This is a genomic window from Campylobacter sp. RM9333, assembly GCF_020137705.1.
Lineage (GTDB): Bacteria > Campylobacterota > Campylobacteria > Campylobacterales > Campylobacteraceae > Campylobacter_E.
The window spans coordinates 1-57671 of record NZ_JACGAY010000005.1 but is presented as its reverse complement, the minus strand read 5'-3'; the positions used below and the strand labels follow the sequence as shown (position 1 = coordinate 57671).

Annotated in this window: 66 protein-coding genes and 1 tRNA gene (1 of these 67 running past the window's edge); 56 read left to right on the top strand and 11 right to left on the bottom strand. The window is 27.5% G+C overall.

Features of this window, described 5'->3' with window-relative positions:
* The 5 genes in view from AVBRAN9333_RS03390 to AVBRAN9333_RS03370 are tightly spaced (at most 2 nt apart) and all read right to left on the bottom strand, a layout consistent with a single transcriptional unit that may run on beyond the window.
* Positions 1–379: the 5' end (the start) of a pilus assembly FimT family protein gene (locus AVBRAN9333_RS03390; RefSeq protein WP_214115930.1), read on the bottom strand. The gene continues 380 nt to the left of window position 1, outside the view; only the first 379 of its 759 coding nucleotides appear in the window; the start codon lies at positions 377–379; the stop codon falls past the left edge of the window.
* Positions 357–956, bottom strand: coding sequence for a pilus assembly FimT family protein (locus AVBRAN9333_RS03385; RefSeq protein WP_214115928.1), 600 nt, complete (start codon positions 954–956; stop codon positions 357–359). Before AVBRAN9333_RS03385 ends, AVBRAN9333_RS03390 begins: the two co-directional genes overlap by 23 nt.
* Before the next feature lie 2 nt (positions 957–958).
* Positions 959–2287 (bottom strand): DNA repair protein RadA, encoded by a 1329-nt coding sequence (gene radA / locus AVBRAN9333_RS03380; protein WP_336609433.1) that lies wholly within the window; start codon positions 2285–2287, stop codon positions 959–961.
* A complete protein-coding gene (ftsY, locus tag AVBRAN9333_RS03375; RefSeq protein WP_214119726.1) occupies positions 2280–3155 on the bottom strand; it encodes a signal recognition particle-docking protein FtsY in 876 nt (291 codons plus the stop codon). Before ftsY ends, radA begins: the two co-directional genes overlap by 8 nt.
* Complete coding sequence (locus AVBRAN9333_RS03370) at positions 3155–3730, bottom strand: TlpA family protein disulfide reductase (RefSeq protein ID WP_214115921.1); 576 nt, start codon at positions 3728–3730, stop codon at positions 3155–3157. The genes ftsY and AVBRAN9333_RS03370 overlap by 1 nt, the downstream gene beginning before the upstream one ends.
* Positions 3731–3775: 45 nt before the next feature.
* Here AVBRAN9333_RS03370 and AVBRAN9333_RS03365 point away from each other — a divergent pair, with 45 nt between their 5' ends.
* The 9 genes from AVBRAN9333_RS03365 to AVBRAN9333_RS03325 are packed head-to-tail and all read left to right on the top strand — an operon-like array spanning position 3776 to position 10453.
* Positions 3776–4330 carry a 5-formyltetrahydrofolate cyclo-ligase gene (locus AVBRAN9333_RS03365; RefSeq protein ID WP_214115919.1) on the top strand — a complete coding sequence of 185 codons (555 nt, stop codon included), beginning with the start codon at positions 3776–3778 and terminating at the stop codon, positions 4328–4330.
* Positions 4317–5897, top strand: coding sequence for a ribonuclease Y (rny, locus tag AVBRAN9333_RS03360; RefSeq protein ID WP_214115917.1), 1581 nt, complete (start codon positions 4317–4319; stop codon positions 5895–5897). The genes AVBRAN9333_RS03365 and rny overlap by 14 nt, the downstream gene beginning before the upstream one ends.
* The gene (locus AVBRAN9333_RS03355; RefSeq protein WP_336609432.1) at positions 5897–6445 is read left to right on the top strand and encodes a DedA family protein; all 549 of its coding nucleotides are present in this window, start codon (positions 5897–5899) and stop codon (positions 6443–6445) included. The genes rny and AVBRAN9333_RS03355 overlap by 1 nt, the downstream gene beginning before the upstream one ends.
* On the top strand, positions 6442–7221 hold the full coding sequence (locus AVBRAN9333_RS03350; RefSeq protein ID WP_336609431.1) for a DUF535 family protein: 780 nt from the start codon (positions 6442–6444) through the stop codon (positions 7219–7221). Before AVBRAN9333_RS03355 ends, AVBRAN9333_RS03350 begins: the two co-directional genes overlap by 4 nt.
* A 35-nt stretch (positions 7222–7256) precedes the next feature.
* Complete coding sequence (locus AVBRAN9333_RS03345) at positions 7257–7517, top strand: RNA-binding S4 domain-containing protein (RefSeq protein WP_214115905.1); 261 nt, start codon at positions 7257–7259, stop codon at positions 7515–7517.
* Positions 7501–7899: a tRNA (adenosine(37)-N6)-threonylcarbamoyltransferase complex ATPase subunit type 1 TsaE gene (gene tsaE, locus AVBRAN9333_RS03340; protein ID WP_336606842.1), complete on the top strand. Its 399-nt coding sequence runs from the start codon at positions 7501–7503 to the stop codon at positions 7897–7899. Before AVBRAN9333_RS03345 ends, tsaE begins: the two co-directional genes overlap by 17 nt.
* Positions 7886–8608, top strand: a complete 723-nt coding sequence (gene lptB / locus AVBRAN9333_RS03335) for an LPS export ABC transporter ATP-binding protein (RefSeq protein ID WP_214115900.1) — start codon at positions 7886–7888, stop codon at positions 8606–8608. Before tsaE ends, lptB begins: the two co-directional genes overlap by 14 nt.
* Positions 8608–9834, top strand: a complete 1227-nt coding sequence (locus tag AVBRAN9333_RS03330; RefSeq protein WP_214115898.1) for an RNA polymerase factor sigma-54 — start codon at positions 8608–8610, stop codon at positions 9832–9834. The genes lptB and AVBRAN9333_RS03330 overlap by 1 nt, the downstream gene beginning before the upstream one ends.
* 4 nt (positions 9835–9838) lie before the next feature.
* The gene (locus tag AVBRAN9333_RS03325; protein WP_336609430.1) at positions 9839–10453 is read left to right on the top strand and encodes a YggS family pyridoxal phosphate-dependent enzyme; all 615 of its coding nucleotides are present in this window, start codon (positions 9839–9841) and stop codon (positions 10451–10453) included.
* A gap of 322 nt (positions 10454–10775) precedes the next feature.
* Here the strand turns inward: AVBRAN9333_RS03325 and galE are convergent, their stop codons facing one another.
* Both galE and truD read right to left on the bottom strand, forming a co-directional pair.
* A complete protein-coding gene (gene galE / locus AVBRAN9333_RS03320) occupies positions 10776–11762 on the bottom strand; it encodes a UDP-glucose 4-epimerase GalE (protein WP_214115893.1) in 987 nt (328 codons plus the stop codon).
* Positions 11763–11775: 13 nt separating this feature from the next.
* A complete protein-coding gene (truD, locus tag AVBRAN9333_RS03315) occupies positions 11776–12846 on the bottom strand; it encodes a tRNA pseudouridine(13) synthase TruD (protein ID WP_336609429.1) in 1071 nt (356 codons plus the stop codon).
* Positions 12847–12910: 64 nt separating this feature from the next.
* On the opposite strand from truD, the gene AVBRAN9333_RS03310 reads away from it, so the two are divergent.
* From AVBRAN9333_RS03310 to AVBRAN9333_RS03245, 14 genes are all read left to right on the top strand, one after another.
* Positions 12911–13537, top strand: a complete 627-nt coding sequence (locus AVBRAN9333_RS03310; protein ID WP_214115889.1) for a DUF5644 domain-containing protein — start codon at positions 12911–12913, stop codon at positions 13535–13537.
* Complete coding sequence (locus AVBRAN9333_RS03305) at positions 13534–14169, top strand: HdrB C-terminal domain-containing protein (RefSeq protein WP_239803388.1); 636 nt, start codon at positions 13534–13536, stop codon at positions 14167–14169. Before AVBRAN9333_RS03310 ends, AVBRAN9333_RS03305 begins: the two co-directional genes overlap by 4 nt.
* Positions 14166–14492 carry an ornithine carbamoyltransferase gene (locus AVBRAN9333_RS03300; RefSeq protein WP_214115885.1) on the top strand — a complete coding sequence of 109 codons (327 nt, stop codon included), beginning with the start codon at positions 14166–14168 and terminating at the stop codon, positions 14490–14492. The genes AVBRAN9333_RS03305 and AVBRAN9333_RS03300 overlap by 4 nt, the downstream gene beginning before the upstream one ends.
* Complete coding sequence (locus AVBRAN9333_RS03295) at positions 14482–15036, top strand: RsmD family RNA methyltransferase (RefSeq protein ID WP_336609428.1); 555 nt, start codon at positions 14482–14484, stop codon at positions 15034–15036. The genes AVBRAN9333_RS03300 and AVBRAN9333_RS03295 overlap by 11 nt, the downstream gene beginning before the upstream one ends.
* Positions 15037–15134: 98 nt before the next feature.
* Positions 15135–15449, top strand: coding sequence for a F0F1 ATP synthase subunit C (locus AVBRAN9333_RS03290; RefSeq protein WP_214115881.1), 315 nt, complete (start codon positions 15135–15137; stop codon positions 15447–15449).
* 26 nt (positions 15450–15475) lie between these two features.
* Positions 15476–15560 (top strand) — tRNA-Leu (locus tag AVBRAN9333_RS03285).
* Positions 15561–15590: 30 nt separating this feature from the next.
* Entirely contained in the window at positions 15591–15956 is a 366-nt protein-coding gene (locus AVBRAN9333_RS03280; protein ID WP_214115879.1) for a chemotaxis response regulator CheY, read from the top strand.
* A gap of 2 nt (positions 15957–15958) precedes the next feature.
* Positions 15959–16786 (top strand): 50S ribosomal protein L11 methyltransferase, encoded by an 828-nt coding sequence (locus AVBRAN9333_RS03275; protein ID WP_214120017.1) that lies wholly within the window; start codon positions 15959–15961, stop codon positions 16784–16786.
* The gene (gene ftsH / locus AVBRAN9333_RS03270) at positions 16779–18632 is read left to right on the top strand and encodes an ATP-dependent zinc metalloprotease FtsH (protein WP_214115875.1); all 1854 of its coding nucleotides are present in this window, start codon (positions 16779–16781) and stop codon (positions 18630–18632) included. The genes AVBRAN9333_RS03275 and ftsH overlap by 8 nt, the downstream gene beginning before the upstream one ends.
* Positions 18629–19216 (top strand): hypothetical protein, encoded by a 588-nt coding sequence (locus tag AVBRAN9333_RS03265; protein WP_239803389.1) that lies wholly within the window; start codon positions 18629–18631, stop codon positions 19214–19216. Before ftsH ends, AVBRAN9333_RS03265 begins: the two co-directional genes overlap by 4 nt.
* Position 19217: 1 nt before the next feature.
* On the top strand, positions 19218–19946 hold the full coding sequence (gene pssA / locus AVBRAN9333_RS03260; protein ID WP_214115871.1) for a CDP-diacylglycerol--serine O-phosphatidyltransferase: 729 nt from the start codon (positions 19218–19220) through the stop codon (positions 19944–19946).
* A 5-nt stretch (positions 19947–19951) separates the two neighbouring features.
* Entirely contained in the window at positions 19952–20689 is a 738-nt protein-coding gene (locus AVBRAN9333_RS03255; protein ID WP_239803716.1) for an NYN domain-containing protein, read from the top strand.
* Positions 20690–20745: 56 nt separating this feature from the next.
* Entirely contained in the window at positions 20746–22257 is a 1512-nt protein-coding gene (locus AVBRAN9333_RS03250; protein ID WP_214120014.1) for a 2-isopropylmalate synthase, read from the top strand.
* Positions 22257–22940: a hypothetical protein gene (locus AVBRAN9333_RS03245; RefSeq protein WP_336609427.1), complete on the top strand. Its 684-nt coding sequence runs from the start codon at positions 22257–22259 to the stop codon at positions 22938–22940. The genes AVBRAN9333_RS03250 and AVBRAN9333_RS03245 overlap by 1 nt, the downstream gene beginning before the upstream one ends.
* Before the next feature lies 1 nt (position 22941).
* On the opposite strand, the gene AVBRAN9333_RS03240 is transcribed toward AVBRAN9333_RS03245, so the two are convergent.
* Both AVBRAN9333_RS03240 and pnuC read right to left on the bottom strand, forming a co-directional pair.
* Entirely contained in the window at positions 22942–23571 is a 630-nt protein-coding gene (locus AVBRAN9333_RS03240) for a thiamine diphosphokinase (protein ID WP_336609426.1), read from the bottom strand.
* A complete protein-coding gene (gene pnuC / locus AVBRAN9333_RS03235) occupies positions 23568–24176 on the bottom strand; it encodes a nicotinamide riboside transporter PnuC (RefSeq protein ID WP_336609425.1) in 609 nt (202 codons plus the stop codon). Before pnuC ends, AVBRAN9333_RS03240 begins: the two co-directional genes overlap by 4 nt.
* Positions 24177–24336: 160 nt before the next feature.
* Here pnuC and rpsO point away from each other — a divergent pair, with 160 nt between their 5' ends.
* Genes rpsO through AVBRAN9333_RS03180 form a run of 11 tightly spaced genes read left to right on the top strand, consistent with a single transcriptional unit; the run spans position 24337 to position 36763 of the window.
* Positions 24337–24609 (top strand): 30S ribosomal protein S15, encoded by a 273-nt coding sequence (gene rpsO / locus AVBRAN9333_RS03230; RefSeq protein WP_214115856.1) that lies wholly within the window; start codon positions 24337–24339, stop codon positions 24607–24609.
* Positions 24610–24638: 29 nt separating this feature from the next.
* Positions 24639–25052, top strand: a complete 414-nt coding sequence (ybeY, locus tag AVBRAN9333_RS03225) for an rRNA maturation RNase YbeY (RefSeq protein ID WP_214116010.1) — start codon at positions 24639–24641, stop codon at positions 25050–25052.
* 49 nt (positions 25053–25101) lie between these two features.
* Positions 25102–25392, top strand: a complete 291-nt coding sequence (gene yajC / locus AVBRAN9333_RS03220) for a preprotein translocase subunit YajC (protein WP_214115855.1) — start codon at positions 25102–25104, stop codon at positions 25390–25392.
* Positions 25392–26978 carry a protein translocase subunit SecD gene (gene secD / locus AVBRAN9333_RS03215; RefSeq protein WP_214115854.1) on the top strand — a complete coding sequence of 529 codons (1587 nt, stop codon included), beginning with the start codon at positions 25392–25394 and terminating at the stop codon, positions 26976–26978. Before yajC ends, secD begins: the two co-directional genes overlap by 1 nt.
* Positions 26978–27952 carry a protein translocase subunit SecF gene (secF, locus tag AVBRAN9333_RS03210; protein WP_214115853.1) on the top strand — a complete coding sequence of 325 codons (975 nt, stop codon included), beginning with the start codon at positions 26978–26980 and terminating at the stop codon, positions 27950–27952. Before secD ends, secF begins: the two co-directional genes overlap by 1 nt.
* On the top strand, positions 27952–28296 hold the full coding sequence (locus AVBRAN9333_RS03205) for a DUF6394 family protein (RefSeq protein WP_214115852.1): 345 nt from the start codon (positions 27952–27954) through the stop codon (positions 28294–28296). The genes secF and AVBRAN9333_RS03205 overlap by 1 nt, the downstream gene beginning before the upstream one ends.
* A gap of 10 nt (positions 28297–28306) precedes the next feature.
* The gene (gene leuS / locus AVBRAN9333_RS03200; protein ID WP_214115851.1) at positions 28307–30727 is read left to right on the top strand and encodes a leucine--tRNA ligase; all 2421 of its coding nucleotides are present in this window, start codon (positions 28307–28309) and stop codon (positions 30725–30727) included.
* Complete coding sequence (locus AVBRAN9333_RS03195; RefSeq protein ID WP_214115850.1) at positions 30724–31200, top strand: hypothetical protein; 477 nt, start codon at positions 30724–30726, stop codon at positions 31198–31200. Before leuS ends, AVBRAN9333_RS03195 begins: the two co-directional genes overlap by 4 nt.
* 53 nt (positions 31201–31253) lie before the next feature.
* Entirely contained in the window at positions 31254–32801 is a 1548-nt protein-coding gene (locus AVBRAN9333_RS03190) for a GGDEF domain-containing protein (protein ID WP_214115849.1), read from the top strand.
* Positions 32785–33918: a Mur ligase family protein gene (locus AVBRAN9333_RS03185; RefSeq protein WP_336609424.1), complete on the top strand. Its 1134-nt coding sequence runs from the start codon at positions 32785–32787 to the stop codon at positions 33916–33918. Before AVBRAN9333_RS03190 ends, AVBRAN9333_RS03185 begins: the two co-directional genes overlap by 17 nt.
* Complete coding sequence (locus tag AVBRAN9333_RS03180) at positions 33899–36763, top strand: DEAD/DEAH box helicase (protein ID WP_214115847.1); 2865 nt, start codon at positions 33899–33901, stop codon at positions 36761–36763. Before AVBRAN9333_RS03185 ends, AVBRAN9333_RS03180 begins: the two co-directional genes overlap by 20 nt.
* Positions 36764–36784: 21 nt before the next feature.
* Here AVBRAN9333_RS03180 and fliI read toward each other — a convergent pair whose 3' ends face one another.
* Positions 36785–38080 carry a flagellar protein export ATPase FliI gene (fliI, locus tag AVBRAN9333_RS03175; RefSeq protein WP_214115846.1) on the bottom strand — a complete coding sequence of 432 codons (1296 nt, stop codon included), beginning with the start codon at positions 38078–38080 and terminating at the stop codon, positions 36785–36787.
* Complete coding sequence (gene folE / locus AVBRAN9333_RS03170) at positions 38077–38616, bottom strand: GTP cyclohydrolase I FolE (protein ID WP_214120540.1); 540 nt, start codon at positions 38614–38616, stop codon at positions 38077–38079. The genes fliI and folE overlap by 4 nt, the downstream gene beginning before the upstream one ends.
* Before the next feature lie 76 nt (positions 38617–38692).
* Between folE and tig the strand changes: the two genes are divergently transcribed.
* The 22 genes from tig to AVBRAN9333_RS03060 form a co-directional block, all read left to right on the top strand.
* Positions 38693–39982, top strand: a complete 1290-nt coding sequence (tig, locus tag AVBRAN9333_RS03165) for a trigger factor (RefSeq protein ID WP_336609423.1) — start codon at positions 38693–38695, stop codon at positions 39980–39982.
* Entirely contained in the window at positions 39979–40566 is a 588-nt protein-coding gene (gene clpP, locus AVBRAN9333_RS03160; protein WP_214115843.1) for an ATP-dependent Clp endopeptidase proteolytic subunit ClpP, read from the top strand. Before tig ends, clpP begins: the two co-directional genes overlap by 4 nt.
* A gap of 9 nt (positions 40567–40575) precedes the next feature.
* Positions 40576–41589, top strand: a complete 1014-nt coding sequence (locus AVBRAN9333_RS03155) for a GGDEF domain-containing protein (RefSeq protein WP_214115842.1) — start codon at positions 40576–40578, stop codon at positions 41587–41589.
* Positions 41579–42097 carry a peptide deformylase gene (gene def, locus AVBRAN9333_RS03150; protein WP_214115841.1) on the top strand — a complete coding sequence of 173 codons (519 nt, stop codon included), beginning with the start codon at positions 41579–41581 and terminating at the stop codon, positions 42095–42097. The genes AVBRAN9333_RS03155 and def overlap by 11 nt, the downstream gene beginning before the upstream one ends.
* A gap of 658 nt (positions 42098–42755) precedes the next feature.
* On the top strand, positions 42756–44243 hold the full coding sequence (locus tag AVBRAN9333_RS03145; RefSeq protein WP_214150590.1) for a flavocytochrome c: 1488 nt from the start codon (positions 42756–42758) through the stop codon (positions 44241–44243).
* Positions 44244–44588 (top strand): cytochrome c3 family protein, encoded by a 345-nt coding sequence (locus AVBRAN9333_RS03140; protein WP_214115839.1) that lies wholly within the window; start codon positions 44244–44246, stop codon positions 44586–44588. It abuts the gene before it with no gap.
* Complete coding sequence (locus AVBRAN9333_RS03135) at positions 44585–45100, top strand: cytochrome c3 family protein (RefSeq protein WP_214115838.1); 516 nt, start codon at positions 44585–44587, stop codon at positions 45098–45100. The genes AVBRAN9333_RS03140 and AVBRAN9333_RS03135 overlap by 4 nt, the downstream gene beginning before the upstream one ends.
* A complete protein-coding gene (locus AVBRAN9333_RS03130) occupies positions 45097–45756 on the top strand; it encodes a response regulator transcription factor (RefSeq protein WP_214120636.1) in 660 nt (219 codons plus the stop codon). Before AVBRAN9333_RS03135 ends, AVBRAN9333_RS03130 begins: the two co-directional genes overlap by 4 nt.
* Entirely contained in the window at positions 45719–47350 is a 1632-nt protein-coding gene (locus tag AVBRAN9333_RS03125) for a sensor histidine kinase (protein ID WP_336609422.1), read from the top strand. The genes AVBRAN9333_RS03130 and AVBRAN9333_RS03125 overlap by 38 nt, the downstream gene beginning before the upstream one ends.
* Positions 47343–48575 (top strand): FAD-binding protein, encoded by a 1233-nt coding sequence (locus tag AVBRAN9333_RS03120; RefSeq protein WP_336609421.1) that lies wholly within the window; start codon positions 47343–47345, stop codon positions 48573–48575. Before AVBRAN9333_RS03125 ends, AVBRAN9333_RS03120 begins: the two co-directional genes overlap by 8 nt.
* 44 nt (positions 48576–48619) lie before the next feature.
* Positions 48620–48973, top strand: a complete 354-nt coding sequence (locus tag AVBRAN9333_RS03115; protein ID WP_214115834.1) for a diacylglycerol kinase — start codon at positions 48620–48622, stop codon at positions 48971–48973.
* A complete protein-coding gene (locus tag AVBRAN9333_RS03110; protein ID WP_336609420.1) occupies positions 48970–49695 on the top strand; it encodes a Nif3-like dinuclear metal center hexameric protein in 726 nt (241 codons plus the stop codon). Before AVBRAN9333_RS03115 ends, AVBRAN9333_RS03110 begins: the two co-directional genes overlap by 4 nt.
* A gap of 9 nt (positions 49696–49704) precedes the next feature.
* On the top strand, positions 49705–50409 hold the full coding sequence (locus tag AVBRAN9333_RS03105) for a zinc ribbon domain-containing protein (RefSeq protein WP_214115832.1): 705 nt from the start codon (positions 49705–49707) through the stop codon (positions 50407–50409).
* 17 nt (positions 50410–50426) lie between these two features.
* On the top strand, positions 50427–51557 hold the full coding sequence (locus AVBRAN9333_RS03100; protein ID WP_336609419.1) for a glycosyltransferase N-terminal domain-containing protein: 1131 nt from the start codon (positions 50427–50429) through the stop codon (positions 51555–51557).
* A complete protein-coding gene (locus AVBRAN9333_RS03095) occupies positions 51544–52302 on the top strand; it encodes a pseudouridine synthase family protein (RefSeq protein WP_214115830.1) in 759 nt (252 codons plus the stop codon). The genes AVBRAN9333_RS03100 and AVBRAN9333_RS03095 overlap by 14 nt, the downstream gene beginning before the upstream one ends.
* Before the next feature lie 147 nt (positions 52303–52449).
* On the top strand, positions 52450–52893 hold the full coding sequence (gene fabZ, locus AVBRAN9333_RS03090; RefSeq protein WP_214115829.1) for a 3-hydroxyacyl-ACP dehydratase FabZ: 444 nt from the start codon (positions 52450–52452) through the stop codon (positions 52891–52893).
* The gene (lpxA, locus tag AVBRAN9333_RS03085; protein WP_336609418.1) at positions 52890–53681 is read left to right on the top strand and encodes an acyl-ACP--UDP-N-acetylglucosamine O-acyltransferase; all 792 of its coding nucleotides are present in this window, start codon (positions 52890–52892) and stop codon (positions 53679–53681) included. Before fabZ ends, lpxA begins: the two co-directional genes overlap by 4 nt.
* Positions 53671–54885, top strand: a complete 1215-nt coding sequence (gene clpX, locus AVBRAN9333_RS03080) for an ATP-dependent Clp protease ATP-binding subunit ClpX (protein ID WP_214115827.1) — start codon at positions 53671–53673, stop codon at positions 54883–54885. The genes lpxA and clpX overlap by 11 nt, the downstream gene beginning before the upstream one ends.
* Positions 54882–55919 carry a rod shape-determining protein gene (locus AVBRAN9333_RS03075; RefSeq protein WP_214115826.1) on the top strand — a complete coding sequence of 346 codons (1038 nt, stop codon included), beginning with the start codon at positions 54882–54884 and terminating at the stop codon, positions 55917–55919. Before clpX ends, AVBRAN9333_RS03075 begins: the two co-directional genes overlap by 4 nt.
* The gene (gene mreC, locus AVBRAN9333_RS03070) at positions 55912–56682 is read left to right on the top strand and encodes a rod shape-determining protein MreC (protein ID WP_336609417.1); all 771 of its coding nucleotides are present in this window, start codon (positions 55912–55914) and stop codon (positions 56680–56682) included. The genes AVBRAN9333_RS03075 and mreC overlap by 8 nt, the downstream gene beginning before the upstream one ends.
* An 88-nt stretch (positions 56683–56770) precedes the next feature.
* Complete coding sequence (locus AVBRAN9333_RS03065) at positions 56771–57148, top strand: NINE protein (protein ID WP_214115824.1); 378 nt, start codon at positions 56771–56773, stop codon at positions 57146–57148.
* Positions 57149–57152: 4 nt separating this feature from the next.
* On the top strand, positions 57153–57671 hold a 519-nt coding region (locus AVBRAN9333_RS03060), incomplete at its 3' end, for a hypothetical protein (RefSeq protein ID WP_336609416.1).

Sequence of the window (57671 nt, the reverse complement as noted above, 5' to 3'; positions counted from 1 at the left end):
TTTTGTCAAATAAATCTTTTGCTAATTCATTTGCATCTGGATTTGATGAGCTAGAACCTATGCTATCGCTAAAAATACTATATCCAAATTCTTGATGATTGCATTTGTATTTGTTATATGAAGTTTTTGTATTTGCTACACAATGAAAATATATTTGCCAATATGATTTATCGTAATTTGTCGTATAATCATATACATCGTAATTTAGTGCTAAATCACGAAGTATATAAATATCTTGAGATAAACTCCTAGCTGCTAGGATTAAAGAATTTGAATTGATTTTTGATATTGCTATACTTGAGAGTATTCCAGCTACGACTAAAACTAAAACTAATTCAATTAAAGTAAAACCTTTTTTACTTACACGCAGCTCTGTCAATATGTACAAATCCAGAATATTGTTCTACATAAATACAAGCTATATCACTACCTTTTGAAATTTCTATTTTAAATCCACTTGGATTTTGATTAAAGTTTAAAGGCTCTCCTAATTCATTAAATATAATAGTATCAGTTGGTGCTGTAATACCTTTAGGGGTTGTTGATGTAGTTGGTGTAAATGTTATATTATATTTTTTAATTTTAAGAATAGCTGTTCTTGTAGCACACGCTTCATCTTTTTCAAAATCACATATTCTTTTATCAGGATTTAAAAAATCTTCAGCATATTCTGCTAAAACTGGTGTTGTTCCTTTTGAGTTATATTCAACTTTACTAATTTTATAAATCTTATTAGAAGCTATTGTAAAACGATAATATTTATTATGATAACTATTTGTTCCATCATAAGCGTCATCTCCTAACGCTAGAATTTTTGTATATCTAATATCGTTTGCAATACTTCTAGCAGCATCTATTAATTCACTTGTATGTATTTTAGAAACAGCAACCGCACTAAGTATAGCACCAACAACCATAACAACTAATAATTCAATCATAGTAAAAGCTTTTTTCATACTTACATCCATTCTAAAACTTGAGCTAACTCATTAGCTACAAAGCATTTAATACCTTTAAAATTACTTTTATTTGGAATTATAGCATTTTTAAAGCCTTGATTTTTTGCTTCATTAAGTCTAATATCAAGGCTAAAAACTTCGCAAATTCCACCATTTAAACTAAGCTCTCCAATAAATACACTCTCATTGCTTAAAACTCTATTTTTAAAGCTAGATATTATAGCAGCCGCAACTGCTAAATCAGCAGCAGTTTCGCTAACTTTTATCCCACCGCTAATATTTATAAATACATCATATCTTGCAAGTGGAATTTCTAATTTTCTCTCAAGCAAGGCTAAAATCATATCAAGTCTATTTCTATCAAATCCAGTTGCACTTCTTTTAGCATAAGCACTTTCGCATACTAAAGCCTGAACTTCAAGAGTAATTGCTCTGCTACCTTCTAAAATAATAGTTAGAGCACTTCCTGCGTGATTTTTACCTACAAATCTAGTTTTAATATTGTTTGCACTTATAAGTCCATTTTCGCTCATTTGCCAAATGCCTATTTCGCTAGTGCTTCCGAAACGATTTTTAAAGCCTCTTAAAATTCTTAATTCCTTGCTAGCATCACCTTCAAAATAAAGCACCACATCAACCATATGTTCAAGCACTCTAGGTCCTGCAATTGAGCCTTCTTTAGTGATATGTCCTATTATAAATGTGCTAATATTATTGCTTTTGCTTAGTTTCATTAGTTCAAATGTAAGCTCTCTTACTTGAGTGATTGAACCAGCACACGAACTTATATTTTCTGAATAAATGGTTTGAATACTATCTATAATTAAGACTTCATAATCATTGCTTAAAACTTCATTTTTAATATTTTCAAAACAAAGTTCTGTAAGTAAAAACAAATTATCTTCATTAGCATTTAATCTATTTGCACGAAGTTTTATTTGACTTTTACTCTCTTCAGCACTAACATAAAGGACTTTTTTGCCATTTTTTGCTAAGTTTGCAGCGGTTTTTAAGAGTAAAGTTGATTTGCCAACACCAGGAGAGCCACCTAGTAAAACTAATGAGCCTACAACAAGCCCACCACCTAAAACCAAATCAAGCTCTTTATCATAAGTTGAAAATCTATCAACTTGCTCAATTAAAACTTCTTTAATGCTAACTGCTTTGTTTGAATTTGGTTTTATTTCGTTTTTTAATACTTCAATTTGAGTTTGATTTAATTCTAAATATGAATTAAATGCCCCACATTCAGGGCATTTGCCTAAAAATCTAATTTGTTGATTACCACAAGCTTGGCATTCATAAAGGCTTGATTTTTTCTTAGCCATTGTTAAAAATTCCGTCTAAAAGAACCTTTAAATATTCATTTGCTTTAAAAGGAGCAATATCATTTGCACCTTCTCCATATCCAAAATATAAAATTGGTAGCTCTAATTCTCTTGCAATTGCAAATAATGAACCACCTTTACTTGTTCCATCAAGTTTAGTAATAATTACTCCATCAAGCTTTACTAAATCATTAAAAACTTTTGCTTGATTAATACCACTATTTCCTTGAGTTGCATCTAGGACTAGAATTTTTCTATGTGGAGCGTTTTCATAAGCACGAGATGAAATTCTTATTATTTTTTCTAGTTCATTTGCTAGATTTTTTTTATTTTCTAATCTTCCTGCTGTATCAATAATAACATTATCATAACCTTTGCTAAGTGCTTTTGTAATGGTATCAAAAGCAACTGCACTTGGGTCATGCCCTTGCTTAGTGCTTACAATATCGCAATTATTCTTACTAGCCCAAAGTTCAAGTTGCATAATTGCACCTGCTCTAAAAGTATCGCACGCTCCTAGTAAAACTTTTTTGCCTTGATTTTTATAAAAATTACTTAATTTTCCTATGGTTGTAGTCTTTCCTACTCCATTTACACCTAATATCAATTCTACAAATGGTTTATCATTAGAATTTGAATTAGGATTTTCATACATAAAATATGAGCTCATTACTCTTTCTAAATCTGCTCTTTCAACTATATCTTTAGGTGGTAAGTAGTATAAAATCTCTTCTACTATTTCATAAGTAATATCAGCATTTACTAGCATTTCTTCTAATAAATCTTTACTTATTTTTTCGTTTTTTGGTTTTACTTGATTTATAGCTTCAAGTGTTTTTGCTAAGCCTTTTTTTAAAAAATCTAACATTATTTCATAACCTTTTGAATATCAATATCAAGCATTTCTTCATAAACTGCACCTAGATAGTTGTTTATGTTTTTACCATTTTGGTCGTATAAAGCAATATATGGAATGCCGTTAATTTCTCCTAAAACTTTTAAAAATGTGTAATTATTATCACCTGTAACAATATCATAGCTAATACCATTATCCTTAATAAATTTAGCTATTTCTTCATCACTTTTATCTTCTAATAAAACACCAATAACTCTTAATCTATCTTTATATTTTAATGCTAAATCATTTAAGTGTGGAATTTCAGCCTTGCAAGGTGGGCACCAAGTAGTAAAGAAATTAAATAATATAATTTTATCATTTGAAGTAAATTCTAAGTCTTTATTATCATTATTAATTCTTTTAATTTCAAAAATCTCATCGCTATTATAAAATTTTAAAGAGAATTTAATTAGTCTATTAAAATCAGGTTCTTTTTTAACTTCAACTTGAGTAATTTGTTCGCTTTCTTCTTCTTTTTTATCTTCTTTCTTATCAAAACAAGCTGTAAAAAACAATAAAGCAACGCTTAGCAATATAGCTTTCATTTTAATTCCTTATGTAATATGCTTATAAATTTTTTAGGTTAGATTATGGATAAAAAGTTAATAAGAGAAAAATTTCATAAAGAAAATTATAAATTTTGTAAAAATTACGGAAGTTTTAGAGCTATTTTAAAAATAATATCTAAAGTTAAAACAAATAAAAAATTAAATCTTTTAATTTATATTGCAAAAGATAAAGAAATAAATCTATATAAATACAAAAGATTTTTATGTAAAAAATTCAATATTTATATTCCAAAAATGCTTAGTGATAATAGTTTAGCTTTTAATAAATTAAGGTTTCCATTAAGTGAAGTTAGATTTAAAATAAAAGAAAGCTCAAGTAAGATTGAAAATGTTAAAATTGATATTGCAATTATACCTGTTTTAGGAATTGATAAGGATTTTAGAAGAGTAGGTTTTGGCAAAGGATTTTACGATAGAACTTTTTCTAAAATTGATTATGATTTATTAATTATTTTTATTCAAAATATAAAATCCGTTACTAAAAACAAAATTTGTTTAAAATCGGATATTCAAGGCGATTTTTATATCGCAAATGGTAAAACAATAAAAAGAAAGAGAAGTTATGACATTAGTTGAAATTATATCGTTATTAGCGGTATTTATTCTAGGAGGAGCATTAGGGGTTTTAGTAGCCAAAAGAATACACGAAGCTCATTTTAAAATTCACGAAGAACAAGCAAAAGCAAAAGCAAAAGTGATTGAATATGAAGCTGAAAAAATACTAAGAAATGCTGATAAAGTTCTAGAAAATGCCAAAGCAAGTGAGGGTAAGATTGAGTTGAGTTATAAAAAATCTTATGATGAAAAGATTTTAGAACTTCAAAAAGAACACGATAAGAAAATTCTAGAAATTGAGAAAAAAGAGCAAATTCTAGCAATAAACGAACAAAAATTAGATGAATTTAAAGCAAGTATTGTAAAAAGCGAGCAAGCTGCAAATGAATTGATGGAAGAAGCAAATATGCTTAAAAAATCTTGCGAAGCAAAAATGCAAGAATTATTAAGCAGTATTGAAAATATAAGTGGTTTAACTCAAAGCGAAGCAAGAGAATTAGTAATAAATCAAGCTAAAGAAGATGCAAGAGATGAAATCGCTCATATCGTAAGAAAATGCGAAGAAGAAGCAAAATCTCAAGCAAAGGCAAAAGCAGGATATATCCTAGCACAAGCTACTACTAGATTTGCAGGTGAATATGCAAGTGAGAGATTAATTAGCGTAATAAATCTTAAAAGCGATGATTTAAAAGGAAGAATTATTGGTAAAGAAGGAAGAAATATAAAAACACTTGAAATGGTTTTAGGTGTTGATGTAATCATTGATGATACTCCAAACGCAATTATTATTAGCTCATTTAATGTTTTACGCCGTGCAATTGCTAAAAAAGTAATTGATTTGTTAATAGATGATGGAAGAATTCAGCCAGCTAGAATTGAAGAATTACACGAAAGAGTTTCAAAAGAATTTGAAGAAGAAATGTTTAATGAAGGTCAAAATATCATAATGGATTTAGGACTTACAAAAATGGCTCCTGAATTAGTAAAATTAATTGGCCGTTTAAAATATCGTGCAAGTTACGGACAAAACGCATTAGCACATAGCCTAGAAGTTGCACATTTAGCAGGAATTATCGCAGCTGAATGTGGTGGCAATACAAGACTTGCAAGGCGTGCTGGAATTTTACATGATATTGGCAAGGCTTTAACTCACGAATATGAAGGTAGCCATGTTGATTTAGGTGCTATGGTTTGTGAAAGGCACAAAGAGCATCCTGTGGTATTAAACGCTATTTTTGCTCACCATGGGCATGAAGATGCTTTAAGTATTGAAGCTGCTGCAGTTTGCACGGCTGATGTTTTAAGTGCGGCAAGACCAGGTGCTAGAAGAGAAGTTTTAGAAGCGTTTTTAAAGCGTGTTAGTGAGCTTGAAGCTATTGCAAAACAACATTCTCAAGTTAAAAAAGCTTATGCAATTAATGCTGGTCGTGAAATTAGAGTTATTGTAAATGCTAAGCTAATTAATGATGATGAAAGTGTTCTTTTAGCTAAAGAAATAGCTAGTGAAATAACAAGCAGCTTACAATTTCCAGGAGAAATTAAAGTAAATGTTATCCGTGAAACTAGAGCTGTGGAGCTAGCGAAATAATGCAAGAATTTATAGAAAAATTTGTAGAATACGGATATATTTTAGTATTTTTATACTCTTTAGGCGGCGGTATGTTAGCACTGCTTGCCTTAGGAGTGTTTGCAAGTGCTTATAATGTAAATCCTTATATTAGTATTTTAGTAGCTTTTGTGGGTAATTTTTTAGGCTCGTCAGCTTTGTTTTATTTTACTAGAGCTAGTAAAAAAGACTTTCAAAAATATCTTGTAAAACATAAAAGAAAACTAGCTCTTTTAGTAGTTTTATTTAGAAAAAATGGCTTTATTTTTACTTTAGTTTGTAAGTTTGTTTATGGGCTTAAAACCTTAGGTCCAATAGCAGCTGAGATTTCAAAATTAAGCTTTTTTAGATTTAGCATTTATAATCTAATTTCTTGTTTTATTTGGGCTATTGTGGTGTTTTATGCTGCGTTTTATTTAGGAGATAGCTTGGCTAAAACTTTTGATGAATATTCATCTTATATGCCAATTATTTTACTTGTTTTATTGATTGTAATTTTCACATATTTAAAAATAAAAGCGAAAAAATGAAAACTAAGAAATTATTAAATATTAGATTTTTTTTAAGAAAGATAATTCATTTTAAAAATCATAAATTTCTAAATCAAATTCTACTAGATTATCCGAAATTATCTAAGAAATTTAGCGAGAATTTAAAATATCACAATGATATGTTATGCAAAAAATATGGGGCTACTAATTTTACTTTTGAATATTCAAATGAATGTTTTAAAAGGGATTTAGAAATTATTACAAATAGATTTTTGGATATTTTAAGTAATGATGAGATTATTTTTAACGAATTTGATTTAAAAATTACGCTTAGCTCAAATCCTAAAGTAATTAGCGAAGGACTTTTTACAATTCATTTGCATTATAAAAATGAGCTTTTATATTCTTTAAGTTTTGTTTTATTAAATGATGCTTTATTAATCACAGCTTTACAAGGTAATTTAAATACTAAAGATGAGATAAAAGAATTTACTAAAGTTTATTTTGGCTTAAGACCGCTTAATTTTATTATATTTTTTGCTTTTATTTTTGCTGAGTTTTTAGGTATAAATAAAGTTTGCGGAGTAAAGGATAGATTTTTAGTATCAAGATTTAAACGCAATAGAAAAAGAGATGGAAGAGTATTTGTAATACCAAATTATGACGAAATATGGCAAGAAAATACAAAAATTATTAAAGAAGAAAAATCATTTTATGTATTAGAATATTTGCAAAAAGATTTAGAAGAAATACCATCAAAAAAACGCTCAATGTATAAAAAAAGATTTGAGTTCTTAAAAACGATTAAATTGTAAGCAATAATTATTCCTAACTAGCTAAAATGCTCTTTATGAGAGTAGATAAATTTTTAAATGCAGTAAATATCACAAAACGCCGTTCAATTTCACTTGATATGTGTAAAAACGGCGTAATTTGTATAAATGGAAATGTTGTTAAACCTAGTAAAGAAGTAAAAGTTGGCGATATTATAAGTCTAAATCTTTTAAACGAGCAAATTAGATTTAAGGTATTAGCTTTACCTACAACCAAAAATGTAGCTAAAGCAAAATCAAATGAATATGTGGAAAAACTAGATGATAATCAAGGCTAATTTAGATAATTTAGATTTAGTGGTAAATGAGTTTGGTGATAATGGGATTTATTTATTACAAGGCGATTTAGCTAGTGGTAAAACTACTTTAGTAAATAAAATAGCAAATAAAAAATTAAATCAAAAAGCAATTTCTCCAACTTTTAGTGTATTAAATACTTATAAAAACGATACTAATACGATTTATCATTATGATATTTATCAAAAAGGAACAAAAGCTTTTATAGAAAATGGTCTTTTTGAGAATTTGTTTAATGATGGTCTTCATTTAATTGAATGGGCTGATGATGATTTTATAAAAATATTAGAGCAATTTGCACTTGAATACAAGATTGTAAAAATTAGCACTAATAATGAAGGTAGGCTTTATGAGTTTAGTTAATTTAAAAGCGTGTGGTTTAAAAAAAAGTATAAAAAATATAGAAATTATAAAAAATGTAGATATTAGTATGGATAATTCTCAAATAGTAGGATTGTTTGGAAGTAATGGTGCAGGAAAAACTACTACATTTTATATGATTTGCGGACTTGTTAGCCCTAGTGCTGGGGATATTTTTTTAGATGATTTAAATATTACTAACGAGCCACTTCACAAACGCGCAATTCTAGGCATTGGTTATTTACCACAAGATTCAAGTGTTTTAAAAGATTTAAGTGTTTGGGAAAATATGCAAATAGCAGCAGAACTTAAAGGGCTTAAAAATATAGATGAATTAATAGAAGAAAAATTAAATCTTTTAAAGATTTATGATAGAAAAGACCGCCTTGCAAAAAGTCTTAGCGGTGGGGAGCGTCGTAGATTAGAAATAGCTAGAGCTTTAGTTTTAGAGCCTAAGTTTTTATTACTTGATGAGCCTTTTGCTGGGGTTGATCCAAAAAGTATTAATGATGTTCAAAGCATTATTAAGGATTTAAAAGATTTAAATATAGGCGTATTAATTACTGACCATAATGTCCGTGAGACCCTTAGAATTTGTGATAAAGCTTATGTTTTAGATAGTGGCAGTATTTTAGCTAGTGGAAGTGCTAAAGAAATTGCAAATAATGAAATAGTAAAAAGCAAATATTTAGGTAAAAACTTTTCTTTATAATGTTAAAAGTCCGTCAGCAAGTAAGCCAAAAGCCGAAATTATCTCAAACCCTTAGAAGCTGGTTGCCACTGCTTCAAGCTAGTAGTGATGATTTAGAAGATGAAGTAAATAATCTAGCAAAAGATAATCCTTGCATAAAAATTAGCTCAAAAAAAGAAATAAATGATAAAAAATCTAACAAAAGTATAAGACAATTATATTCTAAAGGCGGTGGTTTGATTGAAGAATTAAATATCGCTAAAAAAAGCATATATGATGATTTAGAATTACAGCTTAATAAGACTTTATTTCCTACTCAAAAATCTCAAGAAATTGCAAGAATTATTATAAGTTGTCTTGATGAGAATGGATATTTTGTATATGATGAAAATATTTGTTTAGGATATTTATTAGAAGATATAGAAAAAGTTAGAAAAAGATTTTGCTACCTTGAGCCTTTAGGAGTTGGTGCGATTAATTATATTGAAGCTTTAGAGTTTTGCTTATTGAATGCGAATTTAGAAAATGAATTATTTTTATTATGCAAAAAACTCATAAATGATTTAGATAATTTATCAAAATATACTAAAAATCCTTTATATAAAGACGCAATAAGAATTATAAAAAGCTTTAATTTACCGCCTTTTATTGATGATTTAGAAGATAGCAAAGAGATTATCCCTGATATTTATATCTTAAATGAGAATGGAAAATTAGAAATAATTATCAATGATGATTATTATCCGCAGATTGAAATTCAAGACTATAAAGAGTTAAAAGAACAAGTAAAAAATGCTAAAAATTTAGTAGATGCTTTAGAGATGAGAAAGGCGACTTTAAAAAAACTTGCCTTAATGATAGTTGAATATCAATATGATTATTTTTTAGGTGGAGATATTAAGCCATTAAAAATGCAGGATTTAGCAACCGAACTTGATAGAAATACTAGCACAATTAGCCGCGCAATAGCTAATAAATACATTAGCTCAAATCGTGGGATAATAGCTATTAAAGACTTTTTTGCAGCAGAATTAAACGATGGCACAAGTAATAAAACCATCAAAGAATTTGTAAGCGAATTAATCAAAAATGAAAATCACTTAAAACCTTTAAGCGATCAATTAATTTTAGAAAAAATAGAAAAAGAATTTAATGTAAAAATAGTAAGAAGAACTATCACAAAATATAGAAAATTACTAGATATTCCAAGCTCAAGCGAGAGAAAAAAATTATATTCATTAAGGTAGAAAAATGACTTATTTAGAACTAAAAGAAAAATATAAAGATATAAGAATTATAGCGGTTAGTAAATACACAACAGATGAGAAAATAATGGCTTTACATAAATTAGGGCAAATTGAATTTGGCGAAAACAAAGTACAAGATTTAGCTAGAAAAAAAGCTGAATTATCAAGTGATATTAATTGGCATTTCATAGGAAATTTGCAAAAAAATAAAGCTAATTTACTTATAAAAACAAAGCCTATTATGTGGCAAAGTTGCATTAATTTAGACCTTGCAAAATATGTTGATGCTAGACTTGATTATGAGCTAGATACTTTGCTTGAGATAAATGTGGCTAACGAAGATAGCAAGGCTGGTATTAATCCAAGTAAAGCGATTGATGAGTATTTAGCGATTAAACAAAATTGTAAATTCATAAAGCCTGTAGGGGTTATGTGTATAGGTGCTATGAGCGATGATATTAAGCAAATTATTAAGAGTTTTGATTTGTGTTATAAGATTTATGATGAGCTTAAAAAAGATGGAGCTAAGATTTGCTCTATGGGTATGAGTAGTGATTATGAAATAGCTATTAAAAGTGGAGCAAATATGATACGCTTAGGCAGCGTGCTATTTAATTAATAAAATAAATTTTCATTTTATAAGATAAGTTTTTATAGTTGTAGTTATCTTAATTTTTATATAAAATATTATTAAATAATAAGAGCTATTTTAAGATATTATTTTTTAGTTTTATATAAAGTTTTGATTTTAAATTCCAAAATCTTTAATATCGTAAATATTGTTTATTGCAAATACAAAATAAAATATATAAAAGCTCTAAAATATCTTTATATTTAAAATATTGAAATTAACAATATAATACCAATTTGCCTTTTATTTTAAAGTATTATCTCCTATTTTAAATTCTTAAAATGTATTGAATTTAAAATAGGAATTGAGTTTATATTTTTAACTCCCATTCATAAGCGCTTTTGCAAATTAATTCAAGGTTGTCGTTACTATATTTCCAGTCTGTTAAAGAAGTTATTTTTTTATTAGATGCTACAAGTGAGCTAGGATCTCCTGTGCGTCTATCTGCCATTTCTACTTTAAAATCATTACCACTGATTTTTTTCATAATATCAATTACTTCTTTTACGCTAGTTCCTTTTGAGTACCCAACATTAAAGGCTTGACTTGTTTTTTGGTTTTTTAAATATTTTAATGCTTCAATATGTGCGATAGCCAAGTCATCAACGTGTATATAATCCCTTACGCAAGTTCCATCAGGGGTATTATAATCATTACCATATAAATACATTTTATCTCTTTTATTAGCAGCACATTCAGCAGCTATTTTTATAAGTAAGCTAGATTTACTAAATTGACCTAAAGGTGCAATTAGGCTTGCTCCTGCAACATTAAAGTATCTTAATGCTATGAAATTAAATTCTTTCTTAGCATTTGATAAATCATTTAATATATATTCGCCTATTAGTTTTGTTAAACCATAAGGATTTATAGGATTTTTTGGAGTATCTTCTGTGATTAATTCATTAGTTTTTGGTTCTCCATAAGTTGCAGCAGAACTTGAGAAAATAAAATTATTAATATCGTATTTTTCACAAATTTTTAATAAATTAATCATATTTGATACATTATTATCATGATATTTTAATGGATTTTGCGTGCTTTCAAATACGCTAGTATTAGCTGCAAAATGCACTACACAATCTATTTTATTATTGGTTACTATTTGTTCTAGTAGTTCTAAATTTCCAAAATTTCCTTCGTAGAATTTAAAATTATCAAATTTATTTAACACTTCTAAAGCCCTTGCATTTCCAGTGCTAATATTATCAATACCTATAACTTTATAATTATTCTTTAAAAAATGATAACTTGTAATTGAGCCAATATAACCTGCTGCACCTGTAATTAAAATCATTCTTCGTTCCTTTCTAAATATGTATTATTTCATCAAGCACGACTGTTGCGTATGAGCCTTTTTGTAGGCTAAATTCAAGGCTAAGTTGTGCTAATTCTTCATTATAGTTAATTTTTTCATCATTTGTGTAAGTCCATAAATATCTTCTTGAACCATTTTGAGTTTTTAATAAATCAAAATAATCCTTATATATGCTATTTTCAATTTCACCTAAAAAACCTTCATTTAATTTAGGCTTATTTCCTAGTATCAATCCAGAAGGGCTAATATCCCTTGCTAAAAATCTTTTTAAACCATCTTCTAAATTCTCATTAAATACCTTGCCGTAAGGATAATGCTCATATATTTCATTATCAAATAATTTAAAAAATTGTTCTTGTTTTTTTAGATTTTCAACTAAAGTTTTATCCTTATAAAGTGCTAATAATTCTTGTTTAGAAAAATCATTGCTAAATCTTGAAATTTCTATTCTTTTTGATAAATATGTGTTGAATAATTCGCTTTGAAATGCAGAAATTAAAAAGTTATTTAATTTATTATTTTTAAATTTTAATTCGTTTTTTAATATTTCTAAGCCTGTTTTTGCATTATCATTATCTTTGCCAAAACGCTGATAGCCATAATAATTAGGAAAGCCATTTTCTTTAATATTTGTAAAAATTTGCTCAATCTTTAAGGCGTCAATTTTATTAACTTTTTTTAATCTTATAAAAAATGAATTACCTTTTAAATGTCCGATTTTTAATTTATTATTGTGTAAAAAAGTATCAATAATTTTACATTTTTCATGAGAAAATTTAGCTAATTCTTTCTCGTATTTTTTAGGCATTGAAATGTATTGAAATGTAAGTCCTTGCTTGTCTTTAAGACCTGCGTAACCAAAATCTTTTGCTTTAATTCCTGTTGCTGCACTTAAATCTTTTAAAAGTTCATTTGTGCTTAAATCTTTCTTTTGTATATGTAAAATCAAATGCTCTCCAGAGCCACTAAATTCGTATAATGGTATTTCACGCACTACGAAATCGCTAGAATTTTTTGAAAAATAAACATTGATTTTTGAATGAGTGTTTGCTCTTAAATACATATTAAATCCTTTTAATAATTTATAACATTTTTTTGATATAAATTAGTAAAAAAGGAATTTTGTTATGAGAAGTTTTATTTTAAGAGTATTTAGATTTGATGCTAGTAGAGATTATGAGTTTTACTATAAGCCATATGAGATTAATTTAAAAGACATTAACGATAGTTCTACACTTTACGATGTTTTAGGGTTAGTAAAACAACAAGATAGATATTTTAATATGCCAGATTGTAATGAATTTGTAAGGATTGAAAATAAAGTTTTATCACTTAATACAAACATAAATGAACTTATTAAAAAATTTGGAAATGATTTTTGTGTAAGTGCAATTGATTTAAAAAGAGCAAAGCTTGATTTAATGTGTGATGATAGTGATTTTATAAAAGTTTTTGATTATTTTAAAAATATTTGCAATGCAGATGATTATAAAGATTATTTAACTTATAAATTTTTATATTATGCAAGTGATATTCGTGAATATAATGATGAATTTTTAGGTGATAGTGCGTTTGTGTTTGCAAATAAATTATTAGAAAAATATCCTAATAAAAGAAAAGATATTTTAGATATTGTTTTTGATAAGGAAAAAGGAATTGAGTATAGTGTAAGCTTAAAACCATTTTTATATAGTGATTATGAAAAATATGAAGAAATTAAAAATTCTTTAAAACATCAAAAGGAGATTAGATGATAACTTTAATAAATGATGATTTTAATTTTTCTAATTTATTAAAAGGTGATTATAGAAAAACCTATGTAAAAACACCTAGTTTTATGAGTGAATATAAAGCAGATGAATATAAAAAAGAATTTGATTCTTGTTTAGGAGAGATGAATTTAATCTGCGATACTAGTATTTTAGATTATGCAAAGAAAAATTATAAAAATGCTTCATGTGTTATTCAAGATTTACAAAATATAGAAATTAAAAACGATTTTAATGGTTTTAATGTAGCTGTTTATCGTGGTTTTACCATTGATTTATTTTTACATTTTTTAAAAAAGACTAAGGCAAAATTAATAAATTATGAAACTCAAGAATTTGAAAATGGTTTTAGATTTTTAGAATTTGATAAGCAAATAGCTTATAAAAAAGCAGCTAAGATAGTTTTAGATGCTTATGATAGCGGTGCTGATTTTTTAGTAGTTGGCGATAGTTTAAGCTTTAAAATGTTTGATACTTTAAGTGGCGAATTACAAAAAGTATCTAATAGAGATTTTAGTGATTTTTATATTTTACATATGGCTGAGTTTATAAGTTTAGCTAATGGTAATATTCCAGCTAGTCTTAAAGACCATAAATTAAAGGTTAGTTTGGTATGAAAATAGCCATTGCGTGCAAAGATATTTTATTAGAAAAGACTTTAATATTATTTTTACAAGATTATTTAGCAAATAAAAAAGATTGCGATTTTTTAATCACTGATGAAAAATTAATGCACGCAAAAAAACCACAATTTATAATAGGTTTTAATAATGCACATTTAAAATTGCCTTTTAGTAAAGAGCAATTAATTGATGCTTTATATGAGTTTTCAAGCACAATAAATCAAGATGATAATAAGGTTTTAAGTTTTGAAGAAAAACTTGATAAATTACTTAATAAATTTAAATATGATTTACTTCAATTAATGTATGAAAAATAATGTTTTAAGAGTTCAGAGCGGTTTTTTAAAAGGTAAAATTTTAGAAAATCCATCAAAAGATACTACAAGAGCTACAAAAAGTATAGTTAAGTCTTGTGTTTTTAATGTTTTAAGAGATGAATTAAGGGAATATGTTTTTATAGAAGCATTTGGCGGTAGTGCTAGTATGGCGATTGAAGCTATTAGTAATTATGCTAAAAAGGCGTTTGCTATTGAGATTGATAAATTAGCGTATAAAAGTGCTTTAAAAAATACAAAAGATTTAAATATAGAAGTTTTAAATGACGATACTTTTAAAGCTTTACCTAATATTATTGCTAAATTACAAAATGAAAAAACTATTCTTTATTTAGATCCGCCATTTGATATTAGAGATGGTTTTAGCGATGTATATTTGAAAATCAAGAATTTGTATGAGAATTTAGATTGTGATATTATCATTATAGAGCATTCTAGCAAGGTTGAATTTGCATCTTTAAAATATACCTTATTTAAGGTAAAAAAATTCGGCAACACAACTCTTAGTTTTTTTACTAGGTCTTAATTTATTTACTTTAGCTTAATAGAATATAGAGCATAATTTTTTTAGTAGGGATACGCAAGCCGAAAGGAAAATTATATATATTTTTATTAGGAGATTTTATGAAAAAGTTTTTATTAGTTTTACTTGCTTTTTCTAGTGTTGCTTTTGCTGCAGAAACTGAAATCGGTAGCGAGTTATTAAAAGCTTGTTCTGTTTTAGCTGCTGGTATTGGCTTAGGTGTTGCTGCACTTGGTGGTGCTATTGGTATGGGTCATGCTGCTGCTGCGACTATTGCAGGAACTGCTAGAAACCCTAGTTTAGGTGGTAAATTATCAACAACTATGTTTATTGCTATTGCGTTAATTGAAGCACAAGTAATTTATGCTCTAGTTATTGGATTAGTATTATTATACGCTAACCCATTTTTAGGATAATTTTAGGCTACTTTTGTAGCCTTTTTGCGTTTATGGTGGAATTGGTAGACACGCTATCTTGAGGGGGTAGTGCCAACAGGTGTGCGAGTTCAAGTCTCGCTAAACGCACCATGAAAAATAATATTACAAAAGGATTTTGAAGTGAAATTATTAGTAGTAGATGATAGCTCTACAATGAGAAGAATTATTAAAAATACTTTACAAAGATTAGGTCATGAGGATGTTTTAGAAGCTGAACATGGCGTGGAAGCTTGGGGATTGTTATGTGCAAATAGCGATATTGATGTTTTAATAACAGATTGGAATATGCCTGAAATGAATGGTCTTGAACTTGTTAAAAAAGTAAGAGCTGAAGCTAAATATGCAGATATGCCAATCATCATGGTAACTACTGAAGGTGGTAAAGCAGAAGTTATTACAGCATTAAAAGCTGGTGTTAATAACTATATAGTAAAACCTTTTACTCCACAAGTATTAAAAGAAAAATTAGAAGATGTTTTAGGATAATTATGCGTAATACTTATCAAGAATTAGTTATTAAAACAAATAATTTGGAGTTTATTAGTGATTTTGTATTTGCGTTTGATGTTGATGCAATTGAAGAAAAAAATGATGAATTAATTGTAAGAAGTGATAATAATCTTGATGATTTAGTTTTTGCGTTAGGCGAGTTAAAACAAAAACTTAATGATGCTAATTTAAATATTAATCTTACTTATGAACTTTGTGAAAAAGAGAATAAGGATTGGATTAATGAATATAAGAAAAATATAAAGCCAATTTTAATAGATAATATATATATACATACTACTTGGCAAGAGCCTAAAGCAGGCTATGTAAATCTAAAAATAGATCCAGCTTTAGCTTTTGGCTCAGGTCATCATGAAAGCACAAATTCTTGTGTAGAATTTTTGCAAAAATATTATAAAGGTTGCAAAACAGGTCTTGATGTAGGATGTGGTAGTGGAATTTTGTCTTTAGTTATGGCTAATTATGGTATTAGTGTTGATTCTTGTGATACTGATGAATTAGCAATTATGAGTACTAAAAATAATTTTGAGTTAAATAATCTTAAAATTAATAATATTTGGCAAGGTTCTTGTGATAAAGCCAAAAAGAAATATGATTTAGTAGTAGCAAATATAATTGCCGATGTGATATTAATTATTAAAAATGATTTGATAAAAAGTCTTAATGAGAACGGAGTTTTAATTCTTTCTGGTATTTTAAATACTTATTCTGAAAGGATTAAAAGTCAATTTTCTTCACTAACTTTAGTTGATGAGAAAATAAAAGGAGATTGGCTAACTTTAGTTTATAAGGTGAAAAATGAATAATAATGAAAATAAGAATTCTAATAAAAATCCAATAGTTATATTTTTAATTTTTTCACTATTGGTATTTGGTGGGTTTTCTTTATTTTTTGAAGAAGGTGGAATAGCTGATAATGGAAATAAAATAAGTTATTCTGACTTTAAGAAAAAAATAGAGACAGGTGAAATAACAAAAGTTCAAATAGGACAAACTCAAATAAAAGGTAGCGGGCTTAACTCTAGTTATACTGCAAACTTAGTAAGAGATTCAAATCTTACTACTTTACTTGATAGTAAAAATGTAAATTACACATCTTATTCTGAAAATAACTTTTTATCTAATTTATTATTTACTTGGATAATTCCAATTTTTATATTTTTTGCTATTTGGGGATTTATTACAAACAGAATGCAAAAGAAAATGGGTGGCGGAATTTTAGGAATTGGAAACTCAAAAAAATTAGTAAATTCTGAAAAACCAAAAGTAAAATTTGATGATGTAGCAGGTGTAGAAGAAGCAAAAGAAGAAGTAAAGGAAATAGTAGATTTTCTAAAATATCCAGAAAGATATATTAAATTAGGTGCTAAAATTCCAAAAGGTTTATTGTTAGTTGGACCTCCAGGCACAGGTAAAACTCTTTTAGCAAAAGCAGTTGCAGGTGAAGCCGATGTTCCATTTTTTAGTGTTTCGGGTTCAAGTTTTATAGAAATGTTTGTAGGTGTTGGCGCTAGTCGTGTTAGAGATTTATTTGAAAACGCTAAAAAAGAAGCTCCGGCAATTATTTTTATAGATGAAATTGATGCTATTGGTAAATCTCGTGCAGCAGGTTCACATATGGGCGGGCACGATGAAAGGGAACAAACTTTAAATCAGCTTTTAGCTGAAATGGATGGGTTTGGTTCAGAAAGCCCTGTAATTGTATTAGCAGCTACAAATAGACCTGAAGTGCTAGATGCAGCATTACTTAGACCGGGTCGTTTTGATAGACAAGTTTTAGTTGATAAGCCAGATTTTAAAGGAAGATGCGATATTTTAAGCGTTCATATGAAAGATGTAAAAATTGCTAAAGAAGTTAAAGTTGAAGATATTGCAAGACTTACGGCAGGACTTGCTGGAGCTGATTTGGCAAATATAATAAATGAAGCTGCATTACTTGCAGGAAGAAATAATAAAAAAGAAGTAGAGCAAGGCGATTTAACTGAAGCAGTTGAAAGAGCTATTGCAGGACTTGAGAAAAAATCAAGAAGAATAAGTGATAAAGAGAAAAAAATTGTAACATATCATGAGTGTGGACATGCTTTAATAGCAGAGACAACAAAAGGTGCTAAAAAAGTTACAAAAGTTTCTGTTATTCCTAGAGGTTTAGCAGCGCTTGGTTATACTTTAAATACTCCTGAAGAAAATAAATTCTTAATGCAAAGACACGAGTTGATTGCAGAAGTTGATGTTCTTTTAGGTGGTCGTGCAGCTGAGCATGTATTTATTAAAGAGATTTCAACAGGTGCTAGTAATGATTTAGAAAGAGCAACCGATATTATAAAAGCAATGGTTTCTATGTATGGTATGAGTGATATTGCTGGGCTTATGGTTTTAGAAAAACAAAGAAATCAATTCTTAGGTGGTGGTCAAACTATCAAGGATTATTCAGATGATATGGCTCATAAATTAGATGAATATGTTAAAAACTTACTTGATGAGAGATTTAAATCTGTTGTTGCTACTTTAGAACAATATAGTGGAGCAATTGAAACAATGGTTGAAAAACTTTATGAAAAAGAAGTAATAGAAGGTAGTGAAGTAAGAGAAATAATTAAAAATTATGAAATAGAAAATAATTTTGAAACTAGATTAAGTGAGATAGAAAAATGAATTTAATAGCAAATTGTGGAAAAAAGATAATATTAATTGCTTGGATAATATTTATATTATTTACTTTAATATTTTCTTTTTCTTGTTTGTTATTTTTAATTTTAGTATTACTACATTTATTTTATAAAAGGGTTGAGAGAGAAATAACTGATTATGATAATAATACTATAGTAAGTCCAATTGATGCAAAGGTAGTTGGAATATATGTTGATGAAGATAATAAAAATATAGTATTAACTTTAGAAAAAAATTATTTTAGCTTATTTTTAAATTCTTCAGAAATTAGAAGTGTGATAAAGTCTGAAGATATTTATAAAAAGCAATTTAATGGTTTAAAATATAATGATAATTTTTATTCAAATGCTACTGAAATAGTATTTAATAAAGATATTTCATTAATTTTAAAACCTGCTAGGTATTGTGTAAATTCTTTTTATGACATAAAAAAAGCTTTTAAAGGTCAAAGAATTGGATTTTTTTCAACAGGATTAGTTGATATAAAATTACCATATAATTGCACTTTATTAGTTGGAATGCACGATAAAATCTTAGCTAATGCAGATATTGCAAAGATTGGAGAATAAAATGGAAAAAAATTCTCATAAATTAGCTTATATTTTACCTAATTTATTTACAGCAGCATCTATATTTTTAGGCGTTTTAAGTATTTTAGCGTCTATTAAAGGCGATTATGATAAAGCTATGATTTTAATTATAGTAAGTTTGATTTGTGATGGCCTTGATGGTCGTGTGGCAAGACTTACAAATACAGCTTCAAAATTTGGAGTAGAATTTGATAGTTTAGCTGATATTATTGCTTTTGGAGTTGCACCTGCAGTACTATTTTATTTTAATTTAGGTCAAGAATATGGAAGACTTGGTTCTCTTGCTATGGCTGTTTTTATAATATTTGGTGCAATTCGCTTAGCTAGATTTAATGTTACAACAGGCACATATGATCCAAGAGTTTTTATAGGTCTTCCAATTCCAACGGCTGCAGTTGTTTTAGGTATTTGGGTTGTGTTTTATAAACACCATTTTGATAATAATTCATTTATAGAAATTTTTATTATATTTCTTACATTTTTATTATCATTTTTGATGGTGAGCAATGTAAGGTATCCAAGTTTTAAAAAGATAGAATTTCAAAAAGCAAATATTTTAAAAGCTTTAGTGATTTTAATTTTTATTTGTTCTCTTATATATTTACGCCCTTTAGAAATTTTTACCTTAATAATGAGTGCTTATGTTATTTATGGTTTATCAAGAGCGATTTATAATTTATATATAAAAAAGATTAAAAAAGTAGGATAAATATGTTGGATAATAGTAGCGTAGCAGTATTTATAGATGCAGAAAATATACCTGCTAAATATGCTAGAGAAATATTTGACTACGCTTCTAATTATGGAAATGTTATTATTAAAAGAATATATGCTGATTGGAGTAAAGAAAATATTCAAAATTGGCGTGAAAAAATATTTGATTATGGCATTATTGCAATGCAGCAATTTTCTACTTCATCGGGTAAAAACTCATCTGATATGTATCTTACAACCGAAGCTTTAAGCATATTTTATGAAAAACAAATAGATGTTTTTGTTATAGTTTCAGGTGATAGTGATTATACGAGTTTGGCTCAAAAATTAAGAGAAAACAAAAAATTAGTAATTGGAATAGGGACTAATAAATCTTTAAAATCATATGTAAATTCATTTAATGAGTTTTTTTATTTGGATAATGAAAAAGTTAAAAGTAATGATAAAGACAGATTAAAAGCAATTCCAAAAGAGCAATTAAAAGAATTAGAACAAATAATTGATAATTTAATTGATGAAAAAACTAGAGCAGAATATGCAGTAATAAATACATATATGCAGAAAAAATATTCTGATTTTCACGCTAAAAATTATGGTTTTAGTAGTTTTAGACAATTAATTGAGAATTTTATTTTAAAACATAAGGAATATCAAGAAAAAGTATCTGATGATAGATGTACTTATTATCTTGTGAAAAATTCTACACTCCTTCGCCCAAACAAGGGCGATATAGACTAAAAATTTATTAATAATACATATACTAACAATACATTAAATTAAAGGAAAGAAAAAAAATGAGTGAAAGAATTATAATATTTGATACAACTTTAAGAGATGGTGAGCAAAGTCCAGGTGCTTCAATGAATACAGAAGAAAAAATCCAAATAGCTTTAGCGCTTGAGCGTTTGGGTGTTGATGTTATGGAAGTAGGGTTTGCAGCATCTAGTCCAGGAGATTACGAAGCGATTAATAAAATTGCGCAAATTATTAAAAACTCAAGCGTTTGTTCTCTTGCAAGATGTGTAGAAAACGACATTATTCAAGCAGGTAAAGCGCTTGAGCCAGCAGCTAAAAAACGCATTCATACATTCATTGCAACAAGCCCAATTCATATGGAATACAAGCTTAAAAAAACTCCAGCAGAAGTTTTAGCAACTGCAGTTAAGAATGTAAAATTAGCTAAGAGTTTATGTGATGATGTTGAGTTTTCTTGTGAAGACGCTTTAAGAAGTGATGTAAATTTTTTAAAAGAAATGGCTGATGCAGTTTATGAAGCAGGTGCAAGGACATTTAATATCCCTGATACTGTTGGATATAGATTACCTGATGAGATTTATAAGGTATTTAAAGAAATTAGCGATTATACAAAAGGAAGACTTATAGTATCAGCACACAATCACAATGATTTAGGTTTAGCTACTGCAAACACACTTGCTGCTATTAAAGGTGGTGCTAGACAAATTGAAGTAACTCTAAACGGCTTAGGTGAGCGTGCAGGAAACGCTGCTTTAGAAGAAGTTGTGATGGCTTTAAAGGTTAGAGCTGATGAATTAGGCGAGTTTTATACCACAATTAATCATAAAGAAATTTATCCATCAAGTAGATTATTATCAAACATAATCGGTGTAAATCCACAACCAAATAAAGCAATAGTAGGTAAAAATGCCTTTTCTCACGAAAGTGGAATTCATCAAGATGGCGTGTTAAAACACCCTGAAACTTATGAGATTATGAAAGCTAGTGATATAGGCTTAGTTCAAGATAATTTAGTTTTAGGAAAACATAGTGGAAGAGCAGCGTTTAATGATAAATTAAAATCTCTTGGCTTTACATTAGATACTGATGAGTTAAATCGTGCATTTGCAGAGTTTAAAGATCTTTGCGATAAGAAAAAAGAAGTATTTGATGAGGATTTAATAGCAATAGTTGCTGCTGATAAGATTAAAATAGAAGAGAAATTTAAGCTAATAAACCTTCAAGTAAGCGATTGTTCATCAGCACTTGCGACTGCTGCTGTTACTATGGAGTGCGATGGAGAAATATTTAGCGAAGCAGCTATTGGAGATGGTGTAATTGATGCGGTATTTAAAGTAATTGATAGAGCTAGCAAGGTAAATGGTAGCTTGCTTGATTATAAGGTTGATGCGGTTAGTAAAGGTAAAGATGCTTTAGCTCAAGTTAGTGTAAAAGTTAGCTTCGAAGGTCAGCGTGCAATCATTGGTCACGGGCTTGACCTTGATACTATGAAAGCTAGTGCTAAGGCATATTTAGGTGCATTAAATAGCTATATTTCAATGAACAAATGATGAAAAAAGTTATAGAATTTGTAACGGAATTTAATAAGTTTGCTAAGGATAATTCCTTAGCACTTATAGAATTAGAACAAGCAAATTTCATAGCTAGTGCAAAAGACACTCTAAATCTTAGTAATATTGTAAAAAATATTATTTCTATTAAATTTTATAACCTTTATAAAGGAATAATTTTTTCTGATTTAGATTTATTTGTAGATAGAATACAAATATCACAATTTAGCCTAATTGATAAAAAACATATGTTGCTTTTATTAATAGCTAGTAGAAGTGAAAAATACGCTCAAACTCTAACCAGTAGTTTAAGAGAAGATGAAAGAAAATTTCTTAATACTTATCTTAAAAAAACTAAGGAATTTGTAAATTATGTATTGGATAAAAACAATAAAGACGAAATAGCTTTATTTTTATATGATTTAAATTCTTTTAGAAAATACTTAAAAAAAGATGAATTTTTAATGCCTACGAAAATTTCTAATGCTTTTAATTGGATTAAAAAAATTGATGATAAAAATATTTTAGATGAATTAGAAAATAGTAAAAAATCATTATTTTTATCAAGAAGAAAATATTATGATAAATTAAATATATATGAAGATGTTGTGAAAGATTATAAAAAATATGAAAAAAAATTAGATTTAATTATTAAAGAGTTTAAATCAAATTCTAATTTATAAATTAAGTAAAATTCAAATATACTAAAAGTTCTTTATTATTATGATTTTTTATACTAAAAGTATTGCCTAATGCTTCGTTTAAAGTCCCACTATTTAGATATTTAAAATTAAAATTATTTAGCTCATATTTAAGGTTTTGTGAGCTAAATTTAGCTCTTTTATCAAGGCAAAATAATGATATTTGCTGACCTTTATAAGAATTAGCAGTAAAATCAGTATTTTTTATAAAAAATTCCCCGTAATTTGTGATTAGTTTTAGATTTATTTTTTTATTAAAGCGATTTTTTAATTTAAAATATTGAAATAATAAAGCTATATTTGCTATAAAATGATCATCTCTTTTGCCCCCAGCACCAAGGATAAAAATATCACTAAAATCCATTGATAAAGCGTATTTATAGGCTTTTGTTAAGTCATTTGTGTTTTGATTTTTTACTTTAATTATTTTTGCTTTTGTTTTTAGATTTTGAAAACTATCTAAATCACCAATAATTACATTAGGCTCATAATTATTAGCCAAAAGCAAATTAGCAGCACCATCACAAGCTATTAAAAAATCAGCATTTTTTAGATAATTTAAGGTTATTTTATTGGTGCAAAACTCCCCATTAGCCATAATCACGCAAGTCATTTTAAATCCTTTTTCCAAGAAAATAAGTAAATAATACCTAAGATAAAAAATAAAATCATAAGCATTAATACAGCTAAATTAGAACTATCTTCAATGTAAAGAATAGTCCAAATATAAATAGAAGCAATGTTTGAAATACTTATATAAATATAATGATTTATTATTTTTTTTAGACTTAAAATAGTTGCTATAAGCCCACTTGAGAATATAAAGCTTTCAAGATAAATAAATCTTGATTCTAAATTCTGTAAATAAAAAGAATAAAAATAAGCAATAATAAAAATTGCTATATAAATTAATATAAAATTTTTCAAGTTTAAAGTCTTAATTAAAGTATTTTTATTCCAATAAAAATAGCCATAAATCATCATAGGAAAATAGCATAATAAATACAAAAATACTTCTCCAAAAAGTCTATTCATATAAGCAATATAAGCATAAATTAAAGCATTAAATACACCTACAATAAAGCATAATTTATTTTTTACTCCCATTAATAATACATATAAAATTCCAGTAAAAAGGGCAAAAAAGTTTAAAACATTTGAATTAGTAAAATAAGCAAAAGCTAAACTAAAAATAAGCGAAGTTAAAAATAATCTCATAATATCTCCTTAATCAGCATTACCTGTCCAAGTTCAATGGGTTTAATCTCAGCTAAAAGCACCCCAAAAAAATCTTATTATAATTATAAAAATTAATAATCTTATTAATCAATTTGTTTTATAATCACAGCTTTTAATTTACACCAATTTGGAGGTCAAAATGGCTTTGGATTCGGCAAGAAAAGCTGAAATTATCAGCAAATATGCAAGATTTGGTGGCGACACAGGTTCGTCTGAAGTTCAAATTGCTTTACTTACAGAAAGAATTGCAATATTAACAGAACACTTAAAAGTATTTAAAAAAGATTTTTCATCAAGACTAGGACTACTTAAATTAGTTGGTCAAAGAAAAAGACTTTTAAAATATTTAAAAGCTACAAAATACGATGTTTATGTTAAATTAATTAACGAATTAAACATTAGAGATAAATAATTCTTAGCCCCTTTTTGGGGCAAAATACTATGATTTTATACGATAATTTAGAAGAAATTACCTACCTTGAAAAACTAGCAAATTATCTAAGCTCTAAAGATATTGAGCTTGTTTTAACTAACAATGATGAAATGCAAGAAATCAATAAAAATACAAGAAATATTGATAAAACTACTGATGTTTTAAGTTTTCCACACGATAATTCTTTTTTAGATACTAATTTTTTAGGCTCATTAGTTATTAATACCGAACTAGCAAAAACTAAAGCTTGTGAATTAGGTCATAGTTTAGAAGATGAAATATCTTTATTATTTATTCATGGAATGTTACATTTATTAGGGTATGACCACGAAATAGATAATGGCGAAATGAGAGCAAAAGAGATTGAGCTAATAAAAGAATTTAATTTACCAACAAGCCTTATAGTAAGAACTTTAGATTAAATCTTTTTATGTAGAATGATAACTATTTTATTTTTTAAAAGGATATTCTATGGAACAAAATGCTTTAGTTCAATTTTTACCATTAATCGTATTATTTGCGATTTTTTATTTTTTAATTATTCGCCCACAACAAAAACAAGCAAAAGCACATAAAGAAATGCTAAATTCACTTACTAAAGGTGATAAAATAGTTACTAATGGTGGTTTAATTGTTGAAGTTGTAAAAGCTGAAGATGATTATTTAAAAATTAGATTAAATGATGATGTTGTTGCTAAATTAGATAAAAATTTTGTAGCTAGAAAAGTAGAAAACACAAATAATTCGGAAGCAACAAAATAATGCGTAATCAAAAAACAAAAAGTATCACATATCGTTTTTATGTTTTAGTTTTTGTTACACTTTTTGGCATATTTTTAAGTGTGCCAAGCTTTTTTTCTATAAATGGTCCTAAGATTAATTTAGGGCTTGATTTACAAGGCGGACTTCATATGCTTTTAGGTGTAGAAACCAATGAAGCTATAAAGTCTAAAGTAAAATCAATCGCTTCAAGTATTAATTATTCTTTTAATAAAGAAAATATTTTAACTGATGGATTTAAAAGTAATGATGGTGTAATACATTTTGAACTACTAGATAAAGATGATACTGCTAAAGTAGATAAAATAATTAAAGAACTAAAAGGCTTAAAAGTTAGTGTTAATAATTCTTTTTATGAGATTACTTTAACACCTGAAGAAGAAGTTCAAACTGCTAAATTTGCAATAGATCAAGCTGTAGAAACTATTAGAAATAGACTTGATTTATTTGGGCTTTCAGAGCCAACTGTTGCTAAACAAGGTGAAGATAAAATCTTGGTTGAAATTCCAGGCGTAAAAACTGCTGAAGATGAGCAAAGAGCTAAAGATTTAATAGCTAAAGCTGCACATTTACAACTAATGGAAGTAGATAGAGCTAAGGCTGATCAAGGCAATATGTTAAGTCCTGAAGAAGCAGCAAGTTATGGAGATATTATTTTACCTGATGTAAAAGATAAAAATATTAAATATGTTTTAAAAGAATTACCTATTTTAGATGGCTCTATGTTAATTGATGCTAGAGTAGGATTTTCTGATAAAACTGCTCAACCTGTTATTAATTTTACACTTAATTCAGAAGGTGCAAAAATATTTGGAGATTTCACAGGTAAAAAAGTAGGTCATCAATTAGCAATAGTTTTAGATGGTAAGGTATATTCAGCTCCTAGAATTAATGAAAGAATAGGTGGTGGCAGCGGACAAATTAGTGGGAATTTCAGTGTTGAAGAAGCACACGATTTAGCTATCGCACTAAGAAGTGGGGCTTTATTAGCACCTGTTAAATTACTTGAAAAAAGAAGTGTAGGACCAAGTTTAGGTGCTGATAGTATCGAGCAAAGTTTAGTTGCACTTTTAGGTGTATTTTTGATGATTGTTGTTTTTATGGGAGTTTATTACGGAATTAGTGGTTTGTTTGCAAATATTGCTCTAATTTCTAATATATTCTTATTAGTAGCAGTAATGGCACTTTTTGGAGCAACGCTTACTCTTCCTGGTATGGCTGGGATTGTTCTAACTGTCGGTATGGCTGTAGATGCGAATGTTATTATTAATGAGCGTATTAGAGAGCTTATAAGAGATGGCGTTAATTTAAGAGATGCTATAAATAATGGTTATCATAACGCAATGAGTGCGATTTTGGATAGTAACCTAACTACTTTAATTACAAGTGCTGCATTATATGCTTATGGAACTGGTGCTATTAAAGGATTTGCTGTTACTATGAGTATAGGAATAATTGCGTCTATGATAACAGCAATTATAGGAACTCATGCTTTATTTGATTTGTTTGCTAATAGAATTGAAAAAAGTGGCAATACAAGACTTTGGTTTGGTTATAGGAGAGTGTGATGCAAGTATTTTCTAGTAAAAAAATATATGATTTTATGAGGCTTAGATTTGCATCTATTGGCTTATCTTTTGTTTTAGTTATTGGCTCTATTATTTTATTATTTACACAAGGTCTAAATTACGGAATTGATTTTAGTGGTGGGACTTTAGTTCAGATAAAATATACTAATAAAAATGCTCCTTTAGATGATATTCGTAATATCTTAAATCAAAATGAAGCTTTAAAAGGTGCTAGCGTTACGGAATTTGGAAGTAGTGATGAAGTAGTAATTAGATTTTCAAGTTCAAGTGATAGTCTAGGTAAAGATGTAGGAGATACTATTGTAAAAATGTTATCTTCAACAGGTGATATTGAGCTAAGAAGAGTTGATATTGTTGGACCAAAAGTTGGTGGAGAATTAAGACAAAAAGGTTTAATGGCTATTTTAGTATCTTTTGCACTTATTTTAGTGTATATAGCTATTAGGTTTGAATGGCGTTTTGCTATGGCTGCAATTATTAGTGAAATTCACGATATTGTAATAGTTATTGGAGCGATTTCTCTTTTTCAAATTGATGTTAATCTTGATACTTTAGCAGCTATTTTAACCGTTTTAGGCTATTCGCTAAATGATACAATTATTATTTTTGATAGAATTCGTGAAAGTATAAAAGAGAGTAAAAGCACTAATTTAGGCAGCATTATTAACGAAAGCGTATCAGCAACCTTATCAAGGACAACTCTTACATCAGGAACAACACTCTTTACGGTTTTAATTTTGTTTTTTTATGGTGGAGATATGATACACGGCTTTTCTCTTGCTTTAATAGTTGGGGTTATTGCAGGAACTTTAAGTTCAATTTTTGTAGCAAGCCCACTTTTAATGTGGTTTAATTTTAGCGTTAGTAATTATAGAACTAAAGAACTTGATAAAATCAAGAAAAAAGAAGAAAAAGAACGCCTAAGAGCAATGTATGAAAAAGGACAATTATAATGGATTTTGGAAGAGTAATTCATATATTCTTTACATTGATGAGCTTAACTACAACGGCTGGCTTTTTATATTATCAAAGCCCTGTGGCATTATTTATAGCAGCTAGCATTAATTTGGTTTCAACACTTTTAAAAATTGGTGTTAGAAATATTTTAAGCACAGAGATTTTTGCAAGTTCACTTGTAACTGATGTGCATTTAATAATAGCTTTTGTTTTAACTCAAATTTATGGAACTAGTATGAGTGATTTGGTATATAGTATGACAATAGGTGCTGTAATATCAAATATATTTACACTTATTTTAGTATTGATTGAAGCTATTAAAAATAAAGATGAATTTTAAGGACTAATTTATGTATAACGCAAAAGAAGTTGAGAAAAAATGGCAAGAAATTTGGGATAAAGAGAATTATTACGAACCTAGTAATGATTTTAGTAAAGAAAAAAAATATATATTATCAATGTTTCCATACCCAAGTGGTAAAATTCATATGGGACATGTAAGAAACTATGCAATAGGTGATGCTTTAGCAAGACGCTTTAGAACTATGGGCTATAATGTTTTACACCCACTAGGGTTTGATAGTTTTGGTATGCCTGCTGAAAATGCTGCTATAAAATATGGGCTTCATCCTAAAAAATGGACTTATGAAAATATTGATTATATGAAAAAAGAGCTTTATTCTTTAGGTTTTTCGTTTTCTAAGACAAGATTGCTTGCTACAAGTGATGAGATTTATACTAAATTTGAGCAAGAAATTTTTGCAAAAATGTATGAAGCAGGTCTAATTTATACAAAAAAAGCTAATGTAAATTGGTGTGATAATGATAAAACCGTTTTAGCAAACGAACAAGTTGAAGATGGCAAATGCTGGAGATGTGGTCATGAAGTAGAGCAAAAATCTATGAATGGCTATTATGTAAGAATTACAAAATATGCTGAAGAATTATTAAAAGATTTAAAATATTTAGAAGATAAATGGCCAAATCAAGTTTTAACAATGCAAGAAAATTGGATAGGCAAAAGCGATGGATTGGAATTTGAATTAGATGTATCAAGTTCTAATAAAGATTTAGATGGATTAAAATTCAGCGTATTTACAACCCGTGCTGATACGATTTTCGGACTTTCTTATTTTGCTTTAGCACCTGAACATGAAATTACTAAAAAAGTTTTAGAAACTAATTTAATAAGTGAAAATGATAAAGACAAAATTAAAGCTATGCAAAATATGAGTGCTAAAAATAGAGCTCAAAGTGAAAAAGAAGGCGTATTTTTAGGTATTTATGCAATTCATCCAATAACTAAAGAAAAATTACCTGTATGGGTAGCAAATTTCGTTTTAGCTGATTATGGTAGTGGTGCTGTTATGGCAGTTCCAGCTCACGATGAAAGAGATTTTGAGTTTGCTAAAAAATATAATTTAAATATAAAATATGTAATAAATGGCGAAAATAAAAAAGATAATGAGCCTTTTACTGAATATGGAATTTTATTTGATAGTGCAGAATTTAGTGGCTTAGATAGTGCTAGTGCTAGAATTGCAATTGCTAAAGAATTTGAAAATAGAAAAATCGGTAAAAGTATAATCAATTATAAATTAAGAGATTGGGGTATATCTCGTCAAAGATACTGGGGAGCTCCTATTCCGATTGTTAAATGCGATACTTGTGGAAGCGTAGTTGAGAATAATTTACCAGTGGCTTTACCTGAAGATGTAGTAATTGATGGAGAAGGAAATCCACTTGAAAAACACCCTACATTTAAACAATGTAAATGCCCTAAATGTGGAAAAGACGCAATTAGAGAGAGCGATACAATGGATACATTTTTCCAAAGCTCTTGGTATTTTGCAAGATTTGCAAGTAATCCTAGCAATTGGAATACAAAAGCAATTGATGATGAAGCAAAATATTGGATGAATGTAGATCAATATATTGGCGGTATTGAACACGCGATTTTACACTTATTATATGCTAGATTTTTCCAAAAAGCTTTAAGGGATTTAGGATATTTAAATGTAGATGAGCCGTTTGAACGCTTACTTACTCAAGGTATGGTTTTAAAAGATGGTGCTAAGATGAGTAAAAGCAAGGGAAATACGGTTGATCCTGATGATATTATTAAAAATTACGGAGCTGATACTGCAAGACTTTTCATACTTTTTGCTGCACCACCTCAAAAAGAATTAGAATGGAATGATAGTGCGGTTGAAGGTGCTTATAGATTTTTAAATAGACTTTATGATAAGGCTTTAGGGATTAATGTAGTTGATTTTAGTAATATAAATCACGCAAATCTTAGTAAAGATGATAAATTAGCAAGACTTAAAGTATATGAAGCTTTAAAAAAGGCTGATGATGTATTTAATAAAACTTACGCATTTAATACATTAATAGCTGCTTGTATGGAAGGCTTAAATGCTTTAAATAACGCAAGTAGTGATGAAGTTTTAAGTGAAGGTTTTGCAATAATTTTAAGCATACTTGACCCAATTATTCCACATTTAGCAAGTGAGTTAAGTGAGAAATTATTTAATAGAACAAATATTAAAACTTATGAATTAAAAGAAGAAGTATTTGTAAGCGATACAATAAAACTTGGAATTAGTATTAATGGTAAAAATAGAGCAGAGATTGAAGTTGATGCAAATGCTAATCAAGATGAAATTATCAAAATAGCAAAAGATAAAGCAGCTAAATGGCTAGAAGATAAGATTATCGTAAAAGAAATTTATATTCCTAATAAATTAGTAAATATTGTAATTAAATGAAAAAAATACTTTTAAGTTTTACATTATTTTTTTGTGCTTGTGGCTATGCACCTTTGAATGTAGCCACTAGCAAAATGTTAGGCGAAAGTGTCAATGTAATTACTATTATAAATAAGGCTGAACCTAAAGATAGTATTACTTTAAATGATAATTTTACGAATTATGTAGAACATTATATGCATAAAAGTGTTAGTAAAACTGCAGATAGCAAGATTATTTTAAGAATTCTTAGTAGTGAATTTATACCTTTATATTATGATGAATTTGGATACGCTAAGAGTTATAAAGCTATTATTAGATTAGAATTTAATGTAACTTTTCAAGATGAAACAACTAAAAAAATTATAACTTCAGGCGAGCATATTTTTAATACAAATACAATTAGTGTTTTAAGTGATGAGCAAAAAAGTAGAGCTATTAATTTAGCTAGCCAAAAGGCGTTTAACGAATTTGCTTTAAGAATTATTATGTAGTTAATAATTAATTTTGTTTTGTTAGTATTAAGAAAAAATTTTAAAGAGAAAAAATGTCTATTAATATTAATGTGATTGCTAAAGAAACAATTGTAGAACTTACCAAAAGGAACTTATTATTAACTCCTGAAAATTATTCAGAAGTTTTTGATGAGATTGCTAAAAAGTATGGAAGAACAACTCAAAATATTGATAAAATTCAAGGGTATATTTCTAAATTAAATCCCACATTAGCTCAAGATGTAAAAGGAAGAAATGTAAAAAGCTTAGAAGAATTAGTAGTATTTTTAATCTCTAAAGCTAATGGTATAAAAGAAGATAATAGTGATAAAAAGCTCATAATAAACTATAATATAATTTGTAAAAAATTATTAAAAATATTATCAAATTTACCAAATAAATCAACTAAAACTCTTAGCGAAGAAGCTTTAAATAAATTAAATAATTCAAGTCTAAAAACATTAGAAGAATTAAAAAAAGATTGGATTAGGGTAGATGATGATTTATTAGAACTTAATAATAAAATTCAACATTTAGGATTAAACTCAAGAGATGATTTTTTAGAAATTTTAGATGAATTATCTTTAAAAATTGAAAGAAATAATTCTAATGCAGTGTGTGAAAATTTAGCTCCATCTGTGGCTTATTCTTTAACTCCATCAATTGCTAATTATGTAAATGATGAAATCAATCAGTTTTGTGAGAGTATAAATGCAGAACCGCAAATATTAGGCGTAAAGCAAATTACAGAGCAATTTAGAAATCTAGTCAAAAAAAGAATAGATATTGATAGGGCAGAAATTTCAAGTTCAAATAAAGTTTTAAATGATGTTTTAGAGCAAATTAGCGATAAGATTGTAAGTATTCTTAGCATGGCTACAAATTCTCAACAAAAAGTTCAAGAAATTAAAAAAGAAATTGAAAGTATTAAAGCTGAAGATGAAGCTATGCAGACTATTAAAGCAAGATTGATAGCTATAGTTGCTATGTTTGAAAAAGAAATAATAGATTTAAAAGAAAAAACAAAATTAGATGCCGATACTTTAGGTGATCTTAAAATTAAAGTTCAAGGACTAGAGCAAGAAATTAACAAACTAAGAGAAGAAACTCAAGTAGATTTTCTAACTCAACTTGCAAATAAGCGTCAATTAGAAGAACAATTAAAATTAGCCGAAGAATCTTATGAAAGATATAATATAAATTATTCAATAGCATTTTTTGATATTGACCATTTTAAGTTTATAAATGATACCTATGGACACGCAGCAGGAGATACTATACTCGCTAATTTAGGAAATATTATTTTAAATAACATTAGAAAATTAGATTGTGCGGGAAGATATGGTGGGGAAGAATTTATGGTAATTCTTCCACATTCATCAATTGATGATGCAGTAAAATTTGCTGAAAAAATTAGAGTTTTAGTATCAGAGCAAAAGTTTTTATGTAAAGGTAAGACTATTAGTATAAAAGTAAGCGGTGGTGTAAGTGATAGAAGAAGCTATGAGACCCAAGAGCAATTTATTGAAGCTGTTGATAAATTATTATACGCAGCAAAAAATGCAGGTAGAAATAATATAAAAAGTGCAAGTAGAAAATAAACTTTCAAATTATTTAGATAATTTAGCGGAATTTTACGAGAAATTTGACCTTTTTAAGGCTCATAGATTTAAGCATTTGCTAAATTATGATTTTGATACAAAAGTAGTGCAAATTTTAGGCACTAATGGTAAAGGTAGCACGGGAAGATACCTTGCTTTAATGCTTAGTGATAGCGGGTATAAAGTAGGGCATTTTATAAGTCCACATATATTTTCTTACAAAGAAAGATTTAGTATATTTCAAAATCAAGTTATGCAAGATATTGATTTAGACATAGCTCATAATATTTTGCAAGATAAATTAAAAAAGCTTAATTTAAAAGAAAATCTTAGTTATTTTGAATATTTATGCTTTTTATCACCTATTGTTTTTAGTGAGTGTGATTATGTTATTTTTGAAGCTGGACTTGGTGGAGAATACGATGCTACAAGTATTTTTAAAAGAGATTTATGTGTATTTACTCCGATTAGTATTGACCATGCTGATATTTTAGGTTCTAATTTAGATGATATTTTTAGAACCAAAATTAAAGCAATGTGTGGTGTTAATATTTTTGCTAATAAAAATGAGATGATATTAAAAGCGGCCATTCAAAAAGGAGTTAAGGCTAGTTTTTTGAGTGCTGATTATTCAAAATTATGCCTTGATGAAAATGAGTTTTTAAAACATAATTTTAGCTTAGCTCAACTTGCATATTTTGAGCTAGAAAAACATTTTTATATAGGCAGAGCAATTAAATTAGATTTAAGAGCAAGATGTGAAAAACTAGCAAGTAATTTAATAATAGATGTAGGGCATAACGCTGCAGCTGCAAAGAATTTAAATCAAGAAATTAAAAAACAATTCTCAACTAAAGTTAGTTTAATTGCTAATTTTTTTGCTAATAAAGATGTAAAAGATATTTTAAATATTTTAAAGCCAAGTATTAATGAAGTTTTGGTTTTTAACTATGAAAGCGAGCATAGAGCCTTAGCAAATGTTAAAGAGATTTGCAAAGAATTAGACATTAAATGTAGTGATTTTCGTGATTTTGATGCAGATAAAAATTATGCAGTTTTTGGCTCTTTTATGCTAGTAGAAAGGTTTTTGAGATTTTATGCAAGCAAATCTTTATGAGTATTTAATAAATAATAAAAATTATGCAAAAATTATTATATGTGAAGACTTAAACGAAGCAAAATCTTTATCAAATGTAGCTTTATATTTAGGGATAAATAGTTTTATTTTACCTGATTTTAGAGCAGAGATTAATGACGATTTACGCTCGTTTTCTATGGAATTATTTGATATTTCAAAAGTTTTAAGTGATTATTACGATTATCAAGATAAAAAGATTTTAATAATCCCTATTAATACTATTAAAAAACCACTTCCAAGTAAAGATGATTTAAAGTGTTTAAAGATTGAATTTGGCGATAGGATTAATTTAAATTCTTTAGCAAAAGAGCTTTTAAGGTTAAATTATAATTTAGTTGATATGGTTCAAAGTCCAGGAGAATTTAGTATAGGTCATGAAAAAATTGATATTTTTTCATTGAAATATGAAAATCCAATTAGAATAGTTTTATTTGATGATGAAGTAGAAAGTATTAAATATTTTGATGCAAGTTCTGGACTTAGCTATAAAGAAGAGTGTGAATATTGCGATATTTTGCCGTTAATTTCATATGTAAGCGAAGAAAAATACGAAGAAATCAAAGAAAGTATTTTAAATAATGATGATTTAAATGAATACGAAAGCGTATTTTATTGGCATTTAAAACTTAGTAATTATTTAGAGTTTTCTTATGTTTGCACGAAAGAATTTGAATTAGGAAATATAATTTCTAAAGCTAAAAAATATAGCGATATGGTGTTTAATCCTAGCAATGATTTTTTCAAATTAAACTCAAATAAAAAGATAAAATTACTAGCTAGTAATGAGAATAAATTCTTAGATTATAAATTAGGTGAAAATGTAGAAAAAATCATCTCAAATGCAGTTTTAAATATTCAAAGCGATGATGAATTAATATTAAGTCTTAATAAATATTATAAAAAAGAGAAAAAATATAAATCAAGCATAGTTTTAGATGAGCTTATAAAAAATGATTATGTAGTTCATGAGCGATACGGCGTAGGTAGATTTTTAGGATTAGAATTAATAGAAAATGAAGGAAAAAAGCAAGAATTTATTGTGATTGAATATCAAAATGAAAATAAATTGCTACTTCCAACTAGCTCACTTTATTTGCTTGATAAATACATTTCAAGCTCAATTCCTGAACTTGATAAATTAGGCAAAAATACTTTTGTAAAACTCAAAGAAAAACTTAAAACTAAATTATTAGCAATTGCAGGTGCTATTACTGAATTAGCAGCAAAAAGGCAGTTAATTGTAACAAAGGCTATTAAAAAACCACTTGATTATGAGATATTTAAGGCTAAAGCAGGATTTGTTTTAACAAGTGATCAAGAAAAAGCAGTTAATGATATTTTTGAAGAGATAAGCAAATGCACTCCTATGGATAGATTACTTAGTGCTGATGTTGGTTTTGGTAAAACCGAAGTCGCAATGCACGCAATTTTTGCTTGTGTTAAAAATGGTTTAAATGCCTTATTTTTTGTCCCGACTACACTTTTATGCTCTCAACATTATAAAACACTTAAAAATCGTTTAGAGCCTTTTGGAATTCAAGTTTTTAGACTTGATAGATTTTCTAATACTAAAAAAGCTATTATGAATACAAAAGAGCCAAAGGTTATTATAGGAACTCACGCTTTACTTAGCTTAGCAATTGATGATGTTGGGCTAATCGTAATTGATGAAGAGCATAAATTTGGCGTAAAGCAAAAAGAAAAATTAAAAGATATAAGTATAAAAGCTCATCAATTAAGTATGAGTGCTACTCCAATCCCAAGAACGCTTAATCAAGCTTTAAGCACACTTAAGACTTATTCTCAAATTCTAACTCCGCCTAATGATAGATTAGATGTAAGAACTTTTGTAAAAACTTATGATGACGCTTTAATTAAAGAAATCATAGCAAGAGAGCTTAGGCGTGGTGGGCAAGTATTTTACATACATAATCACATAGCTTCAATTGAACATAAAAAACGCTATTTAGAAGAGCTTTATCCAAAGCTTAGAATTTTAGTTTTACATTCAAAAATACCAGCAAATGAAGCTGAAGAAAAACTATTTGAATACGAAGAGAAAAAGTATGATTTATTATTATGCACGAGCATTGTTGAAAGTGGAATTGATTTAGCAAATGCAAACACCATAATAGTAGAAAAATCAAATCATTTTGGCATAGCTGATTTGCACCAACTTCGTGGTAGAGTAGGTCGTAGCAAAATACAAGGATTTTGTTATTTTCTAGTTGATAACGAAGAAAGCGTTAGTGAAGATTCTAAGAAAAGATTATTAAGCTTAGCTAGTAACTCGTATTTAGGCAGTGGTAGCACTCTAGCTCAAATGGATTTAGAAATAAGGGGCGGTGGTAATTTATTAGGTGCTGAACAAAGCGGTCATATAGAACAACTTGGCTATGCACTTTATATTAAAATGCTAGAAGCTGAAATTAATAGACTAAGTAAAGGAAATATCACAAAAGAGATTAAATACGAGCAAAAATTATTAGTAAATGCTTATATAAGTGATTATTTAGTGCCTAATGATAAGCTAAGATTAAGCCTTTATAGAAAAATAAATGAGTGTGATAATTTAGCTAGTTTATCTACTATGCAAGATTCTTTTAATGATAGATTTGGCAAATGTGATAGCTATACAAGAAATTATTTTTCACTTATGGCAATTAAAATTTTATGTATTAAGCACGGATTTTGTGAAGTTAGTAATTATGAGCAAAATATAAAACTTTTAAAAGATAATGGTGAAAGAATTATTTTAAAAGCATCAAGTAAAAGCGATGATGATATAATAGATACTTTATTAAAATATTTAAATTCTTTATAAGAATTTAAATATTAATTCGGATTAATTAATTTGCTCAAGCATACTTAAAACTTCTTCAAAAGCAAAAGCTTCATCATTTCCTTGTCTTAAAAAATCATTCATATAATCTTTTTTACTCATTGCAAAATCAAGCTCTTTATCGCTACCTTTTACATAAGCACCAATTCTAATTAGAGTTTCGTTTTCTTTTAAAACTGAATTAAGCCTTTTAAACTTAGCAGCATTTTTTTTATGTTCAGGCGTTACCACATCTCCCATAACCCTACTTGCTGAATTTTGAATATTAATCGGAGGATATATTCCAAAATCAGTCAGGCTTCTATCTAATACGATATGCCCATCAAGAATTGACCTACTTTGATCAGCAATAGGATCGCTCATATCATCTCCATCAACTAGCACGGTAAAAAATGCTGTAATAGTTCCTTTACCTTCTTCTTTACCAGCTCGCTCCATTAATTGCGGCAATAGATTAAATACACTTGGTGGATAGCCTTTAGCAGTAGGCGGCTCTCCAAGAGCAAGACCGATTTCGCGTTGAGCCATAGCAAAACGAGTAACGCTATCCATTATAAATAATACATCCATTCCTTGCTCTTTAAAAAATTCAGCCACACTCATAGCACAAAATGCCCCATATTTACGCATTAATGCACTATCATCGCTAGTCGCAACTATCATAACGGTATCATCCATTTTACCACCTAAATTCTTATGTATAAACTCAGGAATTTCTCTACCACGCTCACCTATTAAAGCAACTACTTTAACGGCTGCAGGGGCATTTTTAACTATCATTCCCATAAGAGTTGATTTACCAACCCCAGAACCAGCAAAAATACCTAATTTTTGTCCTACTCCACAAGTTAAAAGCCCATCAATACTTTTAATACCAACAGGAAAAGGCTCACTTATAAGCCCACGCTTAAGTGCATCTATTGGTGCTCTTAAAATAGGCATCATTTTACTTGGTGTGATTTTTTCTTTTCCATCTTTTGGACGCATAAATGGATCAACCACACGCCCAAGTAATTCCATAGAGCAAGGAATTTTCATTCCTGCTTCTTCTAAAAATGCTTTATCTCCGATTTTAAAGCCTTCTACAAAATCAAAAGGGCTTAAAAATGAAATATGCTCTTCAATCTTAACAACCATTGCATAAGCGGTTTTTTCTTCATTTTCAAGTCTTATAACATCGCCTACGCTAGTGATTAATCCTTTAATCTCTATACTAATTGCAGAGATTTTGTATATAAAGCCAAAATTTTGTGAAATTGGTATTTTTGATATTTTATTTTTAAGTTTTTCTAAGTTCATTTTATTAGTGAATAAAATTCTTTCCTAGTTCTTTCATCGCTTAAAAATATGCCTTTAAGAGAACTTGTTATTGTTTTAGAATTTACTTTTTGAATTCCACGCATTTGCATACATAAATGCTCAGCTTCAATAGTTACAGCAACACCTTTTGGCTTTAATATTTCATATAAAGCTAGGCTAATTTGTTCGCATAATTGTTCTTGGATTTGCAATCTTCTTGAATAAACTTCAACAAGTCTAGGTAATTTTGAAAGCCCAACTACTTTTCCATTAGGTATATAAGCAATATGAACTTTTCCAAAAAATGGTAATAAATGGTGTTCGCATAAGCTATAAAAATCAATGTCTTTTACTAAAACCATTTCATTGTTATCAGTGTTAAAAATAGCTTCGTTTAAAATTTCTTTTGGATTTTTTGTATAGCCACTACATAAGAATTCATATGATTTTTGAACCCTTTCAGGTGTTTTTACTAATCCTTCTCTATTTGGATTTTCACCAATTTTTATTAATAAATTTTTAATTAAGTCTTGCATTCTTTACCTTTATATTTTGCCAATGATTAATTTTTTTAGCTAGAATTGTGCGAAATATTTTACAAAAGGTAGTTTAATGAAACTTAGTACAACAAAAATTGATGAAATTAATTACTCAGTAAGTGGTGTTATAGAAAAATCTTTAATAGATGAAAAGGTTAAAGAAATAGCTGTAAAAGCTAGTAAAACCATGCAAGTTGCTGGTTTTAGAAAAGGCAAAGTTCCTGTAAATGTTGTTTTAGATAGATATAAAGATTCTTTATTAAAAGATGCAGAACAAGAAGCGATTACAAGTGCTTATAAAAATGCAGTTAAAGAAACAGGTAAAGATGAAAAAGAATTAATCGGCGAGCCAAGCTTTAAAAAATTCGATAGAAAAGATAGTGGAATTGAATTTGAATTCGTAGTTTCTTTTAGACCAACAATTGATTTAAGTGGTTATGAAGCATTAGTTCCTGCATTAAAAATAGAAGAAATTAAAGAAAAAGATATTAAAGCTAGAAAAGAAGCTATGCTTAAGCAATTTGCTCCATTAGAAAAAACTAAAAAACAAATCTTAAAAAAAGGTGATTATGCTAAGTTTGATTTTGAAGGATTTGTTGATGGCGTTGCTTTTGAAGGTGGTAAAGCAGAAAATTATATGCTAGAGATTGGAAGTGGTCAATTTATACCAGGATTTGAAGATGGTATGATAGAGCTTAAAGTTGGCGAAGAAAAAGATATAGAAGTAACTTTCCCTGAAAATTATCAAGCAGCTCATTTAGCGGGTAAAAAAGCAGTATTTAAAGTAAAATTACATGAAATTCACGCAAGAAAATTACCTGAAATTGATGAAGAAATGCTTAAAAAATTACTTCCTGGTGTAGACAACCCAACTGAAGCAATTTTAGATGAAAAAATAAAAGAACAATTAGAAACAGAAGCTAAATTTAAACAAATTGATGAAAAATTAAAACAAGAATTTGTTGAAAAAATGCTAGAAAAATATACTTTTGCAGTTCCACAAAACATTTTAGAACAAGAAACTAATTTACAATTTAATCAAGCTGCAAGAAGCTTTAGTAAAGAAGAATTTGACAAATTAAAAGATGATAAATATTTAGAAGAAAAAAGAAAAGAATATGAAGCAGAAGCTTTAAAAAGCGTAAAATTAACTTTCATTGTTGATGAATTAGCAAAATTAAGAAATGTAGTTGTAAATGACCAAGAAGTAGCACAAGCTATTTATTTTGAAGCTTTAAGATATGGAATGGACCCTAAACAACTAATAGAAAACTATACAAAAAATGGCACATTACCAGCTGTTAGAATGAGTTTGGTAGAAGAAAAATTATTTGCTGATTTATTTTTAGGAAAAGATAAATGAGCTACATACCTTATGTAGTAGAAAAAACTAGCAAAGGCGAGAGAAGTTATGATATTTACTCTCGCTTACTTAAAGATAGAATTATTCTTTTAAGTGGTGAAATAAATGATGATGTAGCTGCTAGTGTAGTTGCACAATTATTGTTTTTAGAAGCTCAAGATTCTACTAAAGATATTTATTTGTATATAAATAGTCCTGGTGGAGTTGTAACTAGTGGTCTTAGTATATTTGATACAATGAATTATATTAAACCTGATGTTAGTACAATTTGTATAGGACAAGCTGCTTCAATGGGAGCGTTTTTACTTAGCTCTGGAGCTAAAGGTAAAAGGTTTGCTCTTCCAAATGCTAGAATTATGATACATCAGCCTTTAGGCGGTGCAAGAGGTCAAGCGACTGATATTGAAATTCAAGCAAAAGAAATTTTAAGATTAAAAGCAATGCTTAACAAAGTATTAGCTGAAAATACCGGTAATAAATTGGCAAAAGTTGAGAAGGACACTGAACGCGATTATTTTATGAGTTCAGAAGAAGCTTTAAAATATGGACTAATTGATAAGGTATTAGAAAAAAGTTTTAAATAGGATAGGGCTTTGAATAAAGAGATAATACACGATGAATCTCCTAAGATTCAGAAATTAAGCGGTGGAGAATTTGAGAAATTTACTCAACAAGTAATTAAACAACTTATAGAGGATAATGTTCCACCAACTCCTACTAATTATTCTATTTATTTTGAAAAAATGTTAGATACTAAGCCTATGGCCTTTAAAAAAAGAGTAACAGAAATGATTACTTATGAAAAAGAAGACCAAAGTAATAAAGTTGCTGTAATAGAACAAGACATTAAAGAAACCTTTGTAAATATAAAACAGCTAGTAGGTTCTATTGCAACAATTTATAAAAATATAAGCACAATGAAAGCTTTAATTAAGAAAAAAATAGGCGATTTGAGTATCGCTACTGGTTCTTTATCTATTCAAAATATTTTAAGGTCTTTAGATAGTGATATGGCTAAACTCACCACAGCCCTTGATATTCAATTAAATAGTATAAAAAAAGGTTATGATGAGATTGTAAAAATACATAATAGGGTGAATGAGCAGAGTGAATTTGATGATAAATTCGGAGTGTTTAATAAAAGATATTTATATAATAATATTACTCAAGACATAGAAGATATTAAAAAATATGGTTATTCAATATCATTGATGTTTGTAAAGATTAAAGATAGTTTATTAAATACAATTGAATTACAAAAAGATAAAAATCTTTTGATGAGAAATGTTGCGAAATTATTATTAAAAACCTCAAGAAGAAGCGATGTTGTGGCACATTATGGAGATGGTATTTTTGTAATGGCAATGAAACATACAAATATAGTTAATGCAAAAAAAGCTTGTGAGAGAATTTCAGACTTATTTTACAATACAACATTTTTTATAAATGATAATGAAATTGATATTAATATAGAAATGAGCGTTGTAGCACTTAGTGGCGATAATTATGAAGAACAAATTCTTGAGGCTATTAGCGTATTACCGAATACTGGTAAAAATAAAGAAATTTATGCTGTAGTTGGAGATAGTGAAGAAAATGATGCTTAAATTAATAACTTATCCTAATAAATTATTATTTACTAGGAGTGAAGAAGTTAAGGTATTTGATGAAGAGTTACATACATTTTTAGATGATATGTATGAAACTATGATTTCATCTAGTGGTATAGGTTTAGCAGCAATACAAGTTGCAAAACCTTTAAGAATATTTTTGATTAATTTATTAAATGAAAATGAAGAACAAAATAAAGATGATTTGATTGAATTTATTAATCCAATAATCACACCTATTGGAGAAGGAACGCAAGTTTATGAAGAAGGTTGTCTTAGTGTTCCTGGTTTTTTTGAAGAAGTAACTAGATATAATAAAATTAAAGTTGATTATTTAGATAGGTTTGGAAATCAAAAAACTTTAGAAGCTGAAGGGCTTTTAGCAGTTGCTATTCAACACGAAAACGACCATCTTGATGGACATTTATTCATAGAAAAAATATCATTTAGTGGAAGAAAAAAATTAGAAAAACATTTAAAAAGTTCTAAAAAGCCTAAAAAATAATTATGGCTTTTTAGATTATTGTTTATATCTTCATTTATTTTTCAAAATAATTTATACTTTTATAATTCATAGTGATATTTTAAAAAAGTATAAAAATATTTATTGTTAAAATCTTTTGGAATTTAATTTACAATGCTTTTATAGAACTTACTTTGTATTATGCTTGTAGTTTAAATCATTTGATTAGTTTGTAAATATTATTAGATAGATTTGATGTTTAAAACTTAAGTGAATATTAAAAATTACGCAGCTTATAAATATAGTAATTTATATTAATTTAAATAAAATAATTGGTTTTAATAAGATATTAAAATACTTAAATTGATACTAAAAATTAAAATTGTAACTAAGCAGAAAAAATCGGATATTAATGTTTATTACAAAATAATGTTTTAACAATATAAGCACTAAATACTAGATATTTTTATAAGATTTTCATTAATTATTTTATACTTTTAAAAACTATTAAACAAATCTAGAAATTAAATTAATATCAAGATTTTAAATATTTTATAGTTGATATATCATTTCTATCATTTAAAATATTGACTATCTTAGACTTAAAATTTATATTAAAATCTTAAAAATAAATTTATATTTGACACTTTTTTGCCACTACATGTTTTTATAATAAATTGATTTTTTAGAAGGAGTATAGATGTTATCAAGGAGAAATTTTATAAAAGGAGTAGCAGGAGTTGGCCTTAGTGCACCTTTAGCATTAAACGCTAATGATAATTTAGGAAAAGACATAAAATTTGATGAAATAGCTGATGTTATTATAATCGGAAGTGGTGTGAGTGCTCATATTTGTGCTGCTTATTTAGTAAAGAATAAAATTGATGTTTTAATGATTGAAAAGATGGATAGAATTGGTGGTAATTCTGCTTTATCTCAACAAGATTTTGCTGTTCTTAATTCAGATTTACAAATTAAAGCTGGCATAAAAGATAGCGAAGAATTATTTTTAAATGATTTAAATAAAGCTGGAGCTGGATATAATCATTTAGAACATTCTTTAAGAATTATAAGAAATTCAAATGAAGCATATGAATTTGCTAAAAGTTGTGGGGTTAAATATGCTGATAAGCTTAAGTTTTTAGGCGGTCATAGTGTTGCTAGAAGTGTTGAAACTATTGGCGGTGGTGGTGCTTGTATTAGCACTTTAAATGAATTTTTTATAAAACATAATGGAAAGATTAAAAACGAAACTAAATGCGATGAAATCATTCAAGATGAAAGTGGCAAAATAATTGGCGTAAGCGTTAGAGAAAATTATAGATTTAATAGAAATCTAGCAAATGATGATAGAGAGAATTTAAGTGGAGATAAAAAACACTATAAAGCAAGGCTTGCGGTAGTTTTTGCAACAGGTGGATTTAGCCGTGATATTGAGTTTAGAAGTATAGTAAATCCTAGATTAAGGTTGGCAAAAAGCCCTTCAAGTTTAGGTCAGACTGCTGGTGCATTAAAACAAATGCTAAAGGTAGGAGCAATCCCAACTCAATTAGCACTTAGTAGATTTTCTTTTGGAATTCCTACAGAAGATTTAATTTATGGGATTATGGTTGATTGCAATGCTAAAAGATTTTTAAATGAAGATGGAGATAGACAAGGTTTATCAAATAAAATCTTAGCTCATATGGAAAAGATTAACACAACAATTTATCCAATAATTATTTTTGATAGCACAGGATTTGCTAATTCGCACGACCCTAATAGAATGCAAAGTTTTATTACTGCAGGGAAAATGAAGAAATTTGATAGCCTAAGTGATTTAGCTAATAATTTTAAGCTTAATGAAAATGATTTATTAAAGACAATGCAAGATTATGAAACAGGCATTTCAAATAATAAAGATGAGTTCAAAAAAGATTTAAGTAAGATTAAAAATTCTAGTATGAGTAAAGCACCTTTTTATGCAATGACAGCTGCACCAGGTCTTAGTTATACTCCAGGTGGTGTTTATGCTGATATAAATATGAGAGTTTTAAATATTAGTAACTATGAGCCAATTAAAGGGCTTTATGCGATTGGTGAGGCAACTGGTGGTGTTCATGGACAATCAAGGCTTACTAGTTGTTCTATTCCTGATTGTATGACTTCAGGAATTGCTTGTGCGAAAGATATTTTAAAAGGAGTATAAATGCAAAAATTATTAATGATTTTGATATTAAGTATTTTTGCATTAGGCAATGAATTTGCAATAAAACCACATCATATTGAAGTGAAATTAAAATGCACAGATTGTCATAAAGAAGCAAATGAAAAAGATTATAAAGCACTTGATTCTAATTCATGTCTAAGTTGTCATGGAAGTAAAGAGAAATTAGCAAAAAGGCTTGATTTTTTAAAAGGTAAAAACCCGCATAATAGTATTCATGATAATGCGAATTTAAATTGTTACACCTGTCATAATGAGCATAAGCCATCATTTAATATGTGTAATACTTGCCATAATACTAAAACTTGGATGAGGGAGATAAAATGAAAAAAACTATTATTTTTGTTTCATCTATTGTGGTTTTAACTTTAATTTTTGTATTTTTATCTCATAAAGCTATACAAATGACTGGCGATGATAAATTTTGTGCGAGTTGTCATGTAATGCAACCGATGAAGGAAGCTTATATTAAAGATGTTCATAGTGGTAATAATAATCTAGGTATAAAGGCAAATTGTGTAGATTGTCATTTGCCACACGATAATATAGTAAATTATCTAAGCACAAAAGCTTATAATGGCATTAAAGAATTTAGTATCACTGCTATTGGAGCTGATGAAAAGATAGATTGGTATGAAAAACTCAATCATAAAAAAGATTATGTTTATGATAGTGGATGCTTAAAATGTCATCAAGATATTACTAAAATTAATTCTAAAAATGAAATGCAAAATACAATGCATAAAAGATATTTAGATTACGCAAATGAATTAAAATGTGTAAGTTGTCATACCCATGTAGGTCATGATGGTTTAAGGGGTAAATTAGATAAAAAATGAAAAAATACACAATTTTATATGCAGAAGATGATTTAAATCTAGCAAGTCAAGTGATTGATTTGCTAGAACTACTTGATTTTAATGTGCTTTATGCTAAAGATGGCTTAAGTGCTTTAGATATATATTTGGCTAAAAAGCCTGATATATTATTACTTGATATTTCTATGCCAAAACTTGATGGTTTAAATTTATTAGAAAATATAAGAAATTCTGATAATAAAATTCCTGCTATTATGATTACAGCTTTAAGCGATAAACAAACTTTATTAAGTGCAGTTGAGCTTAATATTTGCAAGTATTTAATAAAACCTTTTGATAGGATTAAACTTGAAGATGCTTTAAAAAAGGCTATAAAAAGTATTAATAATAAAATTAAATTAAGCAATAATATATATTTAGATATTGATTTAAATGAGTTATTAGTAAATGATGAGATTATTAAGCTTAGCAAAAAAGAATTTTTATTGCTTGAAATTTTGTTAAAAAGTAGTCCTAACATTGTAGATATTTATAAGATTTGCGATTATGTATATAATGATTATGATGTAAGTTCTGATGCTATTAAATCACTCATTAAAAATCTTAGAAAGAAATTAGGCGATAAAGGTATAATTCATAATGCAAATTCTCGTGGATACTATATCAAAATTACTTAATATAAGCATTCGCAAAAAAGCTTTTATATTTGTTTTAACTTTGATTATTTTTTTATGTTTTATTTTGAATTTTTTATATATTTCTTGGCATAAAAATTATTTATTTCAAAACAAAAATAGTTTTAATGATAGGTTTATTTATTTTTATAGTGATTTTTTAAATAATTTATTAAACAATACGCTTAGTATTAGTTATGAATTTAGTTCTAATTTAGATTATTTAAAAAATGATGAAAAACTAAATAAATTAAATAAATTATTTTTAAATCTAAGCTCAAATGAGGCGTATTTAAAGGATATTAAATTATTGATTTTAAAAGAAAATATTTGCATAGAAAAAGATAAAATAAAATTAAATTGCCAATATGATTTTAATAATCAAACAGATATTTTACTTAGATTAAATACCGAACCAGTTTATTTAATTAATTTAAAAATAAATGAAAATTATGCGATTACTTATACAATAAGTGCAAAAAAATTATTAGATAATTTAAAAATTCAAGATGATTTTTTAGCTGCTTTAAAGTATGAAAATGAGTATTTTTATAATGAATTTGATTGGCAAAATAAAACTAAACTTTTAAAAAATGATGAAGATATAATTAAATTAGATGATAAATATTATTTAAGTAATGAAATTATTTTAAATGATAGATTTTTCATATTGATTAAAAAAGATATTACAAAAGATTATAAAACTCATTTACATATAATAAAAAAGGCTTTTATAATTAGTGTGGTTTTGGTATTTTTTGCTTTTATTGGGGTATATTTTGTTTTAGGATTTTTAATTAATAAATTATTAAAAACCGAAGAAAAACTAAGAAAATTAAATGCAAATTTACAAGAAGAAGTAAAAAATCAAGTTGAAATAATTAAGGCTAAATTAGATGAAAATACACAAAAAGAGCAATTGCTAAATCATCAATCAAAATTAGCTGCATTAGGTGAAATGATAGCTTGTATAGCTCATGAATATAGACAGCCATTAGCAACTTTAGGTGCAATTTCTAGTTATCTTGAGATTAGTTTAGAAAAACAAAAAATTGATGATAAGTTTCATCAAAAATTAAAAGAGATAAATCCTATTTTAAATTATATGTCAAAAACTATTGATGAATTTTATGATTTTTATAAGACAAAGCAAGAAAAAAGCTCTTTTTATGTTTATGAAGCTATTTTAAATTCTTTAACGATTTGTAATGCAAGCCTTACAAGGAATGCAATTAATACTACTTTAAGACTTGATAAGAATTTAAAAATAAATTCATATAAAAATAGTTTAGCTCATGCAATAATCAATCTCATTACAAATGCAAAAGATGCTTTAGTTAATATAAAAAATCCTTATATTATAATTAATCTTTATGCTTATAAAAATAATATTTACATTAGTATAAAAGATAATGGAATAGGGGTTAAAAAGGATTTAGAAGAAGAAATTTTTAAACCTTATTTTAGCACGAAAAATGGTTCAGGGCTTGGGCTTTTTATGATAAAAAATATTTTAAATAGTGAGTTAAATGCTGATGTGTTTTTAAAAACTAGAAAAATTGGAGCTAATTTTTATATTAGGATTGCTTATGAATGAGTTGTTTTGTTTAATTGTAGGTAGTGGTATTAGTGGTTTAACATTGGCGAATTTATTGGTTAAACAAGATATTTTATTAATTGAGCAAGATGATGAATTAGGCGGAGCTAAGAGTTATTTAAATTTTGCTGCTAGTAATTCATCTTTTCAACAACTAGCAAATATAAAAGATGATAAATTTTATGATGATTTGATTTCTTATTCAACTAATTATGCTGATTTTACTTTATTAAAAGAGCTTAGTGAAAAATCAGCACAAGCTACTCAACTTTTAAAAAGTTTTGGGGTTGAATTTGAATTAGCTATATTAAATAGCTTAAATCATTCAGTTCCTAGAGAATTACACCCTTTAAAAAATGCTAAAGAAAGTGTGATAAATCCATTAATCAACAGATTGCTTAGTAAAAATGTAAATATATTAACTAAGGCTAAATTAATTGATTTTGATAATGGTATTGCAAGTATTTTACATAAAGATGAAATCATAAAAATTAAGGTTAAAAATATAGCTTTTTGCACTGGTGGATTTGCAAACGATAAAGAATTTATAAAAATTCATTATCCACTAGCTTATTATGCTAAAACTATGTCTAAGAACAATTCAAATTCTTTAAAGATTTTATTAAAAAATGGAGCAATCCCAACTCAATTAAGTCTAATGAGATTTGCTTTTGTTTTGCCTATGGATATTTTTAAATATGGAATTTTAATTAATTCTGATTTTAAAAGATTTGTTAGAGAAGATAGCTCAAGGCAAGATTTAGCAATAGCGATTTTAAATGAAATTAAAAATAATAAATTAGTTAAATTACTCCTAGATAATCACGGAATAAATTATATAAACGATATAAGTATATTTTACAAATACTATTCTTTAGAAGAAATTGATAAAAGATTAATTAATTGCGTTGATGAATACAATAGCTATTTTAGTAATAGGATTGATAAATTGGGTAAAAATCTTAATAATATTTCTATTAAAGCAATTAATAAGCCTATGTTTTATTTGGCTAATGTAGATGTTTATTTAAACTATACTTTAGGTGGGGTTAAATCAGATATATTTGCAAGAGTAGTTGATATAGATACTAATACAGCTAAGAATAATATGTTTGCTATAGGAGAAGTTAGTTCTATGTTTGGAGAAGCAAGGCTTAGTGGAGCTGCTAGCATAGCTTGTGTTGTATTTGCTATGAATGCTAGTAAATTTATGCTATCAATTTGAAAGTATTAATAATTTTTTTATAATCTAGCTAAATAGGAGAAAATATGAAGAAGAAATACTCATTTTTTAAAAACGCAAGTTATGCTTTAGCAGGGGTTAAAAGAGCTTTAAATGAAAGTGCTTTTAGGATAGAATTTGTAATAGGAATTTGCTTTATTTTATTTGCTTTATTTTATCCTTTTTCTTTATTTGAAAAGGCATTTTTAATAGGTGTTATTATTTTAGTATTTGCTGCTGAATGCTTTAATACTTCTATTGAGAGCGTTGTAGATTTGGCAACTTCAAAATACCATAAACTTGCAAAAGATGCAAAAGACTTAGGCTCTGCTGGAGTATTTTTTACTATTTTAATAGCTGTTTTAACTTGGCTTAGCGTTTTATATAAGGAATTTTTATGAAAATAAGTGAGATTTATAAGATTTTAGATGAATTAAGCCCTTTTAATACTCAAGAAAGTTGGGATAATAGTGGGTTAATTTTAAGTAATGATGATAGTTGCGAAAGGATTTACCTTAGCCTTGATTTAGATTTTAATCAAGTAAAATCATTTTTATCAAATTCATTGATTATTACTCATCATCCTTTGATTTTTAAGGGTATTAAAAGTATTAAAAATGATTATGCTGGTAATATTTTAAAAGAATTAATCAAAAAAAATTGTGCTTTAATTTCTATGCATACGAATTATGATTTAAGTCATTTAAATAGATATTTTTGTGAAAAGTTTTTAGGCTTAGAAATAATTGAAAGCGATGGGTTTTTAGCTTATGCTAAGAATAATTTTAAAGATATTTATGAATTGGCTGATTTTTTAAAGGCTAAATTAAACTTAAAAAAAATATCAATATCTTTAGCAAAAGAAATAATTCAAACTGATTTAATAGGAATTTGCACGGGTTCTGGAATTTCATTGGCTAGTGAGCTTAAGAGTAATATATTTTTAACAGGAGATATTAAATATCACGACGCTTTAGCTCTTAGTGAAAATAATATAAGTTTAATTGATATTAAGCATTATGAAAGTGAGATTTGTTTTGCTAATTCTTTAGCGAGTAATTTGCAAAAATTACCGATAGAGATTATAATCAGCTCTTCAAAAAATCCATTTTTAGAGTATTAAGGACATACTATGAATAAACACCTATCACAATTAGTAGAGCTTTCTAAATTAGATAAAGAAATAGATAGTTTTTTACCACAAATTGAAAGTGCTAAAAGAGAAGCGAACAATTTAGAAGATAAAATTAAAAGTCTTGAGAATAAAAATTCAAAATTAGAAGAAAGCATAAAAGAAATTAGTGAGAGTAAAGTAAAAGTAGAAAATCACATAGCTCAATTTTCAACAAAGATAAATGAAACAGCTAAAAAAATTGCTTTAGTAAAAACAGAAAAAGAAGCAAATGCTTTAAAATTAGAAGAAGAAATCGCAAGAGAGCAATTAGAAGCTGCAAATGAAGAAATATCAAAATTAGAAAAAATAGTAGATAATAAAAAAGAAGAAATTAAAGAAAATCAAAAAGAAATTACTAAATTAAATGATGATTTAACTATAGCAATAGCTAATCAAAAATCAGCACTTGATGCTATTGAAGAAAAAAGAAAAGAAATTTATGTAAGAAAAGATAAGTTAGCTAGCGAAATTGATAGCAAAGTTTTCGGATTTTATGAAAAAATTAGAAAATGGGCTAAGAATACTGCAGTAGTTCCTGTTAAAAAACAAGCTTGCTATGGTTGTTTTATGCAACTAAATAGCAAAACTTTTAGTGCAGTTTTAAAAAGTGAAGAGATTAATAACTGCCCACATTGTGGAAGAATTTTATACATAGAAGAGTAATTTTTATAATTTAAAAAATGTATTTTTTTTATATTCTTGTTTCTATTTTAATTTATCCTTTATTCTTATTGGTTTTAATTCCTTTAAGTTTTAAGGATAAATATTCTAAACTTTATCAAAAATTTTTACCATTCAAAAAGCATAAAATAGCAGATATTCATTTTCATTTTGCAAGTTATGGAGAAGCTGTCGCTTTAGGCGAGTTGATTAAATATTATAAAAATAAAGGTTTTAAAATATTACTTACTTGTTCATCAAAAACAGGACTTATGAAAGCAAAAGAATTTGATGATAATGCTTTTTTACTACCTTATGAGCCATTATTATATTTATGGCTTAAACCTGCTAAGACTTTAATAGTATTTGAAGCAGAATTATGGTTAGCTTTACTTAAAATATATAAAGATTTTGATAAAAATACTATTTTATTAAACGCTAGAATGAAAGAAAATAGCTTTAAAAATTATAAAAAATTTAGTTTTTATTATGCAAAAATATTTTCATATTTTGATTTAATTCTTGCTCAAAGTAATGAAGATAAAGAAAGATTAGAATATTTTAATGCTAAAAATATAGAAGTTTTTACAAATATAAAGATTACAAATAAGCCAATAGTTACTAAGCAATTAAGCAAAAATAAAGAAATAATTTTAATTGCAAGTACTCACGAAAATGAAGAAGAAATAATTCTAAATAAGCTAGATAAAAATTTCTTAAAAGATAAATGTCTAATAATAGCACCAAGACACCCTGAAAGATTTCATAAGGTTGAAAAATTGCTTTATAATAAAGGCTTTAACATTGTAAAATATAGCAATGATTGTGATGGATATTTAAAAAGTGAAGTATTTTTGCTAGATACTTTAGGAGAATTAATTAATTTTTACTCAATTAGTGATTATGTGATTTTGGGTGGTTCTTATACTAAAATAGGCGGACATAATTTCGCCGAAGCTGCGTTTTTTGGCTGCAAAATCACTTCAGGAACTAATGTATTTTCTCAATATTCAAGCCTAAAATGTATAGAAAATATAAAAATTAGTGATGATATTGATTTTACAAATGTTAAAAATGCTAAAATCAAAAACGAATATACTTTCAACGCATTATGCGAAATATTAGATAGGAAAATAAATGAAACAAGATAAAGCATATAAATTATTAGCAATTCAAGAAGGAATTTCAAATTCAGCTGCTAAAGAATTAATAGATTTAGGTTTAGTAATGCACGGGGGCAAAAGATTAGAGATTGCAAGAGGTCTTATGCCTGTTAATACTATTTTTAAACTTGCAAAACCAGAGCTTAGCGTATTGTTTGAAGATGATAATTTATTAGCTATTAATAAGCCAATTGGTATTGCGAGCGAACATATTAAAAATAATTACACTCTTTTAAATAGACTTGATAAGGATACAAGTGGCATTGTATTATTTGCTAAAAATGAAGAGTTTTTAAAGGCTGCAAAAAACGAATATAAAAAAGAAAAAGTGCAAAAACTCTACCTAGCAATTACTAATAAAATAGTAAGCGAAGGAATGGAGATTGATGAGCCAATTTTAACCATAAAAGGCAAAAGTGCATTTAGCAAAATTAGTAATAGTGAAAACGCAAAATACGCTTATACTAAAATAGAGCCTTTAATTATAGAAGGTAAAAAAACCTTATTAAAAGTGCAAATTGCAACAGGTAGAACCCATCAGATAAGAGTTCATTTAAATAGCGTTGGGCTAGGAATTTTAGGCGATGTTAAATATAGTAAAATAATTAGCTCAAGGCTGATGCTTCATTGTGCTAGGACAAAAATATTTGATTATGATATAAAAACTCCTATGCCAAATGATTTTCATAAAGACTTTGAATTAAAAGGGCTTAATTTAGACTTTTTATTTTAATTTTTAATGCTTTTAAGATAGTTTTTATTTTAAAAGCATTGGAATTTTATAAATTATACTTTACCAACGATAAAGCTTATAATTATTACACTTTGTTTAATTGCTGAAATTAAAATAAATCCCTTTAAGCATAGTAAAGGAATAATAATGTTAGATGTAATGCAAATTCAAGAAATTTTACCACATAGACCACCATTTTTGTTAGTTGATAAAATCACAGAAATCAATCTTGATGAAGGTTATGTATTAGGTTATAAAAATGTTAGTATAAGTGATCAAGTATTTGCAGGACACTTTCCAGGTCATCCGATTTATCCAGGAGTTTTAATATTAGAAGGAATGGCTCAAACGGGTGGAATTTTAGCTTTTCAAAGTATGAAAGATAGTGTTGATCCTAAAAGCAAGGTAGTATATTTTACAGGAATGGAAGAAGTAAAATTCAAATCACCAGTAAGACCAGGCGATAAATTAGTATATAAAATGAGCGTTGTTAAAAATCGTGGAGCAATGTGGGTGTTTAGTGGCGAGGCTTATGTAGATGATACATTATGCACTCAAGCAATTTTAAAAGCGATGATAGTAGATAAATGATTTCAGATTTAGCAATAATAGAAAATGGTGCAAAAATAGGCAAAAATGTTAGCATTGAGCCTTTTGCATATATAGGAAGTAATGTAGAAATTGGTGATAATTGCATTATTAAAAGTGGTGCAAGAATTTTAGGAAATACAAAAATAGGAAATAATTGCAAGATTTTTTCTTATGCTATTTTAGGTGATATTCCACAAGATATTTCTTATAAAAACGATGATTTTTCAGCTTTAATAATAGGTGATAACACAACTATTCGTGAGTTTTGCACTATAAATTGTGGCACACAAAAAGGCGATGGATACACAAGAGTTGGAAATAATAATTTCATAATGGCTTATGTTCATATTGCACACGATTGCACCTTAGCTGATAATATAATTTTAGCAAACAATGTAACCTTAGCAGGGCATGTTGAAGTTGGCTCATTTAGTGTGATTGGCGGACTTACTCCGGTTCATCAATGGGTTAAAATAGGCGATTATTGTATGCTTGGAGGTGCTTCAGCATTATCTCAAGATTTACCACATTTTTGTCTAGCTGAAGGTAATCGTGCTTATGTTAGAAGTCTTAATTTAGTAGGGCTTAGAAGACATTTAGAAAAAGATAAAATAAATGAATTAAGTGAAGCATTTAGTAAGATTTTTAGAAGTAAAACAGGGCTAATTAGCGATAGAGCAAAAGCTTTATATGAGAGTTCAAATTCTGCCGAAGTTGTTAAATTATGCTCGTTTATTTTAAATACAAAGCGTGGAATTCCAGTGAAAGGAAATGATAATGAGCAATAATATTTGTAGTTTTTGTGGCAAATCTTATCCGTTTGACCTACTTTCAAATGGTAAAAATAATACAATTTGTCCTACTTGTGCTGGTGTTATATTTAAAATGTATGATGCTAAAAATAAAGAATTAGCAGTAGATGAGGTAGCTGATAGTTTAAAAGATATAAGTTCAAAAGCTTTAAAATCTCATTTGGATAATTATGTAATAGGTCAGGATAGAGCAAAAAAGGTTTTAAGCGTAAGCGTTCATAATCATTATAAAAGGCTTATGAGTAATGCTGATGAGAGTGATGTAGAATTAGCAAAATCAAATGTTTTATTAGTAGGACCTACAGGAAGTGGTAAGACACTTTTAGCTCAAACTATGGCAAAAGCACTTGATATTCCTATAGCAATTTGCGATGCTACGAGTTTAACTGAAGCTGGATATGTAGGAGAAGATGTTGAAAATATCTTAACAAGACTTTTACAAGCAGCTGATTATAATGTTGAGCGTGCAGAATGTGGGATAATTTTCATTGATGAAATTGATAAAATCGCAAGAAAGGGAGAAAACCGCTCAATTACAAGAGATGTAAGTGGAGAAGGCGTTCAGCAAGCATTGCTTAAGATAATAGAAGGTAGCGTTGTAAATGTCCCACCACAAGGCGGTAGAAAACACCCAAATCAAGAATTTATTCAAGTTGATACTTCAAATATTTTATTTATTTGTGGTGGTGCTTTTGATGGAATTGAAGAGATTTTAAAGCAAAAGCAAGGCGAGAATGTAATGGGTTTTGATACTACTAGTGTTAAACTTAGTGAAGATGAATTGTATTCGCATATTGAGCCTGATGATTTGATTAAATTTGGTCTAATTCCTGAATTAGTTGGAAGATTGCACGCAATTGCAAGTCTTAATGAAATTAGCGAAGAAGATATGGTAAGAATTTTAATTGAGCCAAAAAATTCAATAATTAAGCAATATCAAAAGATTTTTGAATTTGATGGTGTTAAATTAGAATTTGATAAAGATGCACTTTTAGCTATTGCTAAAAAAGCTCTTGATAGAAAAACAGGAGCAAGAGGTCTTCGTGGGATATTAGAGCAATTATTACTTGATTTAATGTTTGATTTAGATAAATATGAAGGTTATGAAATCGTTATAAATAAAGATTTTGTTAATGGCGAAGGCGATGCTATTTTTTTAAAAATTAAGGATAATAAATGATACTAGACCATTTAATAGGGTTATTTTCAAGTGATATGGGTATTGATTTAGGCACAGCAAATACTCTTGTGCTAGTAAAAGATAAGGGTGTAGTAATTGATGAGCCAAGTGTTGTAGCAGTTCAACATACAAAATATGGAAAGAGTAAAATTTTAGCAGTTGGTAAAGAAGCTAAAGAAATGCTAGGCAAAACTCCTAGTGATATTCAAGCAATTCGCCCTATGAGAGATGGGGTTATAGCTGATTTTGATATGACTGAAAAAATGATTAGATATTTTATTGAAAAAACACATAAAAGAAAGAGTTTTTTACGCCCTAGAATATTAATATCAGTTCCTTATGGTCTAACTCAAGTTGAAAGAAAAGCAGTTCGCGAAAGTGCTTTGAGTGCTGGTGCAAGAGAAGTGTATTTGGTTGAAGAGCCAATGGCTGCAGCAATTGGTGCAAATCTTCCCGTGCAAGAGCCTGTAGGCTCATTAGTAGTTGATATTGGTGGTGGAACTACTGAAATAGGAGTTATTACTCTAGGTGGTCTTCATACTGCAAAAAGTATTAGAACAGCAGGAGATAAGCTAGATAGCTCAATTGTAAATTATGTAAAAGAAAAATACAATCTAATAATTGGCGAAAGAACTAGCGAAGATATTAAAATTCAAGTTGGTTCAGCTATTCAATTACCTGAAGAATTAACTATAGTTGTTAAAGGAAAAGACCAAGTAAAAGGGCTTTTAAGTAAGGTTGAGCTAAGTAGTGAAGATATTCGTGAAGCTATAAAAGAGCCTTTAAAAGAAATTGCTGATGCGCTTAAGTTCGTATTAGAAAATACAAAACCAGAACTTGCAGGCGATATTGTAGAAAATGGTATAGTGCTAACTGGTGGTGGAGCATTAATCCGTGGAATTGATAAATATTTAAGCGATATTGTGAAATTACCTGTTTATGTTGCTGATGAGCCACTTCACGCAGTAGCAAGGGGAACTGGAAAAATACTTGAAGAGATTTCTTTACTAAGACAAATAGTAAATGATGAATAAATTTAAATTATTACTCCTAATATGCGTTTTGCTTACATCTTCTTATTATTTTGTAGTAGATGTTAAAAACGCTGTTTTAGGGGTTAATGATTTTGTTTTAAATAAGCTTTATAATGCTTATGATTACACCAAACAAAATATTACTAAATATTTTAATCAAGTAAATCAGATAGATGAATTAAGCACAGAAAATAAAAAGCTAAAACAATACAAATTCTTATATGATAATTTGGTTATAGAATATAACAATCTTGCAAAAGCTCATAATCTTAAAAAATATGAATTTGAATTAGCCTTAACTAGGGTATTATCTTATGAAAAAATTGGAAGTTTAACTAAATTTTGGATGAGTTATGATGGTATAAAGCCTGATATTACTTATGGTTTGATATATGATAATAATGCAGTGGGGATTATGTATTCAAATAATAATAGAGCTTATGCACTTAGTTTAAATGATGAAAAATGTGTTTTTTCTGTGGTTGTTGGGGAAAATAAAACTCCTGCTATTTTACAAGGTAGTAAAAATTCAATTTATGTTAATTTCGTTACTGATTATAAAGAATTAAATATAGGAGATTTGGTTTATACGAGTGGAAAGGATTTGATTTTTCCAGAGGGTATTTATGTTGGAAAAGTAGTAAAAATCATAGATGAAGCTGGGTATAAAAGAGCTATTTTAGAAGATACAAAAACTCTTAGTCCTTATAGATATGTTTATATGGTAAGTGCTAAAGAGAACTCACAAGAAATTAAAAATTAAAATCTTAAATTATTTTTTATTAATTTACCCTTTGTTAATAGGGGGGGGGTGTAGAATAATTACTTCATTTTAAAAAAAAGGAGTAATTATGGATAAGAGTTCCATTTTAATGCTACTTGATAATAAAATTTCAAGCGAGCAAAAGTTTATGCTAAATGATAAACTTGATAATTTAAGCGAAGAAAAATATAAAAACCTTCCACTAATCCCATTAAAAAGCCCAATTTTAGCAGCAGTTTTAGGATTTTTCTTCGGAGTTTGGGGTGTTGATAGATTTTATCAAGGAAATATGCTTTTAGGATTTTTAAAAATAGGTCTATTTTTAATAGGCTTAGCTTCGACACTCATATTTATCGGAGTTTTTATTTTATGGGCTTTATATATTTACGTATTAGTTGATATATATTTTGTATATAAAGCAGTTCAAAAAGACAATTACACAAAAATATTACAAATAATAGGATGATTTTATGAAAACAGATTTTTTAATTTCTAACAAAGGTCGAGAATTAATCAAAAATGAAGAAGAATTGAGAGTAAAGTTGAGTGAATTTGTAGGAGAATTGCCAAATGCTGCAATAGTTGATGAGTTAAGCAATGCGGCAAAATACTATACAAATAATGGCGAATCAAATACAGCAAGATATTCTTTTAGACTAAAAGATATATGCCTTCCTACATTATTGTTTAGTTATTTTAGCTATGCGTTGCGTTCTATGTGGATTTATGCAGGAATTATTTATGGGGCAATTGTGGTTTTATCGTTTTTTGGTTATTTTTATTTTAAACCAAAGGGCTTATTAAATTCTTTTGATTTTTCTTATATTAGTTATGTTTTAATTTATATAATTATCAGCGTTTTAACAAGTGCAACTTATAGATATTTTTTATTAAAAGAATTTTTTACTAAATACGAGCTAACACCTATTAGCAAACCTAGAAAACCCATAAATATCTTAATAGCTATTGGATTTATTATCGCTTTATTA

Coding starts and splice junctions, on each gene's coding strand:
- AVBRAN9333_RS03105 (WP_214115832.1), top strand. CDS start 49,705: ATGAATAAACACCTATCACAATTAGTAGAGCTTTCTAAATTAGATAAA.
- AVBRAN9333_RS03295 (WP_336609428.1), top strand. CDS start 14,482: ATGAAAAATAATGTTTTAAGAGTTCAGAGCGGTTTTTTAAAAGGTAAA.
- mreC (WP_336609417.1), top strand. CDS start 55,912: ATGAATAAATTTAAATTATTACTCCTAATATGCGTTTTGCTTACATCT.
- AVBRAN9333_RS03180 (WP_214115847.1), top strand. CDS start 33,899: ATGCAAGCAAATCTTTATGAGTATTTAATAAATAATAAAAATTATGCA.
- rny (WP_214115917.1), top strand. CDS start 4,317: ATGACATTAGTTGAAATTATATCGTTATTAGCGGTATTTATTCTAGGA.
- AVBRAN9333_RS03350 (WP_336609431.1), top strand. CDS start 6,442: ATGAAAACTAAGAAATTATTAAATATTAGATTTTTTTTAAGAAAGATA.
- def (WP_214115841.1), top strand. CDS start 41,579: ATGATGCTTAAATTAATAACTTATCCTAATAAATTATTATTTACTAGG.
- leuS (WP_214115851.1), top strand. CDS start 28,307: ATGTATAACGCAAAAGAAGTTGAGAAAAAATGGCAAGAAATTTGGGAT.
- AVBRAN9333_RS03385 (WP_214115928.1), bottom strand. CDS start 956: ATGAAAAAAGCTTTTACTATGATTGAATTATTAGTTGTTATGGTTGTT.
- AVBRAN9333_RS03065 (WP_214115824.1), top strand. CDS start 56,771: ATGGATAAGAGTTCCATTTTAATGCTACTTGATAATAAAATTTCAAGC.
- radA (WP_336609433.1), bottom strand. CDS start 2,287: ATGGCTAAGAAAAAATCAAGCCTTTATGAATGCCAAGCTTGTGGTAAT.
- AVBRAN9333_RS03095 (WP_214115830.1), top strand. CDS start 51,544: ATGAAACAAGATAAAGCATATAAATTATTAGCAATTCAAGAAGGAATT.
- AVBRAN9333_RS03275 (WP_214120017.1), top strand. CDS start 15,959: ATGCGTAATACTTATCAAGAATTAGTTATTAAAACAAATAATTTGGAG.
- AVBRAN9333_RS03265 (WP_239803389.1), top strand. CDS start 18,629: ATGAATTTAATAGCAAATTGTGGAAAAAAGATAATATTAATTGCTTGG.
- AVBRAN9333_RS03325 (WP_336609430.1), top strand. CDS start 9,839: ATGACTTATTTAGAACTAAAAGAAAAATATAAAGATATAAGAATTATA.
- rpsO (WP_214115856.1), top strand. CDS start 24,337: ATGGCTTTGGATTCGGCAAGAAAAGCTGAAATTATCAGCAAATATGCA.
- pssA (WP_214115871.1), top strand. CDS start 19,218: ATGGAAAAAAATTCTCATAAATTAGCTTATATTTTACCTAATTTATTT.
- ybeY (WP_214116010.1), top strand. CDS start 24,639: ATGATTTTATACGATAATTTAGAAGAAATTACCTACCTTGAAAAACTA.
- fabZ (WP_214115829.1), top strand. CDS start 52,450: ATGTTAGATGTAATGCAAATTCAAGAAATTTTACCACATAGACCACCA.
- secF (WP_214115853.1), top strand. CDS start 26,978: ATGCAAGTATTTTCTAGTAAAAAAATATATGATTTTATGAGGCTTAGA.
- AVBRAN9333_RS03305 (WP_239803388.1), top strand. CDS start 13,534: ATGATAACTTTAATAAATGATGATTTTAATTTTTCTAATTTATTAAAA.
- AVBRAN9333_RS03240 (WP_336609426.1), bottom strand. CDS start 23,571: ATGACTTGCGTGATTATGGCTAATGGGGAGTTTTGCACCAATAAAATA.
- AVBRAN9333_RS03145 (WP_214150590.1), top strand. CDS start 42,756: ATGTTATCAAGGAGAAATTTTATAAAAGGAGTAGCAGGAGTTGGCCTT.
- AVBRAN9333_RS03190 (WP_214115849.1), top strand. CDS start 31,254: ATGTCTATTAATATTAATGTGATTGCTAAAGAAACAATTGTAGAACTT.
- AVBRAN9333_RS03290 (WP_214115881.1), top strand. CDS start 15,135: ATGAAAAAGTTTTTATTAGTTTTACTTGCTTTTTCTAGTGTTGCTTTT.
- clpP (WP_214115843.1), top strand. CDS start 39,979: ATGAGCTACATACCTTATGTAGTAGAAAAAACTAGCAAAGGCGAGAGA.
- pnuC (WP_336609425.1), bottom strand. CDS start 24,176: ATGAGATTATTTTTAACTTCGCTTATTTTTAGTTTAGCTTTTGCTTAT.
- AVBRAN9333_RS03355 (WP_336609432.1), top strand. CDS start 5,897: ATGCAAGAATTTATAGAAAAATTTGTAGAATACGGATATATTTTAGTA.
- AVBRAN9333_RS03075 (WP_214115826.1), top strand. CDS start 54,882: ATGATACTAGACCATTTAATAGGGTTATTTTCAAGTGATATGGGTATT.
- AVBRAN9333_RS03330 (WP_214115898.1), top strand. CDS start 8,608: ATGTTAAAAGTCCGTCAGCAAGTAAGCCAAAAGCCGAAATTATCTCAA.
- tsaE (WP_336606842.1), top strand. CDS start 7,501: ATGATAATCAAGGCTAATTTAGATAATTTAGATTTAGTGGTAAATGAG.
- ftsY (WP_214119726.1), bottom strand. CDS start 3,155: ATGTTAGATTTTTTAAAAAAAGGCTTAGCAAAAACACTTGAAGCTATA.
- AVBRAN9333_RS03300 (WP_214115885.1), top strand. CDS start 14,166: ATGAAAATAGCCATTGCGTGCAAAGATATTTTATTAGAAAAGACTTTA.
- AVBRAN9333_RS03310 (WP_214115889.1), top strand. CDS start 12,911: ATGAGAAGTTTTATTTTAAGAGTATTTAGATTTGATGCTAGTAGAGAT.
- AVBRAN9333_RS03130 (WP_214120636.1), top strand. CDS start 45,097: ATGAAAAAATACACAATTTTATATGCAGAAGATGATTTAAATCTAGCA.
- fliI (WP_214115846.1), bottom strand. CDS start 38,080: ATGAACTTAGAAAAACTTAAAAATAAAATATCAAAAATACCAATTTCA.
- AVBRAN9333_RS03250 (WP_214120014.1), top strand. CDS start 20,746: ATGAGTGAAAGAATTATAATATTTGATACAACTTTAAGAGATGGTGAG.
- yajC (WP_214115855.1), top strand. CDS start 25,102: ATGGAACAAAATGCTTTAGTTCAATTTTTACCATTAATCGTATTATTT.
- AVBRAN9333_RS03100 (WP_336609419.1), top strand. CDS start 50,427: ATGTATTTTTTTTATATTCTTGTTTCTATTTTAATTTATCCTTTATTC.
- AVBRAN9333_RS03205 (WP_214115852.1), top strand. CDS start 27,952: ATGGATTTTGGAAGAGTAATTCATATATTCTTTACATTGATGAGCTTA.
- secD (WP_214115854.1), top strand. CDS start 25,392: ATGCGTAATCAAAAAACAAAAAGTATCACATATCGTTTTTATGTTTTA.
- galE (WP_214115893.1), bottom strand. CDS start 11,762: ATGATTTTAATTACAGGTGCAGCAGGTTATATTGGCTCAATTACAAGT.
- lpxA (WP_336609418.1), top strand. CDS start 52,890: ATGATTTCAGATTTAGCAATAATAGAAAATGGTGCAAAAATAGGCAAA.
- AVBRAN9333_RS03195 (WP_214115850.1), top strand. CDS start 30,724: ATGAAAAAAATACTTTTAAGTTTTACATTATTTTTTTGTGCTTGTGGC.
- AVBRAN9333_RS03110 (WP_336609420.1), top strand. CDS start 48,970: ATGAAAATAAGTGAGATTTATAAGATTTTAGATGAATTAAGCCCTTTT.
- AVBRAN9333_RS03345 (WP_214115905.1), top strand. CDS start 7,257: ATGAGAGTAGATAAATTTTTAAATGCAGTAAATATCACAAAACGCCGT.
- AVBRAN9333_RS03365 (WP_214115919.1), top strand. CDS start 3,776: ATGGATAAAAAGTTAATAAGAGAAAAATTTCATAAAGAAAATTATAAA.
- tig (WP_336609423.1), top strand. CDS start 38,693: ATGAAACTTAGTACAACAAAAATTGATGAAATTAATTACTCAGTAAGT.
- AVBRAN9333_RS03245 (WP_336609427.1), top strand. CDS start 22,257: ATGAAAAAAGTTATAGAATTTGTAACGGAATTTAATAAGTTTGCTAAG.
- AVBRAN9333_RS03135 (WP_214115838.1), top strand. CDS start 44,585: ATGAAAAAAACTATTATTTTTGTTTCATCTATTGTGGTTTTAACTTTA.
- AVBRAN9333_RS03140 (WP_214115839.1), top strand. CDS start 44,244: ATGCAAAAATTATTAATGATTTTGATATTAAGTATTTTTGCATTAGGC.
- clpX (WP_214115827.1), top strand. CDS start 53,671: ATGAGCAATAATATTTGTAGTTTTTGTGGCAAATCTTATCCGTTTGAC.
- lptB (WP_214115900.1), top strand. CDS start 7,886: ATGAGTTTAGTTAATTTAAAAGCGTGTGGTTTAAAAAAAAGTATAAAA.
- ftsH (WP_214115875.1), top strand. CDS start 16,779: ATGAATAATAATGAAAATAAGAATTCTAATAAAAATCCAATAGTTATA.
- folE (WP_214120540.1), bottom strand. CDS start 38,616: ATGCAAGACTTAATTAAAAATTTATTAATAAAAATTGGTGAAAATCCA.
- AVBRAN9333_RS03120 (WP_336609421.1), top strand. CDS start 47,343: ATGAATGAGTTGTTTTGTTTAATTGTAGGTAGTGGTATTAGTGGTTTA.
- AVBRAN9333_RS03115 (WP_214115834.1), top strand. CDS start 48,620: ATGAAGAAGAAATACTCATTTTTTAAAAACGCAAGTTATGCTTTAGCA.
- truD (WP_336609429.1), bottom strand. CDS start 12,846: ATGTATTTAAGAGCAAACACTCATTCAAAAATCAATGTTTATTTTTCA.
- AVBRAN9333_RS03125 (WP_336609422.1), top strand. CDS start 45,719: ATGCAAATTCTCGTGGATACTATATCAAAATTACTTAATATAAGCATT.
- AVBRAN9333_RS03370 (WP_214115921.1), bottom strand. CDS start 3,730: ATGAAAGCTATATTGCTAAGCGTTGCTTTATTGTTTTTTACAGCTTGT.